The organism is Lentzea sp. NPDC102401 (assembly GCF_044765805.1).
Lineage (GTDB): Bacteria > Actinomycetota > Actinomycetes > Mycobacteriales > Pseudonocardiaceae > Lentzea > Lentzea sokolovensis.
The window spans coordinates 223,630-280,950 of record NZ_JBIWKS010000013.1 but is presented as its reverse complement, the minus strand read 5'-3'; the positions used below and the strand labels follow the sequence as shown (position 1 = coordinate 280,950).

At 68.8% G+C, this 57,321-nt stretch carries 54 protein-coding genes (1 of these 54 only partly in view); 44 read left to right on the top strand and 10 right to left on the bottom strand.

What is annotated here, in order from left to right; genetic code table 11:
- Positions 1-218: 218 nt before the first annotated feature.
- The 12 genes from secY to truA all read left to right on the top strand — a co-directional run bounded on the left by secY (position 219) and on the right by truA (position 8,543).
- Entirely contained in the window at positions 219-1,529 is a 1,311-nt protein-coding gene (gene secY / locus ACIRG5_RS37360; RefSeq protein ID WP_402913928.1) for a preprotein translocase subunit SecY, read from the top strand.
- Positions 1,530-2,090 carry an adenylate kinase gene (locus ACIRG5_RS37355; protein ID WP_402913925.1) on the top strand — a complete coding sequence of 187 codons (561 nt, stop codon included), beginning with the start codon at positions 1,530-1,532 and terminating at the stop codon, positions 2,088-2,090. It begins immediately after the preceding gene.
- A 50-nt stretch (positions 2,091-2,140) separates the two neighbouring features.
- Positions 2,141-2,923 carry a type I methionyl aminopeptidase gene (map, locus tag ACIRG5_RS37350; RefSeq protein WP_402913922.1) on the top strand — a complete coding sequence of 261 codons (783 nt, stop codon included), beginning with the start codon at positions 2,141-2,143 and terminating at the stop codon, positions 2,921-2,923.
- Between the two features lie 207 nt (positions 2,924-3,130).
- A complete protein-coding gene (locus ACIRG5_RS37345) occupies positions 3,131-3,712 on the top strand; it encodes a hypothetical protein (RefSeq protein ID WP_402913920.1) in 582 nt (193 codons plus the stop codon).
- 122 nt (positions 3,713-3,834) lie between these two features.
- Positions 3,835-4,056 carry a translation initiation factor IF-1 gene (gene infA, locus ACIRG5_RS37340; protein ID WP_005166804.1) on the top strand — a complete coding sequence of 74 codons (222 nt, stop codon included), beginning with the start codon at positions 3,835-3,837 and terminating at the stop codon, positions 4,054-4,056.
- Between the two features lie 25 nt (positions 4,057-4,081).
- The gene (gene rpmJ / locus ACIRG5_RS37335; RefSeq protein WP_010148647.1) at positions 4,082-4,195 is read left to right on the top strand and encodes a 50S ribosomal protein L36; all 114 of its coding nucleotides are present in this window, start codon (positions 4,082-4,084) and stop codon (positions 4,193-4,195) included.
- Between the two features lie 217 nt (positions 4,196-4,412).
- Positions 4,413-4,793 (top strand): 30S ribosomal protein S13, encoded by a 381-nt coding sequence (gene rpsM / locus ACIRG5_RS37330; RefSeq protein ID WP_089915254.1) that lies wholly within the window; start codon positions 4,413-4,415, stop codon positions 4,791-4,793.
- Positions 4,794-4,830: 37 nt separating this feature from the next.
- Entirely contained in the window at positions 4,831-5,238 is a 408-nt protein-coding gene (rpsK, locus tag ACIRG5_RS37325) for a 30S ribosomal protein S11 (RefSeq protein ID WP_030478320.1), read from the top strand.
- Between the two features lie 23 nt (positions 5,239-5,261).
- The gene (gene rpsD, locus ACIRG5_RS37320) at positions 5,262-5,867 is read left to right on the top strand and encodes a 30S ribosomal protein S4 (RefSeq protein ID WP_045309822.1); all 606 of its coding nucleotides are present in this window, start codon (positions 5,262-5,264) and stop codon (positions 5,865-5,867) included.
- Positions 5,868-6,018: 151 nt separating this feature from the next.
- The gene (locus tag ACIRG5_RS37315) at positions 6,019-7,077 is read left to right on the top strand and encodes a DNA-directed RNA polymerase subunit alpha (RefSeq protein ID WP_319976925.1); all 1,059 of its coding nucleotides are present in this window, start codon (positions 6,019-6,021) and stop codon (positions 7,075-7,077) included.
- A 48-nt stretch (positions 7,078-7,125) separates the two neighbouring features.
- Entirely contained in the window at positions 7,126-7,689 is a 564-nt protein-coding gene (gene rplQ, locus ACIRG5_RS37310) for a 50S ribosomal protein L17 (protein WP_402913915.1), read from the top strand.
- 59 nt (positions 7,690-7,748) lie between these two features.
- Positions 7,749-8,543 (top strand): tRNA pseudouridine(38-40) synthase TruA, encoded by a 795-nt coding sequence (gene truA, locus ACIRG5_RS37305; protein WP_402913913.1) that lies wholly within the window; start codon positions 7,749-7,751, stop codon positions 8,541-8,543.
- A 330-nt stretch (positions 8,544-8,873) separates the two neighbouring features.
- Here truA and ACIRG5_RS37300 read toward each other — a convergent pair whose 3' ends face one another.
- The 3 genes from ACIRG5_RS37300 to eccE all read right to left on the bottom strand — a co-directional run bounded on the left by ACIRG5_RS37300 (position 8,874) and on the right by eccE (position 12,702).
- Entirely contained in the window at positions 8,874-10,436 is a 1,563-nt protein-coding gene (locus tag ACIRG5_RS37300) for a S8 family peptidase (protein ID WP_402913910.1), read from the bottom strand.
- Between the two features lie 221 nt (positions 10,437-10,657).
- The gene (locus ACIRG5_RS37295) at positions 10,658-11,386 is read right to left on the bottom strand and encodes a hypothetical protein (protein ID WP_402913908.1); all 729 of its coding nucleotides are present in this window, start codon (positions 11,384-11,386) and stop codon (positions 10,658-10,660) included.
- Positions 11,383-12,702 (bottom strand): type VII secretion protein EccE, encoded by a 1,320-nt coding sequence (eccE, locus tag ACIRG5_RS37290; RefSeq protein ID WP_402913906.1) that lies wholly within the window; start codon positions 12,700-12,702, stop codon positions 11,383-11,385. The genes ACIRG5_RS37295 and eccE overlap by 4 nt, the downstream gene beginning before the upstream one ends.
- A gap of 159 nt (positions 12,703-12,861) precedes the next feature.
- Here eccE and eccB point away from each other — a divergent pair, with 159 nt between their 5' ends.
- From eccB to ACIRG5_RS37275, 3 genes are all read left to right on the top strand, one after another.
- Complete coding sequence (gene eccB / locus ACIRG5_RS37285; RefSeq protein ID WP_402913903.1) at positions 12,862-14,478, top strand: type VII secretion protein EccB; 1,617 nt, start codon at positions 12,862-12,864, stop codon at positions 14,476-14,478.
- A gap of 71 nt (positions 14,479-14,549) precedes the next feature.
- Positions 14,550-14,867 carry a hypothetical protein gene (locus tag ACIRG5_RS37280; RefSeq protein WP_402913902.1) on the top strand — a complete coding sequence of 106 codons (318 nt, stop codon included), beginning with the start codon at positions 14,550-14,552 and terminating at the stop codon, positions 14,865-14,867.
- Between the two features lie 8 nt (positions 14,868-14,875).
- Positions 14,876-15,955: a WXG100 family type VII secretion target gene (locus tag ACIRG5_RS37275; protein ID WP_402913900.1), complete on the top strand. Its 1,080-nt coding sequence runs from the start codon at positions 14,876-14,878 to the stop codon at positions 15,953-15,955.
- Between the two features lie 72 nt (positions 15,956-16,027).
- On the opposite strand, the gene mycP is transcribed toward ACIRG5_RS37275, so the two are convergent.
- A complete protein-coding gene (mycP, locus tag ACIRG5_RS37270; protein WP_402913897.1) occupies positions 16,028-17,440 on the bottom strand; it encodes a type VII secretion-associated serine protease mycosin in 1,413 nt (470 codons plus the stop codon).
- A complete protein-coding gene (gene eccD, locus ACIRG5_RS37265) occupies positions 17,437-18,840 on the bottom strand; it encodes a type VII secretion integral membrane protein EccD (protein ID WP_402913894.1) in 1,404 nt (467 codons plus the stop codon). The genes mycP and eccD overlap by 4 nt, the downstream gene beginning before the upstream one ends.
- Before the next feature lie 229 nt (positions 18,841-19,069).
- Between eccD and eccCa the strand changes: the two genes are divergently transcribed.
- The 13 genes from eccCa (at position 19,070) to ACIRG5_RS37200 (ending at position 36,358) form a co-directional block, all read left to right on the top strand.
- A complete protein-coding gene (gene eccCa, locus ACIRG5_RS37260; RefSeq protein WP_402913891.1) occupies positions 19,070-23,098 on the top strand; it encodes a type VII secretion protein EccCa in 4,029 nt (1,342 codons plus the stop codon).
- A 637-nt stretch (positions 23,099-23,735) separates the two neighbouring features.
- Positions 23,736-26,393: a BTAD domain-containing putative transcriptional regulator gene (locus ACIRG5_RS37255; RefSeq protein ID WP_402913888.1), complete on the top strand. Its 2,658-nt coding sequence runs from the start codon at positions 23,736-23,738 to the stop codon at positions 26,391-26,393.
- Positions 26,394-26,554: 161 nt separating this feature from the next.
- Complete coding sequence (locus ACIRG5_RS37250; RefSeq protein ID WP_402913885.1) at positions 26,555-28,357, top strand: type VII secretion-associated protein; 1,803 nt, start codon at positions 26,555-26,557, stop codon at positions 28,355-28,357.
- 25 nt (positions 28,358-28,382) lie between these two features.
- Positions 28,383-28,769, top strand: coding sequence for a hypothetical protein (locus tag ACIRG5_RS37245; protein ID WP_402913882.1), 387 nt, complete (start codon positions 28,383-28,385; stop codon positions 28,767-28,769).
- A gap of 147 nt (positions 28,770-28,916) precedes the next feature.
- Positions 28,917-29,222: a WXG100 family type VII secretion target gene (locus ACIRG5_RS37240; protein ID WP_402913879.1), complete on the top strand. Its 306-nt coding sequence runs from the start codon at positions 28,917-28,919 to the stop codon at positions 29,220-29,222.
- 67 nt (positions 29,223-29,289) lie between these two features.
- Positions 29,290-29,577 (top strand): WXG100 family type VII secretion target, encoded by a 288-nt coding sequence (locus ACIRG5_RS37235; RefSeq protein ID WP_402913877.1) that lies wholly within the window; start codon positions 29,290-29,292, stop codon positions 29,575-29,577.
- Positions 29,578-29,834: 257 nt separating this feature from the next.
- Positions 29,835-30,278: a 50S ribosomal protein L13 gene (gene rplM / locus ACIRG5_RS37230; RefSeq protein ID WP_030478339.1), complete on the top strand. Its 444-nt coding sequence runs from the start codon at positions 29,835-29,837 to the stop codon at positions 30,276-30,278.
- A 26-nt stretch (positions 30,279-30,304) separates the two neighbouring features.
- Entirely contained in the window at positions 30,305-30,892 is a 588-nt protein-coding gene (gene rpsI / locus ACIRG5_RS37225; RefSeq protein ID WP_319974939.1) for a 30S ribosomal protein S9, read from the top strand.
- A 210-nt stretch (positions 30,893-31,102) separates the two neighbouring features.
- The gene (gene glmM / locus ACIRG5_RS37220; RefSeq protein ID WP_319974940.1) at positions 31,103-32,437 is read left to right on the top strand and encodes a phosphoglucosamine mutase; all 1,335 of its coding nucleotides are present in this window, start codon (positions 31,103-31,105) and stop codon (positions 32,435-32,437) included.
- Positions 32,438-32,463: 26 nt separating this feature from the next.
- Positions 32,464-32,739: a hypothetical protein gene (locus ACIRG5_RS37215; protein ID WP_402913872.1), complete on the top strand. Its 276-nt coding sequence runs from the start codon at positions 32,464-32,466 to the stop codon at positions 32,737-32,739.
- 170 nt (positions 32,740-32,909) lie between these two features.
- On the top strand, positions 32,910-33,203 hold the full coding sequence (locus ACIRG5_RS37210) for a hypothetical protein (RefSeq protein ID WP_093591261.1): 294 nt from the start codon (positions 32,910-32,912) through the stop codon (positions 33,201-33,203).
- Between the two features lie 6 nt (positions 33,204-33,209).
- A complete protein-coding gene (locus ACIRG5_RS37205) occupies positions 33,210-35,927 on the top strand; it encodes a hypothetical protein (protein WP_402913869.1) in 2,718 nt (905 codons plus the stop codon).
- Positions 35,918-36,358, top strand: coding sequence for a hypothetical protein (locus ACIRG5_RS37200; RefSeq protein WP_402913866.1), 441 nt, complete (start codon positions 35,918-35,920; stop codon positions 36,356-36,358). The genes ACIRG5_RS37205 and ACIRG5_RS37200 overlap by 10 nt, the downstream gene beginning before the upstream one ends.
- A gap of 39 nt (positions 36,359-36,397) precedes the next feature.
- Here the strand turns inward: ACIRG5_RS37200 and ACIRG5_RS37195 are convergent, their stop codons facing one another.
- Complete coding sequence (locus ACIRG5_RS37195; RefSeq protein ID WP_402913864.1) at positions 36,398-37,225, bottom strand: dienelactone hydrolase family protein; 828 nt, start codon at positions 37,223-37,225, stop codon at positions 36,398-36,400.
- 134 nt (positions 37,226-37,359) lie between these two features.
- Here ACIRG5_RS37195 and glmS point away from each other — a divergent pair, with 134 nt between their 5' ends.
- The 6 genes from glmS (at position 37,360) to ACIRG5_RS37165 (ending at position 43,720) form a co-directional block, all read left to right on the top strand.
- Positions 37,360-39,219 carry a glutamine--fructose-6-phosphate transaminase (isomerizing) gene (glmS, locus tag ACIRG5_RS37190; protein WP_402913862.1) on the top strand — a complete coding sequence of 620 codons (1,860 nt, stop codon included), beginning with the start codon at positions 37,360-37,362 and terminating at the stop codon, positions 39,217-39,219.
- Between the two features lie 26 nt (positions 39,220-39,245).
- Positions 39,246-40,628 (top strand): NAD(P)H-hydrate dehydratase, encoded by a 1,383-nt coding sequence (locus tag ACIRG5_RS37185; protein ID WP_402913860.1) that lies wholly within the window; start codon positions 39,246-39,248, stop codon positions 40,626-40,628.
- Positions 40,629-40,678: 50 nt separating this feature from the next.
- Positions 40,679-41,764, top strand: coding sequence for an alanine racemase (gene alr / locus ACIRG5_RS37180; protein WP_402913858.1), 1,086 nt, complete (start codon positions 40,679-40,681; stop codon positions 41,762-41,764).
- Positions 41,761-42,858, top strand: coding sequence for an alpha/beta fold hydrolase (locus ACIRG5_RS37175; RefSeq protein ID WP_402913855.1), 1,098 nt, complete (start codon positions 41,761-41,763; stop codon positions 42,856-42,858). The genes alr and ACIRG5_RS37175 overlap by 4 nt, the downstream gene beginning before the upstream one ends.
- Positions 42,855-43,316: a tRNA (adenosine(37)-N6)-threonylcarbamoyltransferase complex ATPase subunit type 1 TsaE gene (gene tsaE / locus ACIRG5_RS37170; RefSeq protein ID WP_319974949.1), complete on the top strand. Its 462-nt coding sequence runs from the start codon at positions 42,855-42,857 to the stop codon at positions 43,314-43,316. The genes ACIRG5_RS37175 and tsaE overlap by 4 nt, the downstream gene beginning before the upstream one ends.
- Positions 43,317-43,378: 62 nt before the next feature.
- Positions 43,379-43,720 (top strand): hypothetical protein, encoded by a 342-nt coding sequence (locus tag ACIRG5_RS37165; RefSeq protein WP_319974950.1) that lies wholly within the window; start codon positions 43,379-43,381, stop codon positions 43,718-43,720.
- Positions 43,721-43,783: 63 nt separating this feature from the next.
- Here the strand turns inward: ACIRG5_RS37165 and ACIRG5_RS37160 are convergent, their stop codons facing one another.
- Positions 43,784-45,133, bottom strand: a complete 1,350-nt coding sequence (locus tag ACIRG5_RS37160) for an acyl-CoA synthetase (RefSeq protein WP_402913850.1) — start codon at positions 45,131-45,133, stop codon at positions 43,784-43,786.
- Positions 45,134-45,207: 74 nt separating this feature from the next.
- Between ACIRG5_RS37160 and tsaB the strand changes: the two genes are divergently transcribed.
- Genes tsaB through tsaD form a run of 3 tightly spaced genes read left to right on the top strand, consistent with a single transcriptional unit; the run spans position 45,208 to position 47,391 of the window.
- Complete coding sequence (gene tsaB, locus ACIRG5_RS37155; protein WP_360048298.1) at positions 45,208-45,888, top strand: tRNA (adenosine(37)-N6)-threonylcarbamoyltransferase complex dimerization subunit type 1 TsaB; 681 nt, start codon at positions 45,208-45,210, stop codon at positions 45,886-45,888.
- On the top strand, positions 45,885-46,343 hold the full coding sequence (gene rimI / locus ACIRG5_RS37150; protein WP_319974953.1) for a ribosomal protein S18-alanine N-acetyltransferase: 459 nt from the start codon (positions 45,885-45,887) through the stop codon (positions 46,341-46,343). The genes tsaB and rimI overlap by 4 nt, the downstream gene beginning before the upstream one ends.
- The gene (tsaD, locus tag ACIRG5_RS37145; protein ID WP_319974954.1) at positions 46,336-47,391 is read left to right on the top strand and encodes a tRNA (adenosine(37)-N6)-threonylcarbamoyltransferase complex transferase subunit TsaD; all 1,056 of its coding nucleotides are present in this window, start codon (positions 46,336-46,338) and stop codon (positions 47,389-47,391) included. The genes rimI and tsaD overlap by 8 nt, the downstream gene beginning before the upstream one ends.
- On the opposite strand, the gene ACIRG5_RS37140 is transcribed toward tsaD, so the two are convergent.
- Positions 47,388-48,911, bottom strand: a complete 1,524-nt coding sequence (locus ACIRG5_RS37140) for an alkaline phosphatase D family protein (protein ID WP_402913846.1) — start codon at positions 48,909-48,911, stop codon at positions 47,388-47,390. The genes tsaD and ACIRG5_RS37140 overlap by 4 nt on opposite strands.
- 137 nt (positions 48,912-49,048) lie before the next feature.
- A complete protein-coding gene (locus tag ACIRG5_RS37135; RefSeq protein ID WP_402913843.1) occupies positions 49,049-50,554 on the bottom strand; it encodes an alkaline phosphatase D family protein in 1,506 nt (501 codons plus the stop codon).
- Positions 50,555-50,729: 175 nt separating this feature from the next.
- On the opposite strand from ACIRG5_RS37135, the gene groES reads away from it, so the two are divergent.
- Entirely contained in the window at positions 50,730-51,023 is a 294-nt protein-coding gene (groES, locus tag ACIRG5_RS37130) for a co-chaperone GroES (protein ID WP_030478362.1), read from the top strand.
- Positions 51,024-51,105: 82 nt separating this feature from the next.
- Entirely contained in the window at positions 51,106-52,734 is a 1,629-nt protein-coding gene (gene groL / locus ACIRG5_RS37125; RefSeq protein WP_402913840.1) for a chaperonin GroEL, read from the top strand.
- Positions 52,735-52,808: 74 nt separating this feature from the next.
- Here the strand turns inward: groL and ACIRG5_RS37120 are convergent, their stop codons facing one another.
- Positions 52,809-53,105 carry a WhiB family transcriptional regulator gene (locus ACIRG5_RS37120; protein ID WP_086663892.1) on the bottom strand — a complete coding sequence of 99 codons (297 nt, stop codon included), beginning with the start codon at positions 53,103-53,105 and terminating at the stop codon, positions 52,809-52,811.
- A 180-nt stretch (positions 53,106-53,285) separates the two neighbouring features.
- Here ACIRG5_RS37120 and ACIRG5_RS37115 point away from each other — a divergent pair, with 180 nt between their 5' ends.
- From ACIRG5_RS37115 to ACIRG5_RS37095, 5 genes are all read left to right on the top strand, one after another.
- Positions 53,286-54,224, top strand: a complete 939-nt coding sequence (locus tag ACIRG5_RS37115) for a MerR family transcriptional regulator (protein ID WP_402913989.1) — start codon at positions 53,286-53,288, stop codon at positions 54,222-54,224.
- 47 nt (positions 54,225-54,271) lie between these two features.
- Positions 54,272-55,165, top strand: coding sequence for a hypothetical protein (locus tag ACIRG5_RS37110; RefSeq protein WP_402913987.1), 894 nt, complete (start codon positions 54,272-54,274; stop codon positions 55,163-55,165).
- Between the two features lie 81 nt (positions 55,166-55,246).
- Positions 55,247-55,843 carry a response regulator transcription factor gene (locus ACIRG5_RS37105; RefSeq protein WP_030471988.1) on the top strand — a complete coding sequence of 199 codons (597 nt, stop codon included), beginning with the start codon at positions 55,247-55,249 and terminating at the stop codon, positions 55,841-55,843.
- 308 nt (positions 55,844-56,151) lie between these two features.
- Positions 56,152-56,724 (top strand): sigma-70 family RNA polymerase sigma factor, encoded by a 573-nt coding sequence (locus ACIRG5_RS37100; RefSeq protein WP_030471987.1) that lies wholly within the window; start codon positions 56,152-56,154, stop codon positions 56,722-56,724.
- A protein-coding gene (locus tag ACIRG5_RS37095) for an anti-sigma-D factor RsdA (protein ID WP_402913837.1) crosses the window boundary here: on the top strand, positions 56,725-57,321 show its 5' portion. 285 nt of this gene lie beyond the right edge of the window; 597 of the gene's 882 nt are visible here — the first part of the coding sequence; the start codon lies at positions 56,725-56,727; its stop codon lies off the right edge, out of view. It begins immediately after the preceding gene.

The following is a 57,321-nucleotide window of genomic DNA, read 5'->3' as shown; positions in this document are numbered from 1 at the left end:
GCGGGGCCTGCTACCCCGGATGGGCTAGCGGTGTGGTCAGAGATCAACGAGTTGGAACCTGTGATTGGCCACTGGGTACGGCCTGGTCCTGGAGGGCTGTTAGAGTCGCGGGCTGAACCCGGATGTCCTCCGGGTTGCTTGGTCGTGGCTACCTGACTCGGCCTGCCAACTACCGCATGTGCCGGTCCCTGGGGGTCGGCAACGCTCAGGAGGTTCGCGTGCTCGGCGCATTCCGCTCGGCTCTCGCGACGCCGGATCTACGCAAAAAGATCCTGTTCACTCTCGGGATCATCATTGTGTACCGGCTTGGTGCGACCATGCCCGCGCCGGGCGTGTCCTTCAAGAACGTACGCGCGTGTGCTGAACAGCTTGAAGGCCAGAACATCTACTCGCTGATCAACCTGTTCAGCGGTGGGGCCTTGCTCAACCTGTCCGTGTTCGCGCTCGGCATCATGCCGTACATCACCGCGAGCATCATCATCCAGCTGCTCACCGTGGTCATCCCGCGGTTCGAGCAGTTGAAGAAGGAAGGACAGGCTGGTCAGGGCAAGCTGACCCAGTACACGCGGTACCTGACGATCGGGCTGGCGATCCTGCAGTCGACCGGTCTCGTGGCGCTGGCGGTGCGCGGGCAGCTGTTCGGTGAGTGCGACCAGGACGTCATTCCCAACAAGGACAGCATCTTCACCCTCATCGTGCTGGTCGTCACCATGACCGCCGGTACCTCGGTCATCATGTGGCTGGGTGAGCTGATCACCGAGAAGGGCATCGGCAACGGCATGTCGTTGCTGATCTTCACCGGTATCGCCGCCCGCATCCCCGCCGAGGGCAAGAACATCCTCGACAAGAGCGGCATCACGTTCGTCCTCGTGATCGTGGCCGCTCTCGTCATCATCGCGAGCGTCATCTACGTCGAGCAGGCCCAGCGTCGCATCCCGGTGCAGTACGCCAAGCGCATGATCGGTCGCCGCATGTACGGCGGCACGTCGACGTACCTTCCCCTCAAGGTGAACCAGGCCGGCGTCATCCCGGTCATCTTCGCCTCGTCGCTGCTCTACCTGCCGGACCTGGTCGTGCGCCTCACGCAGGGCTCGTCGACCGAGACGAACTGGTTCTCCACCTTCGTCCAGACGTACCTGGTCAAGCAGTCGAGCTGGGTGCACATCGCCGCGTACTTCCTGCTGATCGTCTTCTTCACGTACTTCTACGTCGGCATCACGTTCAACCCGGACGAGCGCGCTGACGAGATGAAGAAGTTCGGTGGCTTCATCCCCGGCATCCGTCCTGGACGTCCGACCGCCGAGTACCTCAAGTTCGTGCTGGGCCGCATCACGCTTCCCGGTTCGCTCTACCTCGGCATCGTGGCGATCCTGCCGAACCTGTTCCTGGACCTGACCGGCGACGGCCAGAACCAGAACTTCCCGTTCGGCGGCACCGCGGTTCTGATCATGGTCGGTGTCGGTCTCGACACCGTGAAGCAGATCGAGAGCCAGCTCATGCAGCGCAATTACGAAGGGTTCCTCCGCTAGATGCGACTCGTTCTCGTTGGCCCGCCCGGTGCGGGCAAGGGCACCCAGGCCGAAGTTCTGAGCCGCAAGCTCGGCGTGCCGCACATCTCGACGGGCGACCTCTTCCGGTCACACATCAGCAACCAGACCGAGCTCGGGCTGGAGGTGCAGAGCATCCTCGACGAGGGCGCTCTCGTGCCGGACTCCATCACGAACGAGATGGTGCGCAAGCGCTTGGCCGAGTCCGACGCCGCGGACGGGTTCCTGCTCGACGGGTTCCCCCGCAACGTCGCCCAGGCCGACACGCTGGGCGAGTTCCTCGCTGTCGACGACCACTCGCTCGACGCGGTGCTGGAGTTCCGGGTCGACGAGGACGTCGTGGTGGAGCGGTTGCTCGCACGCGGGCGCACGGACGACAAGGAAGAAGTCATCCGGCACCGCCAGCAGGTGTACCGCAACGAGACCGCGCCGCTGCTGAACTACTACGCGGACAAGGTCATCTCCATCGACGCGGTCGGCGAGATCGACGAGATCAGCGAGCGGGCGCTCGCCGCGCTCGGCTCGTTGCGCGACGAGAAGTGACAGGTGGACTGCTTGACCGGCTCCGCTCCGTCATCTCAGGTAGTGAAGGCATGAGCAAGATCGAGATCAAGACCCCCGGCCAGCTGGAGGCCATGCGCGCCTCCGGCCTGGTCGTGGCGCGGGCGTTGCGCAACGTCGTCGACGCGGTGAAGCCCGGGGTCTCCACGTGGGAGCTCGACGAGATCGCCGAGCAGACCATTCGCGACGCCGGCGCCATCCCGTCGTTCAAGGGCTACCACGGCTTCCCGGCGAGCATCTGCGCGTCGGTGAACGAGCAGATCGTCCACGGGATTCCGAGCAGGACGCAGGTGCTGGCCGAAGGGGATCTGATCTCCATCGACTGCGGTGCGATCCTCGACGACTGGCACGGCGACTCGGCCGTGACGGTCGGCGTCGGCACGTTGTCTCCCGCGGACCACAAGCTGTCCGAGGCGACCAGGCTGTCGATGCTCGCGGGCATCGAGGCCGCGGTGCCGGGCGGCAGGCTCACCGACATCTCGTTCGCCATCGAGTCCTCGGCCATCGAGTCGGGGGAGCGTGACGGCATCGAGTACGGCGTCGTGGCGGACTACGGCGGCCACGGCATCGGCTCCAAAATGCACATGGAGCCGTTCCTGCCGAACTTCGGCAAGCCGGGCAAGGGCCCGCGGCTCAAGGTCGGCATGGCCATCGCGATCGAGCCGATGCTGACGCTCGGCACCGACGACTCCCAGGAGCTGGAGGACGGCTGGACCGTCATCACGCTCGACGGCACCCGTGCCGCGCACTGGGAGCACAGCGTCGCGATCACCGAGGACGGGCCCTGGGTGCTCACCGCGCCCGAGGACGACTAGGCGCGCCAACGGTTTTGGACGTAACCCCGCTCACCCGCCCGGTGAGCGGGGTTATTTCGTTTGTCAGCCTCGATACGGTCGTGGTGACGAGCGAGTCCAATGCTTGGGGGCATTGTGGGGGTAACCCGATTCGTCCTGTCCGCCCTTCTGATTCCACTCGCAGGCTGTGCTGCCACGAAGCCGGCCACCGATTTCACCTACCAGGACGTGCCGGCGGAGCGGATCGCCGATCGGATCTTCCTGGCCGACGCCATCGCGGCGGCCGAGGGCTGCTCGCCGCCGTTCTCCGACGTCGTCGTGCGGCGTCCGAACTTCGTCAGTTCGCCGCCTCCGGTCGACGGCGGGTGCGGGGGCAGTGTCCGGGCCGCCGCGCCGGGGGAGTACGTCAACGCCGTGAGTCGCATCACTGTCCTGCACGACGCCGTGGTGCAGGAGTGGGACGCCCTGCTCCAGTCAGGTCCGGAGGCCGCGGAGGCGCGGGCGACCGGGGCGACCTTGCTGCACTGCCTCGACCGGGCCGGCTTCATCCAGCGAGAACCCGGCGAGCCGAGCCAGGTCGGGTACGGCATCGGATCCGGCGACGCCGCGCTCAACAACGCAGCTCAGAGGTGTTCCGACGACACCGGCTACGGGTCGGGGACCGCGGCTCAACGGCTGCGGACGTTGCGCTCCGTGCTCGGCAGGCACGAGTCCGAGATCAACGACATCGCGCGGCTGCGGCCCGTGCTCCAGCGGGGTGCGCGCCCCGGCAGTGGCCCTGAACGGACCCGATTTGGGTTGCCGCTGTGAACTGCGTACACTGGTCAGGTGGCGCACCAGTCGCGCCGGTTCAGTCATGCCCTTGCAGGTGAGATCGAACCGGGCTGACGCGCGTCCAAAGGTTATTACAACTGTCACGAAACGCGGAGGACATGGGCAAGAAGGACGGGGCCATTGAGGTCGAGGGCCGCGTAGTCGAGCCGCTCCCCAACGCGATGTTCAGGGTCGAGTTGGAGAACGGTCACAAGGTACTCGCGCACATCAGCGGCAAGATGCGACAGCACTACATCCGCATCCTCCCTGAGGACCGGGTTGTCGTGGAGCTCTCGCCCTACGACCTGTCCCGCGGGCGCATCGTCTACCGCTACAAGTGACCTCCAGTAGCAGGAGATCTCAGGCGTGAAGGTCCAGCCGAGCGTCAAGAAGATCTGCGACAAGTGCAAGGTGATCCGCCGTCACGGGCGGGTCATGGTGATCTGCGAAAACCTGCGCCACAAGCAGCGCCAGGGCTGAGCAGCTCCACCGCGCGCTCGTCGAGATCCTCGATGACGCAGTAACGAGAATCTCCTCGCACCTACCGCACGCAGGGCTTCAAGCGTGCGGACACCCCCGGATTCCAGGCCGGGGCCGGGACACCGGCTGTGAGAGCAGCCGGAACGACATAGCGAGTCAGTCACCGGAATTGGGCGAGGAGCAGACCTGGAAGTAATCGACAGGAGTTAATCGCCACATGGCACGACTCGCTGGCGTCGACCTCCCCCGCGAAAAGCGGATGGAGATCGCGCTCACCTACATCTTCGGCATCGGTCGTACGCGCTCCAAGGAGCTGCTCGCCGCCACGGAGATCTCCCCGGACCTCCGGGTGAAGGATCTGACGGACGACGACCTCGCCAAGCTGCGGGACCACATCGAGACGAACTACAAGGTCGAGGGTGACCTTCGCCGTGAGGTTCAGGCCGACATCCGTCGCAAGATGGAGATCGGCTGCTACGAGGGTCTTCGGCACCGTCGCGGCCTGCCCGTTCGCGGTCAGCGCACCAAGACGAACGCCCGTACCCGCAAGGGTCCGAAGAAGACCGTCGCCGGCAAGAAGAAGGCCGGCAAGAAGTAAGACCTCGCGTCTACTGCCCTCAACTTAGGAGCTCGTTTTGCCACCGAAGTCCCGCACGGGCGCCGGGGTCAAGAAGATCCGGCGCAAGGAAAAGAAGAACGTCTCGCACGGCCAGGCGCACATCAAGAGCACGTTCAACAACACCATCGTGTCCATCACGGACCCGCTGGGCAACGTGATCAGCTGGGCGTCCGCCGGCCACGTGGGCTTCAAGGGCTCGCGCAAGTCCACGCCGTTCGCGGCGCAGATGGCTGCCGAGAACGCCGCCCGCAAGGCCGCCGAGCACGGCATGCGCAAGGTGGACGTGTTCGTGAAGGGTCCCGGCTCCGGCCGCGAGACCGCGATCCGTTCGCTGCAGGCCGCCGGTCTCGAGGTCGGCACCATTCAGGACGTGACCCCGCAGCCCCACAACGGCTGCCGCCCGCCCAAGCGGCGCCGGGTCTGAGGCACGGGGAGGAGTAAGAACTAATGGCTCGTTACACGGGACCTGCGACGCGTATCTCGCGTCGCCTCAAGGTTGACCTCGTTGGTGGGGACCAGGCGTTCGAGCGCCGTCCGTACCCGCCCGGCCAGCACGGCCGCGGTCGGGTCAAGGAGTCCGAGTACCTGCTGCAGCTCCAGGAGAAGCAGAAGGCTCGTTACACCTACGGCGTCCTTGAGAAGCAGTTCGTCCGCTACTACAAGGAAGCGGTTCGTCGCCCCGGCAAGACCGGCGAGAACCTGCTCCAGATCCTCGAGGCTCGCCTCGACAACGTGGTGTACCGCGCGGGCCTCGCCCGCACGCGTCGCCAGGCTCGCCAGCTGGTCAGCCACGGGCACTTTCTGGTCAACGGCCACAAGGTGAACATCCCGAGCTACCAGGTGTCGAAGTTCGACATCATCGACGTGAAGCCGAAGTCCATGCCGACGCTGCCCTTCGAGGCTGCTCGCGCGTCCTTCGGTGACCGCCCGATTCCCGCTTGGCTGCAGGTCGTCGCCTCGAACCTGCGCATCCTCGTGCACCAGCTGCCCGAGCGCGCGCAGATCGACACGCCTGTCACCGAGCAGCTCATCGTCGAGCTCTACTCGAAGTGATCCTCTCCGAGCCACCGTCTGATCTGGACGGTGGCTCGGGTCGGGTCCCGCATCGGCGCGAAGGGTGTGCCGAGTGCGTTTGCCGGTCCTCGTGGCTGGCTGTTGTTGACGGCGTCAAATAGCGGGCGTCGTTGTAGAGAGGTTGAACCCAGTGCTGATTTCCCAGCGCCCCTCGCTCGCCGAGGAAGCGGTCTCCGAGACCCGTTCCCGGTTCGTCATCGAACCGCTGGAGCCGGGCTTCGGTTACACGCTCGGCAACTCGATCCGCCGCACGCTGCTCTCGTCGATTCCCGGTGCTGCTGTCACGAGCATCCGCATCGACGGCGTGCTGCACGAGTTCACCACGGTTCCCGGGGTGAAGGAGGACGTCACCGACGTCATCCTGAACCTCAAGGAGCTCGTCGTCTCGTCCGAGGAGGACGAGCCGGTGACCATGTACCTGCGCAAGCAGGGCCCCGGTGTGGTGACCGCGGGCGACATCGTGCCTCCGGCCGGTGTCACCGTGCACAACCCCGACCTGCACATCGCGACCCTGAACGGCAAGGGGAAGCTGGAGATCGAGCTCGTCGTCGAGCGCGGTCGCGGCTACGTCCCGGCTGTCCAGAACAAGCAGGCGGGTGCCGAGATCGGCCGCATCCCCGTCGACTCGATCTACTCGCCGGTTCTCAAGGTGACGTACAAGGTCGAGGCCACGCGTGTCGAGCAGCGGACGGACTTCGACAAGCTGATTCTCGACGTGGAGAGCAAGCCCTCGATCACTCCGAGGGACGCAGTTGCCTCCGCGGGTAAGACCCTGGTCGAGCTGTTCGGTCTCGCTCGCGAGCTGAACATCGACGCCGAGGGCATCGAGATCGGCCCGTCGCCGGCCGAGGCTGACACCATCGCCGCGTTCGCGATGCCTATTGAGGATCTGGACCTCACGGTCCGTTCCTACAACTGCTTGAAGCGGGAAGGCATCCACACCGTCGGCGAGCTGGTGTCGCGCAGCGAGGCGGACCTGCTGGACATCCGCAACTTCGGTGCGAAGTCGATCGACGAGGTCAAGATGAAGCTCGTCGGCCTCGGCCTCGCCCTGAAGGACTCGCCTCCTGGGTTCGACCCGTCCGCGGCTGCTGCCGACTACCACGCCGGTGACACCGGCTGGGGCGCCGGTGCCGGCCTGGACACCCACGACGACGGCCAGGACTACGCGGAGACCGAGCAGCTCTGACGCTCTGATTCAGAGCTAGAGGATCTCTTTCAGTTACAGGAGTAAGCGATGCCCACCCCTACCAAGGGCCCACGGCTCGGTGGGTCTCCGGCACACGAGCGGCTGCTGCTCGCCAACCTGGCGACGGCGTTGTTCGAGCACGGCCGGATCAAGACCACTGAGGCCAAGGCGAAGCGGCTGCGTCCGTACGCCGAGAAGATCATCTCGAAGGCCAAGGCCGGCGACCTGCACAACCGTCGCGAGATCATGAAGGTGATCCGCAACAAGGACGTCGTGCACAAGCTGATCGCCGAGATCGGTCCGTTCTTCAGCGACCGTTCCGGTGGCTACACCCGCATCACCAAGACGCTGGCGCGCAAGGGCGACAACGCCCCCATGGCCATCATCGAGCTGGTGCAGCAGAAGCTCGTCTCCACCGAGGCCGAGGCTGCGCGCAAGACCAAGTTCGCCAAGGACGAGAAGCCGGCCGAGGCCGCTGTCGTCGAGGCTGACGCCGACGAGACCAAGGCAGACGACGCCGTCGAGGTTGACGGCGAGCCGACCGCTGAGGCCGTTGAGGCTGAAGAGGCGAAGGACGACGAGGCCAAGGACGAGTCGAAGGACAAGTCCTGACCGGTTCGACCGCTGACGAGCCCGCCGCTCCCCTTGCTGGGGGCGGCGGGCTCGTTCGTGTGCGGTTCGACCTGGGGTACGACGGCACCGAGTTCTCCGGCTGGGCTCGGCAGCCTTCGCGGCGGACCGTTTGCGGCGTTCTCGAGGACACGCTGTCGATGGTGTTGCGGGAGGACGTGTCGCTGACCGTGGCCGGGCGCACCGATGCCGGGGTGCATGCGTCTGGGCAGGTTGCTCACGCCGATCTGCCTGCTGGTGTTGATGTTGCCGGGCTGCCCAAGAGGTTGGCTCGCGCGTTGCCCTCCGACGTTCGGGTGTTTGCCGCTCGGGTGGTGCCTGCGGCGTTTGACGCTCGGTTCTCCGCGTTGCGGCGGCACTACGAGTACCGGGTTTCGGATGCCGACTTCGGCGCGCATCCGTTGCGGCGGTTGGACACTTTGGCCTGGCCTCGTCCGCTGGACGTTTCCGCGATGAACGAGGCTGCGCGGCTTTTGCTGGGGGAGCACGACTTTTGCGCGTTTTGCAAGCGGCGTGAAGGGGCTACGACCATCCGGGAACTGCAGCGGCTTGAGCTGGTGCGATCCGAGGCTGATGGAGTGGTCACGGCGTTTGTGTCTGCTGATGCGTTCTGCCACTCGATGGTTCGGTCGCTCATTGGGGCGTTGCTGGCTGTTGGGGAGGGGCGGAAGGCTGTTGAGTGGCCTTCTTCGTTGTTGTCCCTCAGCGGGCGGGCCAGTGGGGTGACTGTGGCTCCTGCGCATGGGTTGTCGTTGGTTCGGGTGGATTTTCCTGGGGATTCGGAGTTGGCGGCTCGGGCTGAGGCGACTCGGCGGGTTCGCACTTTGGAGCGTTGAGCCGGGTGGTGTTGCGCGCCGGCTTCGCGGGCGATCAGGTGCTTGCCGCGATCGTGCGCCCAGACAACTCGCCTCCGGCTTCGCGGGCAGTCAGGTGCTTGCCGTGACGCACGCGCTATACCTGCTCGCCTTTGGCTTCGCGTGACTGTCAGACCTCGTCGCTAAGTTGGGTCGCGGGGGACTCCAAATCCAAGGGGACCCCTGCGCGAGCCTGCCGTCTGAACCCGAAGGGCCCCGCGCGAGCCTGCCCGTGTGCGGCTGGCCCCTCCTCCGGTAAGGGAGGAGCCCCCGGCGGGGGGACCGGGGGCTCCGAGGGTGGTGCGGCTGGCTTTAGATGTCGAGCGTCCACGAGTCGATGTAGCCCGTGTCCTGGCGATAGAGGTCGCGGACTCGGAGTTGCCAGGTGCCGTTGGCGTCCTCGGCCGCCACGTTCACGCTGTAGGTGGCGTTGAGGTCGTCAGCGCTGTCGGAGCCGTTGGGGACCTTCAGGACCTTCACGGTGCCTGAGGGGGCGATGAGGGACAGTTCCAGGTCGCCTCGGTAGGTGTGCTTGATGGCCACCTTCACGGAGCCGGTGGTGCTGGCCTTGCCGTTGCAGTCGGCGATGGTGATCGGCGACTTGACTTCGCTGGCGTCCGGGATGGCGGTGTCGGTGTCGTTGGTGATTGCGGGGCACTGGCCGGGCGGGTTGCCGGGGGCCGTGCCGGTGATGTGGAGGAGCTTGTTCGGGGAGCCGGTGCCGGGGGTGGTGACGACGTCGGAGGTGGCGTTGTCAACGAGGGCGTCCCGGACCTGCTGCGGGGTTGCGGTGGGGGCCGAGCCCAGGTAGACGGCCGCCGCGCCGACTACGTGAGGAGTGGCCATCGAGGTGCCGCTGATGGTGTTGGTGGCCTCGTCGTTCGTGAGCCAGGCGCTGGTGATGTCGCGGCCAGGGGCGAAGATGTCGAGGCAGGTGCCGAGGTTCGAGAACGAGCTGCGGGCGTCGGTGCGGTCGGTGGAGCCGACGGTGATGGCTTCCGGGGTGCGGGCGGGAGACGTGTTGCAGGCGTTGCCGCCGCTGTCGTTGCCGGCTGCCAGGCCGTATGTGACGCCTGCGGCGATGGAGCGGGCCACGGCGTCGTCGACGGTCTGGTTGGCGCCGCCGCCGAGGGACATGTTGGCCACCGCGGGCTTGCGGGCCGGGTTGGCCTGGACGTCCGCGGTGACCCAGTCGATGCCCGCGATGACGCCCGCGAAGGTGCCGGAGCCCGAGCAGTTCAGGACTCGGACGGCTACCAGCTTCACGTCCTTCGCGACGCCGAACTTCGTGCCGCCGACGGTGCCCGCGACGTGGGTTCCGTGGCCGTTGCAGTCGGTGGCGTCGGCATCGTTGTCAACGGTGTCCGTACCGGACACCGCGCGGCCGCCGAAGTCCGAGTGGGTGAGGCGGATGCCGGTGTCGATGATGTACGCGGTGACGCCCGCGCCGCGGTTCGGGTAGGTGTAGCTGTTGTCCAGCGGGAGCGCGCGCTGGTCGATGCGGTCGAGGCCCCAGGACGGCGTCGGGGTCTGCGTGTCCGAGACGCGGACCTCGCCGTCCTGCTCGACGTAGGCGACGGCCGGGTCTGCCGCGAGGCGCTTGGCCTGGGTCTCGGACATCTGCGCCGAGAAACCGCGCAAAGCGGACTTGTAAGAGTGCTTCACCTTCGCGCCGTACTTAGCGCTGAGGTTCTCCACGCTTGACGTGCTGATGTCCTTCAGCACGACGATGTAGTTGTCCTTCACCGCGTTGGACGCACCGAGGTTGCGAATCTCCCCCTCGGGCGCAGCGGTGGCGGAGACGGACGACAGGACGAGCGCAGTGCCCGCCACCAGTCCGATTCCGGCCGCTCGTCTGGCCCACGATTCTCCCATAGCAGCAAGCTCCCTCGTCGCAGGGTCGTGCAGGTGAGAGTTTTCTTAGTGGCGCGGGCGGATTTCACACAAGACGGTCCACGAAATTGCCTTCTAATGGCGAATCAACAGATTTGCTCGGTGATGTGAATTAGTTGGTGCAGCTGATCTATTTACAAAACAATTGCGCCCCGAACGGTTGTCCGTTCGGGGCGCAAGTTTCGCCTATATTGCCGAGCGTCTCAATCACCCCGGCGGACGGCTCCGAGGATCTGCTGTTCGGCCGGGGTCGTGTAGAGGCGCAGGTGCGCCCACATGTCCTGGCCCATCGCGATGACCTGGTCGTCCTTGAGCTGGGTCAGCTGCTGGAACATCTGCGGGCGCAGGCGCCACATCTGGCCGGCGAGCTGGGCCTGGCCCATCGGGAGGCGCTGCAGCAGCACGAGGTCCGCGTTGTTCGCCGTGGACGACGCCTGCGGGTGCAGGTACGGCAGCACGTACATCGTGGTCTGCCACCCCGCGCGCGGCGGGAACAGCTCCTGCGGGACGTGGCCGCCGTCGTGGATCACGAGCAGCGGCATGTCCTCGGTCGGGCGCGGGAGGTCCGCCGGGGACAGCCGGCGCAGCTGCACCAACTGAGACGGACGGCCGTCCGGGCCCTGGCCCGCGGCGCGCACCACCGGCTGCCACGCCTGCGGGCGGCCCGTCGCGATGATGATCCACGCTCCGGTCGCCATGGCGCGCAACGCGATCTGCCGGGCCAGGTACAGGCCGCCGACGACCACCATGCGGGTCGGCGTCGGGCGCAGGACGGACACGGCGAGCGGTTCGCCCTTCACGCCCTGGCCGAGCATCATGCCGCCGCGGTCACCGCTGGGGCTGACCAGGTCGAGCATGTTCGGCGACACCAGGAACTCCGGCGCCACCGCGCCTCGGCCGCGCGTGTCGAGCAGACGGGACGACGAGCTCATGCCACACCTCCCAGCGGCAGCGTCGCGGCGAGACCCGCGAGCTGCATGCCCCGCAACGGGGTCAGCGTGATGTCGAGCTTGTCACCCAGCTTCGAGAGCTGGTCCTCGGCCCGGTCCAGCTCGCTCGGCGTGCGGGCGGACACCCGCACCAGGCCGCGCAGCGAGACCTGACCGTCCTCTCGGGACGGTGAGATGGACATCGCGAGCGTCGACGAGAGAGCGCGCACACCGGTCAGGGAGTTCAGGTTGCCCTTGAGGCCCTTCGACGGCCAGCCGGTGATCGCGTAGCTCGCGTGACCGACGCCACCAGCGGTGACGCCCTTCCACTTCTCCCGCAACGACACGGGGTTCGCGTTGCCGACGGCCGCGGTCAGCTCTGCCGACGAGATCGCCGCACGCAGCAGCTCGTCCGAGTCGAGCGGGCGGATCGTCACACCGGCGGACTCCAGGGCGTTGCGGACGCGGGACAACGCGCCGATCAACGCGCGGTGCGCGCCGACGACGCCGCCGCCGCGCTCCCGGATCGCCTCGCCACAACGGCGCGGGTCCAGCCGGACCGTGATCCACGTGGTGCGCCGGGCCGCCGCGGGCAGCGGGCCGAGCACCTCCATGTACGAGCTGATGGCCGGCGAGTTCGGCGGAAGTGCCGCACTGCCGGGGTAGCAGTGCCAGATCACGGTGATCGCGTCGAGCACGACGCCGCGGTCCTCCAGGCACGGTGTGAGCGCTCCCAGCGGCAGTGACGGCGCCGAGCCGACCGCGGAGATCAGCGGCGGCGTCGGGTCGACCAGCAGCACCGCGGTCCACACGCCGTCGTGCCACGACAGTGCGAGCGGACGGCGTTCGTGGTCGACGCCCTTGGCGATCACCAGATCGGGGATCGCGAGGCGCAGCAACGCGACGCGCGGGTCCTCCGGGCCGAGCACCTGCAGTTCGTCGTCACCGGGCTTGGACTCCGTCTGCTCTTGACGCTTCGCGGTGCGGCTGTGCGACCGGAAGTTGTAGCGCAGACGGACACCGATCCACTGGGTGAGCCAGCGGCCACGCGATCGGGTGAAGGCCAGGATCAGTGCGATGAAGAGCACACCGCCGGCGATCGAGACGGAGACGACGTTCAGCGCGCCGTTGTCGCCCTTGACGCCCATGATCGCGAGCACGAGGAGGGCGATGGCGAGACCGACCTCGATCGTGACTACGTTCGAGACGGGCAACGAGCCGAGGCTCACGCCGGCGGCTCTGCGACGGACACGCCCGACCGGACGCGGAGGCGCTGGTGCCTGCTGGCCAGGACCTGCGGGTCCCTGCGGCCGTGCCATCCCTGGGTTGGGCCGGGGCGGATGTGGAGTGGTCACGGACATCCGTTGTGGTCTCTTTCCCCTCGATGGTCGGTGGGCTTGGCGAACCGGCCCACGGAGCAACCTGCGTCCGGCTATCCTGCCGAACCGTACCGCGACTGGGAGAGCAGCGAGCCGAGAATGGCATCAACACCCACGACCAAGTCACAGGTCCAGGCCTACCAATTCGTCCTGCGGCGGATGCAGTCAGCGCTTGTCCGCAGAGACGCAGTGATGCTGCACGACCCCATGCGCAACCACTCGCGCGCGACAGCGGTGGGTGTGGTGCTGGGCGTAGTCGGTCTGATCGGCTTCCTCGTGGTCGGTCTTTTCAGCCCGGCCCCGCGGCTGGACGACCAGACCCAGATCGCCATCAGCAAGGAGACCGGCCAGGTCTACGTCGTCGACAGCGCGCCGCGGCGGCTGGTCCCGATGACGAACCTGGCGTCGGCCCGGCTGCTCTGGTACTCGCGCAACAACCCGGACGCGCAGCAGGGTCAGGGCGGCGGCGACGCACCGGCCGGCACCGCGGGCGCTCCGCAGGAGGCGGCCGGCGGCACGCCGAAGCTCGTGAGCGAGTCGGCGCTGGCGAACCTCCCGCGCGGCAGGCTCACCGGTCTGCCGGACGCGCCGGACGTGCTGCCGAAGCAGAACCTGCGGATCGACGCGCAGTGGTCCGTCTGCGACACCCTGAACCTGGACGAGTTCCGCGAGAACCAGGCGGCGGAGAACCAGATCAAGACCTCCGTGATCGCCGGCGTCAGCGGTGGCAACGCCGACCTCGGTGACGAGGCGGTGCTGGTCCAGCAGCGCACGGGCGCGAAGAAGGCGTATCTGATCTACAAGAAGCCCACCCCGCTGCGCGACATCTCGTCGTCGACGGTCCGCGCCGAGGTGGATCTCAAGAACGACAAGGTGATGAACGCCCTGCGGCTCAAGGGCAAGTTCCCGCGGGCGATCAGCACGGCGATGCTGAACGCGATCCCCGAGGTCGCGCCGCTGATCGCGCCGGTCATCGCCGACCAGGGCAAGCAGGCGACCTACGTCACCGAGACGAAGGTGAACATCGGCGAGGTCGTCGAGGTGAACCTGACCGGGACCGCCACGTACATGGTGGCGCTCAAGGACGGGTTCCAGGACGTCCAGCAGACCGTCGGCGACCTGCTGCGCTACGCGTACTCGAACAACCAGAAGGCGATCCCGCTCTCGCCGAACGCGATCGCGGACCACAAGAACCCCGCCAACCCGCTCGACCTCAACTCGTACCCGGAGCGGATCCCCACCACGCTCGAGGCGAACGCCAACAACACCGTGGTGTGCCTGGGCTGGAAGGCCGACAACTACACCGAGCAGAACAAGGCCGAGCACACCTCGGTCACGATCGGCTCGAAGCTGCCCGGCCCCAAGGACATGGCACCGGTCGAGCTCAACGCCGCGGGTGCGGCGGGCGAGATCATCGACCAGTTCCTGATGCTGCCGGGCAAGGCCGCGGTCGTGCGGGCGAGCCAGGGCAAGGGCGACTTCGGCACCGGACCGGTGCAGGTCGTCACGGGTCGCGGCGTGCGCTACGGCGTTCCGGACGGCGGCACCGCGGCGGCGCTGGGTCTCGACGGGACGTTCCCCCCGGCGCCGAACCAGATCCTGAGCCTCCTGCCGATGGGACCGCAGCTCAACAAGAACGAGGCCAACCGCAGCTACGACTCGATCCCGGCGCCCAAGGGCACCATCAAGGATCCGCAGGCGGCCGTTCAGAAGTAGCGGAACCGCTCCGGGTGCATCACCGTCGAATGCGACGAATGCACCCGGAGTTTTCGTAGGGGGACAGAGTCGTGGCCGGTCGTATCAGCGTCGATGCCGAGTGGTTGGAGAAGTACGCCGACCGCATCGACGGGACGACGGACGATCTGAGGCGGGTGCGGGACGCCATGAAGGTGTCCCCGTTGCGCCCGCAGTCGTTCGGCGAGATCGGCAGAACCGTCGGTACCGCCCAGGGGTACGCGCGTGCCGCCGAACTGCTCAACTCGCAGCTCGGCCGCGCCTGTGAGGCGCTCGACGCGGCCTCCAAGGGCCTGCACGCCGTCGCCGAGCAACACGGGCAAGGCGACGAGGAAAGTCTGCGGGCCATCAAGAAGGCCGACCGGCGGTAGGGGGAGCTGTGACCAAGGACGGCAGGCAGATCGCGGCCGAGGTCGGTCCCGAGCTCGACTACCTCTCACGGGTGAGCCGCAAGCTCGGTGTCGTGGACCTCGTGCACGACTTCTTCGACCCGCTGGTGGGCGACTGGAACGACCTGCGCGAGGAAGCCGAACGCTGGCGCAAGGCCGCGAAGGTGACCGAGGCGGTCAACAAGCACGTCTCCGAGCCGCTGGGCGGGGTCGACGCTCGGTGGGAGGGCAAGGACGCCGACGCGTTCCTCGACCACATGCGCAAGGTGGGCCTCGCGGGCGGCGACCTGTCCGACGCGATGAACGCGATGGCGGACGCTCTGGAGGAGACCGCGGACGGCGTGCGCGTCATCGTGCAGGACATGGCGCACGTGCTCGCCGACGCCGCTGACTCGGTGTCCGGCACGGCGTCGTTGCCGATGGAGGGCGACCAGCGCGCGATCAGGCACATCGAGGAGCTCAAGCACCCGGTCCGCGAGCTCCACGAGTCCGCGCGGCAGGTGCTGGAGGCGTTTCTCAAGCTGTGCGACGGGGTGTCCGGTGAGGCCGGCGGCTTCGAGGCCGTGCGGATGGAGCACAGGTACCCCGAGCAGAACTGGACTTACACCGCACCGGCCAAGCCCGAGACCAGGATGCCCGAGCCGGCGAAGGCCTCGGCCACGGCGGCCGCGGGCAGCGCCGCGTCGGGCGGAGCCGCGTCCGGTGGCGTCCCGGTCGGTGGCGGTGGCGGCGGTGTGGGTGCCGGCGGAGTCGGCTCGGTCGGCGCGCCTGCCGCCGCGGCCCAGCAGCCGATGCAGTTCGGAGGCGCCACCGGCGTCGCTGAGCAGGTTCCGCTGGCGGACAAGGGTGCTGGGACCGGACAGGCCGCCGCGGCCGCTGGTGGCCGTCCTGGGGCCGCTTCCGGCGGCATGATGGGCGGTGGCATGGCGCCGATGATGGGTGGCATGGGCGGCGGGCAGCAGGGCGGCGACAAGGAGCACAAGCCGAAGCAGCGGCTCAGCGGCTCGATCGACGATCTGCTCGGCAAACCCAAGAAGGCCGCGCCGAAGACCATCGGTGACGACGACTGACGCTCTTCCCCGACGACGAGAAGGGCCCCGCCGGTGAGTTCCGGCGGGGCCCTTCTCGTCGCGTGTCGAACGTTACGCGGTGCTTCTGCGCTTGCGGTTGAGCGAGTTGCGGACGAACAACGTCAGCGCCAGCAGGATGCCGCCGGCGCCGATGCCGCCCAGCGCCACGATGATCGGCGGCCAGTCGAGTCCCGGCGGCGGAGTGACGCTGGTGGTCAGCTCCTTCGGTTGCGGCGCCTTGAAACCGGCGGCCTCGGCGGGCAGCACCGCGGTCAGCGCGGCGACCGGGTTGACCATGCCGAAGCCGGCCTTGTTGTCCTTGCCGGTCAGGCCGCCGGGGTGCAGGGCCGTGGCCTTGAGGCGCTCCATCACCTGGCGCGCCTTGAGGTTCGGGAACCGCTCGCGCACCAGTGCCGTGATGCCCGCGACGTACGGGGACGCGAAACTCGTGCCCTTGATGTCCTGCACGCCCTGCGCGGTGACGTTCGCGTTCGTCAGGCCGGTGCCCTTGGGGTCGACGGAGATGATCTCCTCGCCCGGCGCCGCGATGCTGACCCACGGGCCCCAGACGCTGAACGACGAGACGTCGCCGGAGCGCGCGATCGAGCCCACCGACAGGACGTCGTTGGCGAACCACGCCGGGGACGACACCGAGTTGACGTTGTTCGGGTCCAGGTTGTTGTTCTGGGCGCTGCACCCGACACCCTGGTCGCTGAGGTTGCCGGCGGCGGTGACGATCACCACGTCCTTGACGTCCACGGCGTACCGGATCGCGGCCTGCAGCTTCCGGTCGTCCGCGCTGAAGCCCTTGGGAGAGCTGCAGTTCGTCAGCGAGATGTTGATGACCTTGGCGTCCTGGTTCGCCGCGCGCACGATGGCCATCGCCAGCGTGCCGACCTTGCCGGCCGACGCCCGCTTCTCGTTGTTCGCGTCGCCCTTGAACTCGAACCGGTCGCTGGTCTGGCGGATCGCCAGGATCGTCGCTTCCGGTGCGGCGCCGACGAAGTCGCCCTCGGTCTTGGCCGCGGCGGCGACGCCCGCGACCTCGGTGCCGTGGCCGTCGCAGTCGTCGGTGCCGTTCGCGTTGCCGTTGACGTACTCACCGCCGCCCTGGACCCTGCCACCGAAGCGGGGGTTGCGGGGGTCGACACCGGTGTCGATGACCGCGATCTTGACGCCCTTGCCCTTGGCGAACCGGTGCGCCTGCTCCAGGTTCAGGTAGACCTGGCCCCAGGGCTTGTACTCGATCAGTTCGCTCTTGGTGTCGGACTCCACGCACCCCTTCGAGGTGCGCTCGTACTTGACGTCCGGTGCGCCCGTGTCGGCCGGCGGCGGGGTGTCGGCCGGCAGGTCCGGCGGCACCGAGTTCGGCCGCGCGGCGGAGGGTGTCGAGGACGGCTGAGCGGAGGCCTGCGGCAGCGCCCCCGTCAGCAGAAGCAGTCCGGCGGTCGCTGCCGCCGTGGTGCGCCTGATGCCCGCCCTCATAGCGTGATCAGGCCTCGGAACACCTGGTACATGTCCATGACGGCCAGCGCCAGCGGCAGCACGGAGGCGATCAGGATCGCCTCGACGATGTCGACGGTGCGGCGCAGCGGCGGCGAGAACTTCTGGCCGGGGAAGATCACGCCGAGCACCAGCGCGAGCGCGCCCAGCACCAGCAGCGCGCCGAAGACGAACGCGAGGCGGTCGAACGACGTCGACGCGATCAGCCAGCCGATCAGGATGCCCGCGCTGGCGAACATGCCGGTCGACAGCAGTGCGACGGCCTGCGCGCCGTTCGCGTACGCCCGGCCGCGCATCATCAGCACGATCGCGACGACCACGCCGTAGATCGGGCCCCAGACCGTGTCGGCGGACGCGGCGACGATGGCGGCGAGTGCCGCGACCACGCCGGTGCCGATGATCATGCCCGTCAGGTACTCGTGCGCGACGGCCGTGCGACGCTCGATGACCGCGTACTCCGGGAAGCCGCTGTCCTCCTTGAGGTCCTCGGCGTTCGTCGGCACGACGGGCGGCGGGATCTTGGCCAGCCGCAGCGTGAGACCCGGCAGCAGCGACAGCGCGGCGAGCGCCACGGCGCCGGTCGCGGCGGCCACACCGGACAGCGGGTGCTCGACGAACGTCGAGACGAGGAACGCCAGCGCCACGAGCGTGCCGCCGGTCGCCGCGGCGATGAACACCGTGATGCCCTGCCCGATCAGCAGGATCCCGCCCCACGCGAAGATCATCATCAGCGCGGAGGCGAGCAGCATCTTCGGGCTGAAGCCCACACCGGGCACGGCGTGGAAGCCCGCGACGAACGCCAGCGGCAGCGAACCGCACGCGGCGATCAGCACACCGGTCGACGCCGAGCTGTAGGCCCGCGAGATGGTCGCGCCCGCCGCCAGCATGGCGATCGCGCCGACACCGCCGGCGATGGCGGCCGCGAGACCGCTGCCGGTGTCGCCCTGCGAGATCGGGCCGGACAGGAACAACGCCACCGCGGACGCGATCAGCGCGAGCGCGCCGGCCAGGTGACCGAACCGCTGCGCGGTCTCCTTGGTCCAGGGCCGGAACGAGTCCGGATCGGACTCCGCGATCGCGTCGACGACGTCGTCGTACAACGGCGGCGGCGGATTCTCGTTGCGGCGCCGCAACTGCAGCAGCTCACCGTCGACGACGCCGAGCGACGCGAGCGTGCGCGCCGGGTCGAGCGGGTTGTCGCCGAGCTTGGCGAGGCACCAGCCACCGTGCCGGACGCCACCGTCCGGAGTGGCCTCTCTCGCCATGTCCAGCAGCATCGGCAGGAGATCGGCCACCGCCACGTCGGCAGGCAGCGCGACGTCGATACGCGTCCGAGGTGCCACCACCGTGACACGGCTGAACACCGTCGTACCGGTCGCCACCAGGGCCCCCTAAGTCAGATCAGCCTTGCAAACAATGTGCCCGACCTTATTGGTCCACTCGGACGGTTGCCGGGCGGCCCTAGTATGGCCGCACCGACGTCTCTTGCACGTGTCGTTTGCAGAACACGTTCGACTGGGTTTTTTTCCGACCCACCTTCGTGACGCGCGCGGATGCGCAATAGTGTCGGTTGCTACTGGTGGCGTAACGAGTCGAAGAGGTGCCTGTCAGTTGAGCACGCTGCAGTTCAAGCGAACGGCACGCCTTGCTGCTCCCCGGCCTCCTGGCGGTGAGGTACACCTCGAACCGCCACCCGAGGTCCCCCGGATCATCCCCGGCAACATCATGATGAAGGCGATGCCCGTCGTCATGATCGTCGCGTCCATGGGCATGATGGGCATGATGCTCGTGTTCATGCCGCGGCAGCCCGCGGCGATGATCATGCCCGGCATGATGATGATCTCGACCATCGGCATGATGGCGAGCGGCATGGGCTCGGGCAAGGGCCAGAAGAAAGCCGAGATGAACGAGGACCGCAAGGACTACCTGCGGTACCTCGGCCAGATGCGCGACCGCGCCCGCGAGGCCGCCGACGAGCAGCGCGCCGAACGCGAGTGGGTGCACCCGGACCCGCAGATGCTGTGGTCGCTCGCCACCACCCGCCGCATGTGGGAACGCCGCCAGAACGACCCCGACTTCTGCCACCTGCGCGCGGGACGGGGCTCGCAGCGCCTCGCCACCCGCCTGGTGCCGCCGCAGACCGGTCCCGTCGAGGAGCTCGAACCGATCGCGACGCTGGCGCTGCGCCGTTTCGTGCGCGCCCACTCGCTCGTGCCCGACCTCCCGATCTCCATCGCGCTGCGCGGGTTCGCCGCGGTCGGCCTGCTCGGCGAGATCGAGGACCGCCGCGACCTCGCGCGGGCCCTGCTCGCCCAGCTCGTCACCTTCCACGCCCCCGACGACCTGTTGATCGCGGTCGTCAGCGCGGGCCGCACCAAGCAGCTGTGGGAGTGGGTGAAGTGGCTGCCGCACGCGCAGCACCCCACCGACATCGACGGCATCGGCCAGCGCCGCATGATGGCGAACTCGCTCGCCGAGATCGAGGCGATGCTGGACGAGAACCTGCGCGACCGCCAGCGGTTCACCCGCAACGCCCCGCCGCCGCCGGACCAGCCGCACATCGTGATCGTCATCGACGACGGCGACATCAGCCGCGAAGAGATGATCATCCTCGAAGAGGGCCTGGTCGGCGTCACGCTGCTGGACCTCAACGAGTGCCTGGGCAACCTGACGGCACGCCGCGGTCTGCGCCTGGTCGTCGAGAACAACCAGCTCGGTGCCCGTTCCGCGAGCGGTGTCGAGTGGTTCGGCGCCCCGGACCGGCTGTCCGTCGTCGAGGCGGAGGCACTGGCCCGCAGGCTCTCGCCGTACCGCATGGGCGCCGCCGGTGAGGCCGGTGGCGACTCGGGCGAGGACCCGTTGGCGATGACCAACAACCCGCCGCTGCTCGAGTTCATGGGCATCCCCGGCGACCCGATCACGTTCGACGTGCAGCAGGCGTGGCGGCCGCGGCCCAAGCGCGACCGCTACCGCATCCCGTTCGGCATCGGCGAGCACGGCCAGGCGGTCGAGCTCGACATCAAGGAAGCGGCCGAGGACGGCATGGGCCCGCACGGCCTGTGCATCGGCGCGACCGGTTCCGGCAAGTCGGAGTTCCTCCGCACCCTGGTGCTCGGCCTGCTGGCCTCGCACTCCTCGACGGCGCTCAACATGATCCTCGTCGACTTCAAGGGTGGTGCGACGTTCCTCGGTCTGGACAAGGCGCCGCACGTCGCCGCGACGATCACCAACCTCGCCGGCGACCTCAGCCTGGTCGACCGCATGAAGGACGCCATCGAGGGCGAGGTGTCGCGTCGTCAGGAGGTCCTGGCGAAGGGCAACTACAAGAACGTCTGGGACTACGAGAAGGCCCGTGAGAACGGCGCCCAGCTCGACCCGTTGCCCGCGCTGTTCATCTGCATCGACGAGTTCTCCGAGATGCTGACGGCGAAGCCGGACTTCATCGACATCTTCCTGCAGATCGGTCGTGTCGGCCGGTCGCTGCAGATGCACATGCTCCTCGCGTCGCAGCGACTCGAGGAAGGCAAGCTGCGCGGTCTGGACACGTTCCTCTCGTACCGGATCGGTCTGAAGACGTTCAACGCGGCGGAGTCCCGCGCGGCGATCGGTGTGCCGGACGCCTACGAGCTCCCGCCGATCCCGGGCTCGGGCTACCTGAGCGTGCAGGGCATGCCGCTGACCAGGTTCAAGGCGCTCTACGTCTCGGGCACCTACCGTCCCGCCGGCATGCAGTCCGCCGGTGAGTCGGTGGCCGTGCGCAGCGACAAGCGGCCGCGGTTCTTCGTGCCGGACTTCATCGAGATCCCGAAGGAGCCCGAGCGCCCGATCGAGCCGGTCAAGGTCGAGGTCGCGCCCGTCAAGGAGGACGCGAACGAGCCGACCCAGCTCGAGCTCATCGTCGACCGCCTCGTCGGCCAGGGCCCGCCCGCGCACGAGGTGTGGCTGCCGCCGCTCAACGAGCCGCCGACGATGGACACGATGCTGCCGCCGCTCGACGTGACGCCGGACCGCGGTCTGACGTCGCCGGGCTACCCGGCCAACAGCACGCTGCAGGTTCCGCTGGGCGTGGTCGACAAGCCGTTCGAGCAGCGTCGCGACCTGCTGTGGGCCGACTTCTCCGGTGCGGCCGGTCACGGCGCGGTCGTCGGTGGCCCGCAATCCGGCAAGTCGATGATGCTCAGGACGCTCGTCGCGTCGATGGCGCTCACGCACACGCCGGAGGAGGTGCAGTTCTACCTCATCGACCTCGGTGGTGGTTCGCTCGCCGCGATGGAGGACCTGCCCCACGTCGGTGGCTTCGCCGGTCGTCTTGACGTCGACAAGGTCCGCCGCATGGTGGCCGAGCTGCAGAGCCTGATCGCGGAACGCGAGCTCCGCTGGCGCGATCAGCGCATCGAGCTGGGCGAGTTCCGCAACCGCAAGCGTCGCGGTGAGATCAAGGACGACTCCTTCGGTGACGCGTTCCTGATCGTCGACGGCTGGATGAACTTCCGCCAGGAGTTCGAGATGGTCGAGCCGCAGATCCAGGCGCTCGCCGCGCAGGGTCTGTCCTACGGCGTGCACGTGATCGTCGGCGCGAGCCGGTGGGCGGAGATCCGGCCGGCCATGAAGGACCTCCTCGGTACGCGCTTCGAGCTGCGGCTCGGTGACCCGAGCGAGTCCGAGGTCGACCGCAAGGTGGCGGTCAACGTGCCTCCTGGCCGGCCCGGCCGCGGCATCACCGTCGACGGTGCCACGGGACGCAAGCTGCACTACCTCGTCGGCCTGCCCCGCATCGACACCTCGCAGGACGCGAGCACGGTGGTCTCCGGAGTCCAGGACCTCAGCCACAAGCTGAACCAGGCCTGGCAGGGCCCGCGCGCCCCGCAGGTCCGGATGCTGCCCGACCTGCTCGACCACGGGCAGCTCATGGCGCACGTCCAGCAGATCCTCCCCAACCGCGGCCACCTGGTCCCGGTCGGTGTCAACGAGGACGAGCTCGCGCCGGTCTACCTGGACTTCGACGCGGACCCGCACTTCCTCGCGCTGGCCGACGGCGAGTCCGGCAAGACCAACATCCTGCGCACGATCGTCCGCGGCATCATGCAGAGCTACACCTCGTCCGAGGCGTTGATCCTGCTCGCGGACTACCGCCGCACGATGCTCGGTTTCATCGACACCGACCACCTGCTCAGCTACGCGGTGTCGGGCGCGCAGTTCACGCAGAACGTCCAGGAGGTCCGCGGCTCGCTCGCGAACCGCATGCCCGGCCCGGACGTGACGCAGGAACAGCTCAAGAACCGCTCCTGGTGGAAGGGCCCCGAGGTCTTCGTCATCGTCGACGACTACGACCTGGTCGCTCCGCAGGGAGCCGCGAACCCGATGCAGCCGCTGGCCGAGTTCATCCCGCAGGCGAAGGACGTCGGTCTGCACGTCGTCGTCGTCCGCCGCATGGGTGGAGCGTCCCGCGCGATGTACGACCCGATCATCGGCAAGCTGAAGGAGATCTCGGCGCCGATCTTCGTCGGTTCCGGTTCGAAGGAGGAGGGCAACATCATCGGCAACCTGAAGCCGTCGCCGCAGCCTCCCGGCCGGGGCACGATGGTGACCCGCAAGCACGGTCAGCAGCGCATCCAGTTCGCCTGGATCCCGTCGGACTAGAAGCAGTGCATGGACAAGGGCCCGCGGCTGATGCCGCGGGCCCTTGTCCGTGCGCGGGATCGGCACCCCGGCGCGGCCAAGAGGGAGGCGGCCGCACCGGGGCACTGGATCCGGTTCGGAAGAGTCACCCCCAGGTCTGACTCTTCCGAACCGGCTGACGAGGACTCTGCCGGACGCCGCTCACGCGCCGCTCACGCCTCGATGACACCGGTTTCCCGGCACAAGTAAAAAGGCCCGCAGCCGAAGCCGCGGGCCTTCACCGAACAGCAGGGGACTGTCCGGTTCCCCCCATGACCGGATTCCTCCCGGACCGCACCACTGGGGAGGGGCGGCCCGGAGGGAGCGCGGCGATCGTGACAACCCCCCAGGACTTCGCTGTCACTCTCGTCGCTCCGGCTGATGACCACTTTGCCCGGCCGCGCTCACACTTCGGTCACACCGTCCAACTGGCCGTGGAACTCGGGGGACCGTTGCGAGCCGAGTTCGCCGCACTCCCCGGAAACTGATGAGCGGTGCTGGTGGCCCCCCAGGAACTTCGCCACCAGCACCGCTGAGGAGAACTCTGCCCGAGGCCGCTCACACTTTGCTCACACAGCGATCACGGCGCCTACACTGCCGGTGATCTGGAGGGATGTGCGTGCGAGCCGAGTACCGCGTGCTGGGTCCGCTGGAGGTGCTGCTCGATGGTGAACCGGTAGCAGTCCCCTCCGGACGGTGTCACCTGTTGCTGGCCGTGTTGTTGTTGCGTCCCAACCGGTTGATGCTGGTGGATGAGCTGGTCGACCGGCTGTGGGACGGTGCCCCGCCGAACGCCGGCCGCGCGCACAAGACGCTGCACATGGTCGTGCGGCGATTGCGGGTCGCGCTGGGTGAGGCCGACTGCGTGCAGACCCGGACCGGTGGTTACGTCGCCGTGGTCGAACCGGACCAGCTGGACCTGCTGCGGTTCCGCGCCTTCGCGGGTTCGGGCGACTTCGGTGCGGCCGCGGCGTTGTGGCGCGGGGCGGTGCTCGGCAACGTCGCGTCGGACGTCCTGCACCGCGAGGACGTGCCGCGGCTGGTCGACGAGCGGCTCACGGTGCTGGAGCGGCGCATCGACGCTGATCTGGACAGCGGGCTCTCCGGCGAGCTGGTGGCGGAACTGAGGTCGCTGGTCGCCGATCATCCGTTGCGGGAGCCGTTCTGGTCGCACCTGATGCTCGCGCTGTACCGGTCGGGCAACCAGGCCGAGGCGTTGAACGCGTACCAGGACCTGCGGACCAGGCTCGCCGAGGAACTGGGCGTCGATCCGTGTCCCGCGCTGCGGGAGCTGCACCAGCAGATCCTGCGAGCCGAGGTGGCACCCGGCAGGCGTGCGCAGGTGCCACGCCAGCTCCCGCACGGTGTGCGGAACTTCGTGGGCCGCGAGGACGAACTCGGGGAACTCGGCACGGCGACAGGCGTCACCGTCGTGCATGGCGTCGGTGGCGTCGGCAAGACCGCGCTGGCGCTGCACTGGGCTCGCGATGTTCGTGAGGACTACCCGGACGGCGATCTCTACGTGAACCTGCGCGGGTTCGATCCCGAGGTGCAGCCGGTCGATCCCTCCGCCGTGGCGGAGACGTTGCTGGCCGGGCTCGGTGTGGACGAGGTCCCGGCCGGCGCGGACGCCCGGTTCGCGTTGCTGCGCACCACCTTGGTGGACCGGAGGTTGCTGCTCCTGCTCGACAACGCCGCGTCGGCGCGCCAGGTCCTTCCCCTCCTGCCCGCCGCGGCCGGGGTGCGGGTGCTGATCACCAGCCGCAACCAGCTCCGTGCGCTCGTCTCACAGCACGACGCGACCACGATCGGCCTGCGGGAGCTGGAGTTCGACGCGGCGCGGTCGCTGCTCGCGGTCGTGCTCGGTGAACGGCGGCTCGATGCCGAACCGGAGGCCGCGCGCGAGATCGTCGAACGCTGTGCCGGACTGCCGTTGGCGCTGCGCGTGTTCGCCGAACGGGTGGCGCGCTTCCCGGACGTGCCGCTGCGGGAGTTCGTGGCCGAGCTGCGCAACGAGCGGCTCGACGCGTTCAGCGACTTCTACGACGTGGACGTTCGTGCGGTGTTCTCGTGGTCGTATCGGGCGTTGGACGACGAGTCGGCACGGATGTTCCGGCTGTTGTCGGTGCACCCCGGTCAGGACTTCGACGTGAGCGCTGCCGCCGCGCTGGCCGGGGTGTCGGTGGCGCAGGCCAGGCGGCTGCTGGAGCGGCTGGTCGCCGACGCCCTCGTGCAGACACGTTCACCTGGGCGTTACAGCCTGCACGACCTGCTGCGCGCCTATGCGGCCGAGCTGTGCGGTGACGACGAAGCAGCCGCACTGAGGATCACCGAGTGGTACGTCCACACCCTCGAGAACGCCGCTCTGGTGGAGAATCCGATCGCGCTGGTGCAGGCCGGTGAGGTCACGTCGGACGTGGTGCCGCGGGAGTTCGCCTCGCGGTTCGACGCGCTGGCGTGGGTGCGGGAGAACTGGGACAACCTCCGTGCGGTCCTGTACGTGGCCGTGGCACGCGGGTGGAGACGGCTCGCGCTGCTGATCCCGACGCACTTGGAGAGGTTTCTGCCTTACAACCGGCCGCGCTGGTCGGAAGCGGTCGAGATGTTCGAGGCGATCCAGACCTTCGGGACTGCCCGCGAGCAAGGGTTCCTGCTGCTCAAGCTGGCCCGTCTCTACTCTGACCTCGGACGCCTGGACGACTCGCTGGCCTGCTTCGAGGAGGCACTGCGGTTCGTCCGCGAGTCAGGGGAACGGACCGCGGAGGCGGCTGGTCTGATCAACCTGACCGCGCTCCTGCACCAGCTCGGTCAGGTTGAGAAGGCCCTTGACACCTCACACCTGGCAGCCGAGATCGGTGTCGAGCTCGCGAACAGGTACATGGAGAGCGCTGCGCGTTCCAACATCGGCTTCATGCTGAACGTGCTCGGCCGCCACGAGGAGGCTCTAGTCGCGACCGAGCGCGCCATCGATGTCGTGACCGAGTTGGACGACGAGTACATGCTCGCGCGGATGCACGCGGTGCGGGGCGGGGCACTTGTCCGACTCGGACGGCATGCCGAAGCCGTGGCTGTGCTCGGACCCGCTGCCGAGGCCTTCGCGACGTTCGCCGACTCCGACGCCGAATCTGTGGCTCTGCAGGACCTGGGTAGCGCCCTGATCGAGCTCGACCAACGTGCGGAAGCCGCCGTGGCGTGGCGACGTGCAGTGGATCTTTGGCGTGATCTGGACGAGGACCGGGCTGAGGCACTCGCGGCCAGGCTGGCCGAGTTGGAGTAGCAGAACGCCGTCGAAGTGGCAGAGGAGTGCGGACCGCGACCCGCTCCCTGGCGAGGTCCGGCCCGACGAACTCGAGCTGGTCCTGAATGACCGACTTCGCCATCCGTGTCGTCCGAGGCAGTCGCATCGGGTAAGCATGTGCCCGGAAGAGGGGAAGGTGCATGAGCCTGCACGTCGCGGTCGACTTCGGCACGTCGAGCACCTGCGTCGCGATCTCAGCGCACGGCCGGGAGCCGCAGGTCGTCGTGTTCGACGGCCAGCCGCTGGTGCCGTCCGCCGTGTTCGCCGCCGCCGACGGGACGTTGTTCGTCGGTCAGGAGGCCGAGCGCCAGGCCGCGGTCGACCCCGCCCGCTACGAGCCGCACCCGAAGCGCCGCGTCGACGAGGGGGAGTTGCTGCTCGGCAGCACCGTGCTGCCCGTTGTGGACGTTGTGCGCGCGGTGCTGTCCCGAGCCGTAGGGGAAGCACGGCGCGTTGGTGGCGGAGCGCCTGTCGACCTTCTCGTCCTCACCCACCCCGCGGACTGGGGCACGGTCCGCACCCGCGTCCTGCTGCAGGCGGCGCGCGGACTCGGTCGCGAACTCGTACTGGTGCCCGAACCGGTCGCCGCCGCCGTCTTCCACTCCGCGAGCCACTCCATTCCGGACGGTGCCGCCCTCGCCGTGCTCGACCTCGGCGGCGGCACGGTCGACGCCAGCGTGGTGGCACGTGCGGGCAAGAGCTTCCGGGTGCTGTCCGCCAAGGGCGACCCGAGCTTCGGTGGCGCCGACATCGACCAGGCGTTGCTCGAACACGTCGGCGGGCTGGTCGCCGCCAAGGACCCCGAGGCGTGGCGGCAGCTCGTCGAGGGCCGCGAGATGGCCGACCGGCGCAAGCGGCGGGTGCTGCGCCAGGACGTGCGGGGTGCCAAGGAGACGCTGTCCCGGCACGCTTACACCGACGTGCCGATGCCGCAGCCGTTCCCCGACGCGCACGTGACGCGGTCGGACCTGGAGCAGCTGATCACCGCGCCGCTGAGCCGGGCGGCCGCGCTGGCCGCCGCCACCGTCCGCGACGCCGGTCTGCGGCCACAGCAGCTCGCCGGGGTCTTCCTGGTCGGCGGGTCGAGCCGGATCCCTCTCGTCGCGCGCCTGGTGCACGACCAGATCCGCGTGGTGCCGACGAGCATCGACCAGCCGGAGACGGTGGTGGCCCGCGGCGCGCTGCGGGCGGTCAGCCTCGATCCGGAACGGACCGGCGGTGTCGCCCAGCAACCGAAGGGCCCGTCGGGTGAGGTGACTCACAACCTGCGGGTCGGCGACGACACCACCCGCAAGATCACTCGCCGGATCACGCCCCCGCCTCCAGGACAGTTCCCCGTGTCGTTCGCCACGGCCTCGCCGTCGCCGCCGCGGAAGAAGAGCAGAGCGCCGCTGTTCATCACGATCGGTGTCGTGATAGTCCTCGCGGCGGCCGGTGCCGGTGGCTACCTCTGGCTGAACCGCAAGCCGCCGCAGCAGCCGACTCCGCCTGGCGATCAGATCGCCGTCTACGACTACAGCTTCACCCGGCCGGACGGGTGGGAGCAGACCGGCGGCGCGGCCGGTGATCGGCAGGTGCTTTTGCAACCGATTGAGCGCAAGAATTCCGATAGCAAACAACCGGAAGCTCGAATTGCTGTGCAGGAGCAAACTCTCACCTACAACAGCGACCAGGACCGAGTTCGCGCGTTGAGTGAGTTGAAGGGCCTGTATCAGCAACGCAAGGAGAATGGAGACGAGGTCGCCGACTTCGTCGACAACACGACATTCGCGGGCAAGTCTGTTGTTCACTATCGCGAAGTGGTCGAAGCGACCGGGGTCGAGTGGTACATCCAGTTCGCCGGCGACGTCCAGGTGAGCGTGGGCTGCCAGGCGACGGAGGCCACCAGGGCCCAGGTCCGCACCGCCTGCGAGCGGATCGTCAGCACGCTCGTCATCAAGTGACAGTCGCAACTTCAGGGAGTCGCCGATGTCCGCCACCGAGGTCCTCGCCCGGTTCCGCGCCGAGGTAGGAGCCGCGGTCACCCGTGCCCGGCGCGCGTCGGGTGAGGTCGGTGAACGCAATGCCAAGCTGCGGGAACGCACGCGTGACCTCGCCGCGCGGGCGCGTGAGCGCAAGGTCGAGCCCGGCGCTCAGGCCACCTCCGCCGAGGTCCGGGAGAGCGCCGCGGGCTTCCGCGCGGATCGGGGTCTGGCCGTCGAGCAGGTTCCGGACGCCGCCGAACTCGCCGCGCCCGCTCCAGTTGAGACGGAACCCGTGACTCTCGGTTCTGCCGCCGTCGCCGGTCCGAGTGGCCAGCTTCCCCGTGTGAGTGACGATGACGAGGACTTTTCGCAGTCGCGAATCCTCTACTGACGCCTGGTTTCACCCGGAGCCGTTTACTAGCGCAACTACTTCGAAAGAAATCGCGACAGGGCGGAACCGACGTGGCAGGGTCCTCGTCGGAAGAGGCGTACGAACCAAGAAGTACGACTTGAAGTTCTCTGAAGGGGGCATCTCCCAATGGCATTGACCGTTACTTCTGAAGAGCTCGACGCCCTGGCGAAGCACATCGCCGACGTCAACGACCAGACGCAGGGCACGCTCCGTCAGGTGAGCAGCACCGTCGACACGCTGGCCGGCAGCTGGAAGGGCAACGCGGCCACCGCGTTCAACAACCTGATGGCGCGCTTCCACGACGACGCGTCGAAGGTGCAGGAGGCGCTGATGGCCATCGCCGAGCAGATCTCCAGCTCCGCGGACGTCTACGCCCGCAACGAGGAAGAGCAGCAGTCGAGCATGACCAGCATCACCAACCGGCTCAGCTGATCTCGCTTTCGTTCGTCAGTCGCTTCTCGCGTTTCCAGACTTCTAAGACATCCCAGGGGAGATAGCAATGAGCGGTCAGATTCAGGTTACGTTCGCCGAGGTGGCGAACGCCGCTTCGCAGATCAGCAGCTCCGCCAAGAGCGTCGACCAGCAGCTGGACGACCTGCGCTCGAAGGTGTCGAGCACGCTCGCCGGCTACGAGGGTGACGCCGCCGCGCAGTACCAGGCAGCGCAGGACAAGTGGGACAAGGCCGCCGCGGACCTGCAGGCCGTGCTCGCCGCCATCGGTACCGCCGTGCAGCAGGCCGGCGAGGCCTACGAGACGTCCGAGCGCCAGAACGCCGCGCGCTGGTAAATCGCCGCGGTCTGCAAGAAACTCTCGCGAGCCCCGGAACCACGTGGTCCGGGGCTCGCGTATGTCCATGGTGAGGTGGCTTCGGAGGGGCCGTTTTGGTCCCCGAGCCACCCATCCGGTATCTTCTGACGTTGTTGTGCGGTAGCTGGCACCCCTATGTGTCGCGCCTGTCTCGGAACCACCGCTTGGTTCGTCCAAGATCGGTCTGGGGCAACCGCCGCAGTGACCCCAGACGCAAGTGACGACGAGGTAGATCCGTGCGCACGTACAGCCCGAAGCCCGGTGAGGTGACCCGCACCTGGCATGTGATCGACGCCCAGGACGTGGTGCTCGGCCGGCTCGCCACCCAGGCCGCGACGCTGCTGCGCGGCAAGCACAAGCCGACTTACGCACCCCACGTTGACACCGGTGACTTCGTTGTCATCATCAACGCTGACAAGGTCGCTCTGACCGGTGCGAAGCGCGACCAGGCGTTCCAGTACCGCCACTCCGGCTTCCCCGGTGGTCTGCGCAAGCAGTCCTTCGGCGAGGTCCTGGACACGCGTCCGGACCGCCTGGTGGAGAAGGCGATCAAGGGCATGCTGCCCAAGAACCGCCTTGGCCGTCAGATCGCGAACAAGCTCAAGGTCTACGCAGGCGCGAGCCACCCGCACGAGGCGCAGCAGCCGCAGGCCTTCGAGATCAAGAAGATCGCCCAGTGAGCGACGAGTACACCGAGGAAGTTCCTGTGACCACCCCTGAGAACGAGACCCCTGAGGTCGAGACCCCCGAGGTCGAGGCCGAGGTTGTCGAGGCCGAGGTCGTCGACGCTCCTGAGGCCGAAGAGGCTCCCGAGGCCGTTGAGGCCGAGGCCGTCGAGGCTGACGCCGACGACGCAGAGGTCGAGGAGACCTCCGCGCCGGTGGTCGCGCCCTCGCTGAACGGCGCCGCGCACCTCGCGCAGACCGTCGGCCGCCGCAAGGAGGCCGTCGTCCGCGTCCGCCTCGTGCCCGGCACCGGCAAGTTCACGCTGAACGGCAAGACCCTCGAGGCCTACTTCCCGAACAAGGTGCACCAGCAGCTCATCAGGGAGCCGCTCGTCACCACGGAGAAGCCCGAGACCTTCGACGTGATCGGCAACCTGCACGGCGGCGGCATCACCGGCCAGGCCGGTGCGCTGCGTCTCGCCATCGCGCGTGCGCTGATCGCCATCGACGCCGAGGACCGCCCGGTCCTGAAGAAGGCCGGCTTCCTCACCCGTGACCCGCGGGTCAAGGAGCGCAAGAAGTACGGTCTGAAGAAGGCCCGCAAGGCGCCTCAGTACTCCAAGCGCTGACGGGTCAGTCGCTGGGCGAGTTGTGTCTGCTTCGTCAGACCACTGCTCGAACCCGGTGACTGCGGGGACACCCCGCACCCCGAGTGCGTCACAGCTGTACCTGCGGGAGCAGCAGTTCACTACGAACTGCTGCTCCCGCAGTGTTTTCAAGGGTTTCCGGGTTTTCCGGGTCAGTCCCCGCCGCCCCGCAGTGTCCAATTCGGAGGATTCATGGCCCGCCTGTTCGGCACCGACGGTGTACGCGGTCTCGCCAACGCCGATCTCACCCCTGAACTCGCGATGTCCGTCGCTTCCGCGGCGGCGCGGGTGCTCGCCGAGCACGATCGCACCCACCGCCCCATCGCCGTCGTCGGCCGCGACCCCAGGGCGAGCAGCGAGATGCTCGACGCCGCCGTCACCGCGGGCCTCACCTCGGCCGGCGCGGACGTGCTGCGCGTCGGCGCCCTGCCCACGCCCGCAGTCGCGTACCTGGTCGCAGCCCTCGGCGCCGACATCGGCGTGATGATCTCCGCGTCGCACAACGCGATGCCGGACAACGGGATCAAGCTCTTCGCCGCCGGTGGTCACAAGCTGCCCGACTCGGTCGAGGACGAGATCGAGCAGCACATGGGCGCCGGTTTCGACCGGCCGACCGGTGCCGCCATCGGCCGGGTGCGTGATGTTCCCGACGCCGAGACCCAGTACGTCGAGCACCTGCTCAAGGTCACACCGCACCGCCTGGACGGCCTCAAGGTCGTGGTGGACTGCGCGAACGGTGCCGCGTCGGTGGCCGCACCGGACGCCTACCGCCGCGCGGGGGCCGAGGTGATCGCGATCAACGCGAACCCGGACGGCCTCAACATCAACGCCGGCTGTGGTTCCACCCACATCGACGTCGTGGCCGCCGCGGTCCGCGAGCACGGTGCCGACCTCGGCATCGCGCACGACGGTGACGCCGACCGCTGCCTCGCCGTGGACGCACAGGGCGAGCCGATCGACGGCGACCAGATCCTCGCGGTCCTCGCGCTCGCCATGCGCGACGCGGGTGAGCTGTTCGAGGACACGCTCGTCGCCACCGTGATGAGCAATCTCGGCCTGCACATCGCCATGCGCGAGTCCAAGATCCGGCTGCGCACCACCGCCGTCGGCGACCGCTACGTGCTGCAGGACCTCAAGGCCGGCGGCTTCTCGCTCGGTGGCGAGCAGTCGGGCCACGTCGTGCTGCCCGCGCACGCCACCACCGGCGACGGCCTGCTCACCGCACTGCGCCTGATGGCCCGCATGGCCGAGACCGGCAAGTCGCTCGCCGACCTCGCCTCGGTGATGCGCCGCCTGCCGCAGGTCCTGATCAACGTGAAGGTCACCGACAAGGCGGCCGTCGCCAAGGCGTCCACGGTCAGCGAGGCCGTCGCCGCCGTCGAGGCAGAGCTCGGCGACACCGGCCGCGTGCTGCTGCGCCCGTCCGGCACCGAGCAGCTCGTGCGGGTGATGGTCGAGGCCACGAGCCACGAACAGGCCGAGTCGGCCGCGCAGCGCCTCGCGGGTGTGGTTTCCTCGGTGCACTGAGGACAGATGGGGGCTGGGGAATGACCATGTTGATGTTGCTCGTACTCCTGGTGTTCCTGGGAGGTGTGACAGCGGTCATCATCGCCGTCGTCACGACGTCGAAGCGCAAATCCGTCGCCCAGCCCCCGTTCCCGCCCGGTCATGGTCATCCGCAGCAGCCGTACGGGCAGCAGTACCCGCAGGGATTTCCGCAGCAGGCCCCTCCCCGGCAAGGATTCCCCCAGCAGCAGCCGTACCCGTCCCACGGGTACCCGCAGCAGCCCCCGCCCGGCACGCAGCCGCCCGCGCCCGGCGGCTGGTGACCAGGCGCCACCCGTTCAGTGGTGATCATCGGCGTCTTGCGCCGAATGGCTGTTTACTAAGGCAACCGACATCCTGGAGCTCCGGTCACCGCGTGATCCGAGCTGGCACTGTATGGCGGAACCCGATGAGGCCGAATTGCGTCAGATCGGGGACTAGGGGAGGCGAGCAGATGTCCGGGTTCGGCGTTCAGTCCGGCGATTTGACCAAGGCTGCGGGGACGTACGAGGCAGAGGGATCAGCCCTGATCCAGATGAAGGCCGCGGCCGTGCCGGGTGTGGGAGCCGGGCAGGTCGGCCGCAAGTTCCAGGGCGTCGCCGCCGAGTACAAGGCCTGCTTCGACCTCTTCGGCCAGGACTTGGAGAAGTTCGGCAAGGAGGCGACCGGCATCGCCACTCGCCTGAAGGACGTCGCCAAGACGTACGAGTCGAACGAGGCGCAGACCTCGAGCCAGTTCAAGGGGTAACGAGTCGTGGCGGATCAGACCGAGATCAAGAAGCTCCTCGACGACCCGAACGTCACGCCGGAGACCAAGAAGCAACTCGTACCCGCGCTCGCCGGTGCCGGCGCCTCGGACGAGGACGTCGAGCGGTATGCGAAGGCCAACGGTGTCGATGTTCCGAGCGATCCCGGCGTCGGCAGCTACCTGCTCGGCGCGGCGTTGGCCGTTCCCACCGCCGGCCTGAGCATGGGGGTGGTCGCCGGCAAGGAGGTCGACCGCGCCCAGTGGGAGAAGAAGGGCGGCGACGCCGACAAGCTCGTCGACCAGGCCAAGGTGGAGCGCGAGCTCGGCTCCACCCAGAAGGTCCTGAACGAGCAGGGTGACGTTCCGAACAGCAACACGCTGCTCGACGCCGGCGCCCCCGGTCTCAGGTTCTTCGAGAAGTTCATCCCGATCTACCCGAAGGCCGCGCAGGCGTGCGGTCACGGTGGTGCCGCGCCGAACCTGCAGAACGACATCTACCGGCAGTACGACGAGGTTCGCGACATCGACTTCGCGAAGTTCCGCGAAGACGCCCACAAGCTCACCGAGAACGTGAAGAAGGCGGAGGCGCACGACAACGCGCTGGGCTCCGCCTGGAACGGGCTCGGTTCCTGGGAGGGCTCCGCCGCGAAGGCCGCGGGCGAGTACCGGACCAAGTTCGCCGGCGCCTCGAAGACGTTCGTGCAGCAGGCGGGCACGGCTCCCGGCGCGATCACCGCCGGCGTGACGAACATTCAGAAGCACGTCAAGGACTTCGCGCAGCAGATCCACGACCAGTACTCGGAGAAGTGCGGCGGTCTGACGGTCGAGGAGGCCGAGACCGCGATCCGTCAGGCGAACGGCGACATCTTCGAGAACGACGCGGGCATCCTCGACGGACTCTCCGGCCTGCCCGGTTGGGTCGTCGGCGGTGTCGTGGGCGCTCTCACCGGCGGCATCCTGTCGGGCGTTCTCGCGGGCCTCGGCTGGGATTCCTGGGTCAAGGGCCGGCGGGAATCCATCATCAACGAGGCCAAGCAGAAGCTGAAGGCGCTCTGCGACGAGTTCGACGGCAAGAAGAAGGCGTTCGACGGCTACTGCCAGGCCGTGCAGGCCGGTGTCGACGCCGACTACAAGGCCATGTTCACGGGCTTGAAGAACGCGTTCAAGGACACGTTCGGCCCGATCGGCGACCCCCCGGCGTTCTCCGATCAGGGCGGCGGCCGCAAGAACGTCGACAACGGCGGCGGTGGCGGCGGCAGCCCGAACGGTGGCGGCGGTGGCGGCAGCCCGAGCGGCGGTGGCGGCGGCGCTCCGGAGATGCCGAAGCCGGAGAACCCACTCGACAAGGACGGCGACGGCAAGCCCGACGTCCCCGGCGACACCGACGGCGACGGCAAGCCCGACGACCTCGACGGCGACGGCAAGCCGGATCAGCCCAAGCCGGAGGAAGAGCTCGAGACCGTCACGGTCACGGCGGGCGACAACACGATCAAGGTCACGGAGCCCGACTCGAACGGGCACGTGAAGATGACGATCGACACGCCCAAGGGCGAGCCGAAGACCTACGACCTGGACTTCAGCAAGAACCCCGAGGCAGCCAAGGCCCTGATGGGGCAGAACGGCACGCAGGCCATCACCAACATGGCCAACCAACTCACCGCCTCGAACCAGACCGCGGGTGCCCAGACGCCAGGCGCGCAGACGCCTGCCGCGGGTGGCACGCCGGCGCCTGGTGGCGGCGCTGCCCCGACCACGGGCCCGCTGGGTTCGGAGTCGAACCCGATCCCGGTCGAGGTCGGCGCGGACGGCAAGATCCACATCGAGCAGGACGGCGTCAACTTCACCGCCGAGGTCGACACCAAGACGGGCGAGATCAACCTGACCGCGGACAACGGCGACGGCACGCCCGACAAGATCGGTGTGGGCTTCGGCGAGGACGAGAACCCGGCCGCGCAGACGCCGGGCTCCGAGTCCGGTCCCGGCGGGGGCGGCTCCGACGGCGGCAGGCTCGAGGACGGCCTGCGCACGCCGGAGTCCGACTTCCCGCAGCCCGTCGAGGACGTGGTCAGGACGCTGCCCGCCGAGGCGGACTTCCAGACGATGCCCGCCGAGTCCGGCTTCCAGACGATGCCCGCACCCGCGGGCGACCAGGTCTGGAGCCCGCCGGGGGAGACCGCGCCGAACGTGGCGGAGCGCTTCCAGGAGTCGATGGGCCGCAGCTACATCGAGGACAACGGCATCATGCCGAACGTCGGCGAGCCCAGGATCTCCGCGGAGAGCGCCCCGCAGTTCGCCCAGGCCTCCGACAGCACGTCGACGTCCGGTGTCTCGTTCACCGGCGGCGCGGGCAGCGGCGAGTCCGTGCTCGGCGGCTCGAACGCCGACAGCGCGTGGAGCAGCCCGAACTCGAGCGACAGCAGCGGCGGCTCGTTCAACACGAACCCCTCCGAGGCGGGCCAGGCGGGTTCCGCGAACCTGCCGTCCCTGCAGGACGCCCAGGGCCAGGCGCCGAGCGGTGCTGCCTCCGGCGGCATGATGGGTGGCGGCGGCATGATGGGCGGCGGTGCCGGAGCCGGTGGTCAGCAGGGCGGCGACACCGAGCGCGGAGCCAGCCAGTGGCGCACCACGGGCACGTTGTTCGACGACGACAACAGCAACCCGTTGAGCGCCATGCAGACCACGCTGGGTGAAGACCGAGGAGAGGCCGCCAACCCATGGCGATGATCGGAGAAGTGGACCCGCGCGTTCAGGCGTTGTTCGACGAGAACATCGCCAAGACCCGCCGTGCCACGGCGGAGGTCTCGGCGGAGCTCAAGGCGAGCCAGGACAAGGTGGCCGCCGACATCGCGGCTCGCGAGGAAAAGCACAAGCAGGACGTCGCGGCCGCTCAGCAGAGCGCCGAGAACATCGTCAAGCAGGGCGAGAAGCAGCAACCGCGCAAGCCGCAGTGGGAGCGTCCCGAGCGCGGCGCGGGTGAGCTGGCGTTCGGGCCGGAGGACGACGACGGCGGCTACACCCCGCAGGGGTTCACTCCGCCGCCCGTGCCCCAGCCCGTCGCTCCGCCTCCGGTCGCGCCGCCTCCTCCCGCCCGCCCGCGCCGCCCGGCGCCGGTGGACGACGATGACGACCTGAGCGGCCAGACCTGGCTCAGCTGACCGGACTTCCCCCCGCGTGCGGAAAACAGGGCGATGTCGTCAGCGGCGGAGCAGGGCTTCCCGCTGGAAGACGAGGTTCGCGGACTTCAGGTCGGTGTCGAGCAGGTCGTCGTACGTCCGGTCGCCGGTCAGCACGCGCAGCAGGAACGCCGTCACGAACGCGCGCCCGAGCTTCTGCGCTCCCCGCTCGCCGCTGCCGTCGAGCATGAGCTCGCTCCAGTGCCTGCCCTCGGTGAACCCGAGGTGCGAGGCCTTGGGCAGCAGCCGCAGTTGCACGGGACCGCCCCAGGCCTGGGCGATCGCCTCGGCGTGGCCGACGGGCGGTGCGATGCGGTCCTCACCAGCCGCGAGGTGCAGTCCGGGCGCGCGCACCTCCCGTGCCGCGTCCAGAGCGGAGGGCCGCGTCTCCGTTGCGGCCAAAGTCACAACGGCCCTGATGCGGTCTGACCCCGACGCCGCCAGCACCGCCGCGCCGCCGCCCATCGAGTGCCCGGCGATGGCCAGCCGCGACGGGTCGACGCTGATCTCCCCGGTGCCGAGCCGCACGCCGGTGCAGATGTCCAAAGTGGTCAGCAGGTTCGCCGCCAGCACCCGCGACGACAGCAGCGGGCCGCGCTCCACGGCCGGTGCCGCGGCGACCACGCCCCACGACGCCAAGTGCCGCAAAAGGCCGTGGTAGCGGCGTACGGGCTGCATCCAGCCGTGTCCGAACGCGAGGGCGGGCAGACCGAGGCCGGACTGGGGCGTGAAGATCACGCCAGGGAGGCCGACGAGCGCGAGGTCGCCGCGCAGCACGGGGTGCGGGCCAGGCCTGCTGAGCTGCTCAAGGGCCTGTTTCGCGGTCAGCGTGATCACGCGGCGAGCCATGCCGTGAACCGTAGTCGATCCTGTCGCGCGCACCACACCTGAGATTGGTCTACACCATATGGGCTTGTGACCTGCGCAAACAGAGCCCCCTCACTCATTAGGGTTAGCGGCGTGGTCTAGCTAGTCTGTTTTCCGTGTGCGGAATCGTGGGATACGTGGGTCACCAGTCGGCTCTCGACGTCGTGCTGGACGGGCTGAGGCGCCTCGAGTACCGGGGTTACGACTCGGCGGGCGTCGCGGTCGTGACAGGCGACGACCTCGCCGTCGAACGCAAGGCCGGACGGCTGCAGAACCTGGAGACGAGGCTCGACGAGGTGGGCCGCGACAACTTCGTGGGCACCGTCGGCATGGGCCACACCCGGTGGGCGACGCACGGCGCGCCGATCGACAAGAACTCGCACCCGCACCGCGACGCCACCGGCCGCGTCGCCGTGGTGCACAACGGCATCATCGAGAACTTCCTCGCGCTGCGCGCCGAGATCGAAGGTCTCGGCGTCGAGATGGCGTCCGACACCGACAGCGAGACGGTCGCGCACCTCGTGGCGTTCGCCTACGCCGAGGGCGACACGAAGGGTGACCTGCCTGCCAGCGTGCGCAAGATCGCGCGCCGGCTCGAGGGCGCGTTCACGCTCGTGATCACGCACGCCGACGAGCCCGACCAGGTCGTCGCCGCGCGCCGCAACTCGCCGCTGGTCGTGGGCGTCGGCGACAACGAGTACTTCGTCGCCAGCGACGTCGCCGCGTTCATCGCGCACACCAAGGAAGCCGTCGAGCTGGGCCAGGACCAGATGGTCGTGCTGACCCGCTCCGGCTACGAGGTCACCGATTTCGACGGCGAGGTCGCGCAGGCCAAGCCGTTCACGGTCAACTGGGACCTCAGCGCCGCCGAGAAGGGCGGCCACGAGTACTTCATGCTCAAGGAGATCGAGGAGCAGCCGGAGGCGCTGGCGAACACGCTGCGCGGCCACTTCGCGAACGGCCGGATCGTCCTCGACGAGCAGCGCCTCTCCGACCAGGACCTGCGCGACGTCGACAAGGTCTTCGTCATCGCGTGTGGTTCGGCCTACCACTCGGGTCTCGTCGCGAAGTACGCGATCGAGCACTGGACCCGCCTGCCCGTCGAGGTCGAGCTGGCCTCCGAGTTCCGCTACCGCGACCCGGTGCTCGACCGCGACACGCTCGTCGTCGCCGTGTCGCAGTCCGGCGAGACCGCGGACACGCTCGAGGCCGTGCGCCACGCCCGTGAGCAGAAGGCTCGTGTTCTGGCCGTTTGCAACACCAACGGCGCGCAGATCCCGCGTGAGTCCGACGCCGTCCTCTACACGCACGCCGGTCCGGAGATCGGTGTCGCGTCGACGAAGGCGTTCCTCGCCCAGATCGCCGCGAACTACCTGGTGGGCCTGGCCCTGGCGCAGGCCCGCGGCACCAAGTACCCGGACGAGGTCGCCCGCGAGTTCCACGAGCTGGAGGCCATGCCCGAGGCCGTGCGGCGCGTCCTCGCGACGGCCGACCAGGTCCGTGCCCTGGGCCGGGATCTCGCCGACTCGAAGGCGGTGCTGTTCCTCGGCCGCCACGTCGGCTACCCGGTGGCCCTGGAAGGCGCGCTCAAGCTCAAGGAGCTCGCCTACATGCACGCCGAGGGCTTCGCGGCGGGCGAGCTCAAGCACGGCCCGATCGCGTTGATCGAGGAGGGTCTCCCGGTCGTCGTGGTCATGCCGTCGCCGAAGGGCCGTGCCGTCCTGCACTCGAAGCTGGTGTCGAACATCAGCGAGATCCAGGCCCGTGGCGCCCGCACGATCGTGATCGCGGAGGAGGGCGACGAGACCGTGCGCCCGTTCGCCGACCACCTGATCGAGATCCCGGCCGTGCCGACGCTGCTGCAGCCGCTCATCTCGACGGTGCCGCTGCAGATCCTCGCGGCTGAGATCGCGTCCGCCCGCGGCTACGACGTGGACAAGCCTCGCAACCTGGCGAAGTCCGTTACCGTCGAGTGAGTTGACCCCGGAGGGCAAGGGGAGAGATGCGGAGCGTCTGGCACACCGAACGCGTCAAGTCCGCTGAAGAGGAGCTCATGGCGGTGGTCCCGCCGGGCTCGTTGATGCGCAAGGCCGCGTTCGGTGTGGCCACCCACGCCCTCAGGCTGCTTTCCGGACGTCGCCGCGTCACGTTGCTCGTGGGTGCGGGCAACAACGGCGGCGACGCCCTGTGGGCCGGTTACTTCCTGCGCCGCAGGGGAGTCGCGGTGTCGGCGGTGTTGCTCGACCCGGCCAAAGCTCATGCCGAGGGTCTTCGGGCCTTCCGTCGGGCAGGCGGCCGGATCGTCGACGAGGTCGGCACTCCGGACCTGGTCGTCGACGGCATCGTCGGCCTCTCCGCGCGTGGTTCGCTGCGCCCTCGGGCAGCAGTGCTCGTCGACGCGGTCACGGCGCCGATCCTGGCCGTGGACCTGCCGTCCGGCATCGACCCGGACACCGGCGAGATCTCCGGACCGCACGTCCAAGCGCACACCACCGTCACGTTCGGCTGCCTGAAGCCGGTGCACGCGCTGGCCGACTGCGGTGAGGTGCACCTGGTCGACATCGGACTGCGGCCGGTGGATCCCGACTTCGTGCTGCTGGACCGCGAGGACATCGCCTGGCCGGTGCCGGGCCCGTCCGACGACAAGTACACCCAGGGCGTCACGGGAGTGGCGGCCGGCAGTGCCACTTATCCAGGCGCCGCAGTGCTTTCCACCGGCGCGGCCGTGCTCGCGACGTCCGGCATGGTCCGCTACGCCGGTCCGGCCGCCGACGCCATCCGCGCCCGCTGGCCGGAGACGATCTGCACCGGCTCGACCACCGACGCCGGCCGCGTCCAGGCCTGGGTCGTCGGCCCCGGCATGGGCACCGGCAGTTCGTCCGCCGAGGTCGTGAGGTTCGTGCTGGACGCCGGGGTGCCGGTGATCGCCGACGCGGACGCCATCACGCTGCTCGCCTCGACCCCGTCGCTCTGGGACGCCCGCGATCCCGACGCCGCTCTCGTGCTCACCCCGCACGACCGCGAGTTCGAACGCCTGGCCGGTCCGGTCGGCCCGGATCGCGTCGCGGCGGCCCGCAAGGCCGCTCAGCGGTTCAACGCCGTGGTGCTGCTGAAAGGACACCGGACCGTTGTGGCGGCGCCGGACGGACGGGCGCTGGTCAACTCGGCGACGTCGTCCTGGCCCGCGACGGCCGGATCGGGCGACGTCCTGTCGGGCATCATCGGCGCGCTGCTGGCGAGTGGCCTGGATCCGTTCCTGGCCGCGGGCTACGGGGCCCACCTGCACGTCCTGGCCGCCGAACTGGGCGCGGACGGGGCGCCGGTGCCCGCGTCGGGCCTCATGTCGGCCATTCCCGACGCCATCAGGGCACTTCGCCGGTCCTGAGCGCTCGCTCACACTTGTGGCCTGCGAAGTCATGGCACGATGAACAGGTTATGGCCCGTTCAGAAGTGGTAGTCGACCTCGGTGCGCTGCGGCACAACGTCGCGTTGCTCGCCGGCCTCGCTCCCGGTGCGGAGACGATGGCCGTCGTCAAGGCGGACGGCTACGGCCACGGCGCGGTGGAGGTCGCCCGCACGGCACTGGAAGCCGGCGCGACCTGGCTCGGTTCCTGTTCGACGCAGGAAGCCCTCGCCCTGCGCACAGCGGGCATCCGGGCCCCGATCCTGGCCTGGCTCGACGCACCGGACGAGGACCTCGCCGCCGGTCTCGCGGCCGACGTCGACATGTCCGTGGCGTCGATCTCGGACCTGCGCCGGGTCGAGGCCGCCGCCGAGGAGGCCGATGCCCGGCCGCGGATCCACCTCAAGATCGACACCGGTCTGAGCCGCAACGGCTGCCAGCCGCGCGACTGGCCCGAGCTGGTCGAGGCCGCGCGCAGGCATCAGGTGGTGGCCGTCTGGTCGCACCTCGCGTCCGCGGACGTGATCGGCGACCCGTCCATCGACCTGCAGGCCAAGAGGTTCGACGACGCCTACGAGGTGGCGAAGAGCTTCGGCCTGACCCCGAAGCGGCACATCGCGAACTCCGCGGCCTTGCTGACCAGGCCCGATCTGCACTTCGACATCGTCAGGCCCGGCATCGCCATGTACGGGCTCAACCCGGTGCCGACCGAGCACGACCTCAGGCCGGTCATGAGCTACCGGTCGCACGTGGCTCTCACGAAACGTATCCCCGCAGGTGAGTCGGTCTCCTACGGGATGACATGGACAGCGCGGACGGACACGACGCTGGCACTGGTGCCGGCGGGGTATGCGGACGGTGTCCCGAGGGCGCTCTCCGGCCGGATGGAGGTGCTCCTGGACGGGAGACGCCGCCCGGTGGTCGGCCGTGTCTGCATGGACCAGATCGTCGTGGACTGCGGGGACGACGAGATCGCGGAGGGTGCCGAGGTCGTCCTGTTCGGCGACGGGAGCCGGGGGGAGCCGACGGCGACGGAGTGGGCGGAGCTGACCGGGACGATCGACTACGAGATCGTCTGCGGGATGTACCGGCCCAGGGTGCGGAGGATCTACACGTGAAGCCGGTGTGGAAGGTCGTCGGATGGGTCGGTGGCGCGGTCGGCGCCGTCGTCGCCGGTGCGGCCGTGGCACAGACCGCGAAGGTCTCGCACGAGCGCAAGACCGCGTCCGACAGCCTCGCTGACGAACCGCTGGGGCAACTGAGGCCCGATCGCGAGTCGACGGTCGCCGCCGAGGACGGCGTGCCGATCTCCGTCGAGGAGGTCGACCCGGCGGACGGCGGCGAGCCGGACATCACCGTCGTGCTGGTGCACGGGTTCGCGCTGGACCGCCGCTGCTTCCACTTCCAGCGCCGCGATCTGGCCGAACTGCTCGACCCGCGCGTCCACCAGGTGCTCTACGACCAGCGCAGCCACGGCCGTTCCGGGAAGTCCTCCGTCGAGAACAGCACGATCGACCAGCTCGCGCTCGACCTCGACTCGGTGATCCGCGCGGTCGTGCCCGAAGGTCCGCTGGTTCTCGTCGGCCACTCCATGGGCGGCATGACGATCATGGCGCTGGCCGAGAAGCAGCCGGAGCTCTTCGAGGAACGGGTGCGCGGCGTCGCGTTGATCGGCACGGCCGCCGGAGCCGTGGGCGGTGCGGGGCTGCCGAAGTCCGTGCTGTCGCGGTACAACCCGGTGACGATGGGCGTCGGCCGGCTCGCGGGCATGCAGCCCGGACTCGTCGAGTGGGTCCGCAAGGGCACGAAAACCCTGACGTGGAGCGGAATCCGCGCGCTGGCGTTCGGTGACCGCAAGGTCGCGCCGTCCCTGGTGGACCTGATGGAGAAGATGATCAACGGGACCACGGTGAAGGTGCTCACCGACTTCCTGGAGACCCTCGGCACGCACGACCGCTACAAGGCCCTCGCCGGGTTGCGGCACTGCGAGGTGCTGATCCTGAGCGGTGACGCGGACAAGCTCACACCGTTCTCGCACGCCGAGCGGATGGCGGAGGAGATGCCGCACGCCACTCTCGTGCGGGCCCCCGGTGCCGGGCACATGGTGATGATGGAGCAGGCTGATCTCGTCAACGACCACCTGGTCGCGCTCGTCGAACGCTGCGCGACCGATCGCGGAGAGAGTCGGAAGAAGTGGTGGCGCCGAGCGTGAAGACCGTCGAACTGCCCCTGGTGGAGGACACCGAGGAGTTCGGCCGCAAGCTGGGTGAAGTGGTGCGGGCGGGCGACCTGCTGCTGCTCGCCGGGCCGTTGGGAGCGGGGAAGACGGCGCTGGTGCGCGGCCTCGCACGTGGCCTCGGCGTGCAGGGCCGGGTGTCCTCGCCGACGTTCGTCGTCGCCCGCGTGCACGAGCCTGCCGAGGACGGGCGTGGCGTGCGACTGGTGCACGTCGACGCGTACCGGCTCGGGGGTCACCTGGACGAGCTGGACGATCTCGACCTGGACACGGACCTGGTCGACGCCGTGGTCGCCGTCGAGTGGGGCGAGGGTGTCGCGGAACGCCTGAACGAAGATCATCTGCTGATCCGGCTCGAACGCGGAACCGACGACGTTCGCACAGCTCAGCTGATCCCGCACGGCGAGTGGAGCTCACGTCCCCTGCCCGTGTGACGTTTTCTGACGCATGGGGTGATGTCCATTAAGGACAGAGCGGGACGGGTCGATGAGATCGCATGATCAAGAAGACGCTCTTCGCAACCGCAGTCATCGGTGGCGCGCTGCTCGCGGCCGCTGCTCCCGCCTCCGCCGGTGAGCACGACCGCCACGGTGGCATCAGCGTTGCCGACAACCTCTGTGCCGCGCCGTGGCAGTGGAACGGCCCGATCTCGCTGCTGCACGAGGGCCACGCCCCGGGTTACGCCGCGTGCAACGACAACCACGCCGCCGGTGGCTCCGACATCAGCGTGCTGAACAACGCGTGTGTCGCGCCGTGGCAGTGGAACGGCCCGCTCGAGGTCTTCACGGTCGACCACTCGCCGTCCTACGTCGCCTGCAACGGCAACTCGGCTGGCTGACAGCCCCCGGAACGTCGTGGGGATGGCCGGACGAGCCCGTCGGCCATCCCCACGACAGTCCTTTCAGGACAACTCTCGTTTGAGGACCTTGCCCATCTCGTTGCGCGGCAGGGCCTGCAGATAGCGCACCACTCGCGGCCTCTTGTGCGGCGACAACAACTTCGCGACGTGATCGCTGAGGGCTGATGGTTCCGGCGCTTCGCCCGCTGGAACCACCCACGCCACGATCCGCTCGCCCAGGTCGTCGTCCGGCTCGCCCGTCACCGCCACCTCGGCCACCGACGGATGCTCCAGCAGGACGTTCTCGATCTCGCCCGCGCCGATCTTGTAGCCGCCACTCTTGATCAGGTCGGTGGCCCGCCGCCCGACGATGCGGATGTAGCCGTCGGGATCGCGCACCGCCATGTCGCCGGTCCTGAACCATCCGTCCCGGAACGCCTTTTCGGTCGCGTCCGGACGGTTGAGGTACTCCAGGAACAGGTTCGGCCCGCGCACCTCGATCTCGCCGATCGCGCCGTCGTCCACGCCGTCGCCCTGCTCGTCCACCACCTGGACGTCGACGCCGTCCACCGGCAGCCCGACCGCGCCAGGCCGGCGATCACCGTCGAACCGCACGCTGACGTTCATCAGCGTCTCGCTCATCCCGTACCGCTCGACGATCCCCTGCCCGGTGGCCTTCGCGATCCGCTCGTGGTCGCTCGCCGGAAGCGCGGCACTTCCGGAGACCAGCAGCCGAGCCGTGCGGAACTGATCGGCCAAGGTGGTGTCGTTCTCCGCGGCCTCCGCGATCCGGTGGTACATCGTCGGGACACCGAACATCATCGTGGCGCCGGTCGCGAACTCGTGGCCGATGGCCTCCGGCGAGAACTTCACGTGCCGCACCGCACCGCCGAGCCGCAGCGGGCCGAGGATGCCGATGCCCAGGCCGTGCACGTGGAACAACGGCAGTCCGTGCACCAGCACGTCGTCGCTCGTCCACTGCCAGGCCTTGGCCAGCGCGTCGATGTTCGAGGTCAGCGACCGGCGGGGCAGCACGACGCCCTTGGGCGGCCCGGTCGTGCCCGAGGTGTAGATGACCAGCGCGGGAGTCTCCGGACCCGGCTCGTCGAACGTGCCTGGTGTGCCGAACACGATCGGTTCGTCGCGCAGCACCAGGTCGGGCGAGCTGTCGCCGAGGATGTGCTCCAGCTCGCGTTCGCCGAGCTTGGGGTTGAGCGGCACGATCGCCACGCCCGCTTGGAGTCCGGCGACCACGGACACGCAGGTTTCGAGAGTGGACGTCGCCCAGACGGCTACGCGTGTGTGGCCTTTCAACCGTTCCGCCAGAGCGCCCGCGGCCTGATGCAGCTCGGCGTAGGTCAGGGCCTTCTCACCGAAGCGCAGGGCCTCGCGGTCACTCGGTTCAGCGAACATGGATCCAGGGTCGTACCCATCCCTTGAGGACGCATCGGAAGTGTGGTCTGCCACACGTACTACTCTGGACAATCGTGCTAGTGCTCGCCGTCGACACGGCCACCCCCGCAGTCACCGCCGGTGTGGTCGAACTCGCGCCAGACTCCCCGCCGCGCCTGCTCGCGAAGCGGGTGACGCTCAACGCCAAGGCGCACGGCGAGCTGCTCACCCCGCACATCAGCGCCGCGCTCGCGGAGGCGGGGAAGACGTTCGCCGATCTCGACGCCATCGTCGTGGGCGCGGGTCCCGGACCCTTCACCGGCCTGCGGGTCGGTCTCGCCACCGCCGCCGCGCTCGGCCAGGCGCTCAACCGCCCGGTCTACCCGGTCGCCACCCCGGACGCCATCGCCAAGGACGCCGCCAGCGGCCACCCGCTGCTCGTCGCGACGGACGCGCGGCGCAAGGAGGTCTACTGGGCCGCCTACGACGCCGCCGGTCGCCGCACGGACGGCCCGCACGTCGAGCGCCCGCAGGACCTCGCCGAGAAGCTGCCCGCCCTGGGCGTGCGCCAGGCGACCGGTGAGGGCGCCGAGATCTACGCCGAGATCCTCGGCTTGGAGCTGCTCCAAGCCAAGCACCCGAGTCCGGAGGGTCTGGTCGCCGCCGCGGCCGCCGAGGTGCTCGCCAAGGCCCGCCCTGCCGCGCTCACCCCGCTCTACCTGCGCCGTCCCGACGCCGTCGAGCCCACCGGGCGCAAGCGGGTGACCAGGGCATGACCACCGGCACCGTCACGCTCGCGCCTCTGCGGCACGCCGACGTGCCCAGGTGCCACGAGATCGAGCTGGCGTTGTTCCCCGGCGACGACCCGTGGAGCGAGAACGCGTTCCACAGCGAGCTCGACAACGGCAACTACTACATCGGCGCGTACGCCGACGCCGAGTTGATCGGGTACGCCGGGCTCGCCGTCAGCCAGTACGAGGCCAGCGTGCACACGATCGCCGTCATCGGGCACTGGCAGGGCAGGGGCGTCGGCAAGACGCTGCTGAAGGACCTGCTGGCCCGTGTCGACGAGATCAACGTGCCGGTCTACCTCGAAGTCCGCACGGACAACGAGCCGGCGATCGCGATGTACAAGGCGCACGGCTTCGACCAACTCGGCCTGCGCCGCCGCTACTACCAGCCGTCGGGTGCCGACGCGTACACGATGGGAAGGCCTGCTCAAAGTGTCTGATCGTTTGATTCTGGGCATCGAGAGCTCGTGCGACGAGACGGGCTTCGGCATCGTCCGCCTCGGTCCGGACGGCTCGCTCGAACTGCTCGCCGACGAGGTCGCCTCCAGCGTCGAGGAGCACGCCCGCTTCGGCGGCGTCGTGCCGGAGGTCGCCTCGCGCGCCCACCTCGAAGCGCTGGTCCCGACCCTGCGCCGGGCACTCGACACCGCGAAGGTCGAGCTCTCCCAGATCCACTCCATCGCCGTCACCGCCGGACCGGGTCTCGCCGGCGCGCTGCTGGTCGGCGTGTCCGCAGCGAAGGCGTACGCGGCCGCGCTCGGCAAGCCGCTCTACGGCGTGAACCACCTCGCGGGCCACGTCGCCGCGGACACGTTGCAGCACGGCCCGTTGCCGCAGCGCTGCCTCGCGCTGCTGGTCTCCGGCGGCCACTCGCAGCTGCTGCTGATCGAGGGCGGCCTGGCGAACTCGATCACCGAGATCGGGTCCACCGTGGACGACGCGGCGGGTGAGGCGTACGACAAGGTCGCGCGGCTGCTCGACCTGCCGTACCCCGGCGGCCCGCCCATCGACAAGCTCGCCAAGCAGGGCAACGGATGCGCGATCGCGTTCCCGCGCGGCCTCACCGGCCCGCGCGACGCGAAGTACGACTTCTCGTTCTCCGGCCTGAAGACCTCGGTCGCCCGCTGGGTCGAACGCGCCGAGCGGGCCGGTGAGGAGATCCCGCTGGCCGACGTCGCCGCGTCGTTCCAGGAGGCCGTCGCGGACGTGCTGACCGCCAAGGCGATCCGTGCGGCGAAGGACCTGGACGTCGGCACGCTGGTGATCTCCGGCGGCGTCGCGGCGAACTCGCGCCTGAGCGGGCTCGCCGCCGAACGCTGCGCCGAAGCGGGCATCGAACTGCGCGTGCCGAGGCCACGGCTGTGCACCGACAACGGTGCGATGATCGCGGCGCTCGGCGCCCACCTCGTCGCGGCGGGCGCCAAGCCGTCCCCGATGGACATCTCGACCACACCGGGCCTTCCGGTCAGCACGGTCCAGATCTTCTAGACGTTCTGAAGCCCGGGGTTCCGGTCCTCGATCACGAACGACGCCTTCGTGGTCACCGGAGCTCCGGGCTTCGACACGTAGTCGAGCCCGCGGAAGTCCGCCCGCACCTCACGCGCGGTGATGCGGGTCCGCACGTACCCGCGCCGGTTGTTGAAGTACTTCACGTGGGGGTTCTCGGCCAGCATCGCCGGAGTCTCCGCACGGGTCTCGGAACCGTCACCGCCGGACGTGATCGACGTCGACACCAGCTCCGTCGCGACCGTGCGCGAAGTCGGGTCGTTCCAGCGTTCCTTGACCTCGGCCGCCCACGCCGCGTGCACGTCACCGGTGAGTACGACGGTGTTGCGTGTGTGGGAGAACCCGGCGGCCACACGGTCGCGGTTCGCGGCGTAGCCGTCCCACGCGTCCATGTTGTTGGTCTCGCCGGCACCGGGCGTGAAGTCGAGTTGCGAGAAGAACACCTGCTGCCCCAACACGTCCCAACGCGCGTGCGAGCGCCTCAGTCCGTCCAGCAGCCACTTCTCTTGCGCGGCACCAGTAATCGTGCGCGTCGGCTCCAACCGCTCCGCACATGCCTTCACTCCGTCACCGCACGCCTGGTCGTCGCGGTACTGCCGGGTGTCGAGCAGGTGGAAGTTCGCGAGCCCACCCCACTGAAGGCGCCGGTAGAGCTGCAGGTCGATCCCGGAAGGCTTGGACCTGATCGGCATGTTCTCGTAGTAGGCCTGGAACGCCGCCGCCCGCCGCGCCAGGAAGTTCGGTTGCGGGATCTGGGGCTTCTCGTAGACCTCGTCCGCCCAGTTGTTGTCGACCTCGTGGTCGTCCCACACGACCGCCCACGGCGCCACGGCGTGCGCTTCCTGCAGGTCGAGGTCGGTCTTGTACTGCGCGTGCCGCTGCCGGTAGTTGGCCAGCGTCTCCGTCTCCGGTCCCTCGTGGTCGCGCGGGTTGCCGCCCGGCGCCACGTACGCGCCCTTCGTGTACTCGTACTGGTAGTCGCCGAGGTGCAGCACCAGGTCGGGCTGGTCCTCGGCCAGGCGCCGGTAGGCGGTGAAGTAGCCGTGCTCGAACTGCGAGCAGGAGGCGAACGCCATCGTGAGCCCGCTGCCCAACGCCCACGGTGCCAACGCCGTGCGAGTACGGCCGGTCCTCGAAATGTGCCCCTCCGCGGAGAAGCGGTAGAAGTACTCGCGGCCAGGCAGAAGCCCACGAACGTCCACGTGCACGCTGTGGCCTTCCTCAGGCCGTGCGTAGGCCTTGCCGCGACGGACGACGAGCCGGAACCGCTCGTCCAGTGCGATCTCCCACTGCACCTCGACGACGCGGGACGGCATGCCGCCCGCTCCGTCCTCCGCGAGAGGGGTGGGTGCCAGGCGGGTCCACAGGACCACGCTGTCGAAGGTCGGGTCGCCGGAAGCGACGCCGAGAGTGAACGGGTCGATGAGCTTTGCCGACCCCGCGCCGACGGTGGTGAGCGCAAGTCCCCCGATGAGGAGTGCGCGTCGCGTCACTCGAGTCATGGTCAGACCTTCACGCACCAGGGTGGATACCAGGTGAACGCTTCCCTTAAAGCTCGTGAAGCCCTGGACTGTGACACTTCCGAGAGGCGGGGAAGCCCTGGACTTCACCAGTCCTGGGCTTCACCAGGTCAGCTGCGCTAGACCTGGTGAAGCCCAGGCCTTCGATCCTCCACCGCGAACGACGCCCTGGTGCGGACAGGCGAGCCAGGCCGCGTCACGTAGTCCAGCCCGCGGAAGTCCGTGCGCAGCTCATCGGGCGTGAACCGCGACAACGTGTACCCGCGCCGGTTGTTGAAGTACTTCACGTGCGGGTTCTCACGCAGCCACAGCGGTGTCTCGGCGTACTCCTCCGACCCGTCGCCACCGGCCGTGATCGACGTGGTCACGAGCTCGGTCGCCAAGGTCTTCGACGACGGGTCGTCCCACCGCTGTTTGACCTCCGCACCCCACGCCGCGTGCACGTCCCCGGTCAGCACGATCGGGTTCCGCACGTCCGCGAGCGCCGCCACGACCCGGTCCCGGTCGGCGACGTAGCCGTCCCACGCGTCGAGCAGGAACTTGTCGACCTCGCCGGGGATGTAGTCGTACTGCGAGAAGAACACCTGCTGACCGAGCACGTCCCAGCGCGCCCGCGAGCCGCGGAAGCCGTCGAACAGCCACTCCTCCTGCGCGGCGCCGAGCATCGTGCGTTCCGGCTCCAGCCGTTCGGGGCAGAGCTGCAGCCCGTCGCCGCAGGCCTGGTCGGTCCGGTACTGGCGGGTGTCGAGCATGTGGAACGTCGCGAGCGAGCCCCAGTCGATCCGCCGGTACAGCCTTGATGACCTGCGCAAAGGCATGTTCTCGTAGTAGGCCTGGATGGCCGCGGCCCGCCGCGCTGGGAAGTCCGGCTGCGGCTTGTCCGGCTGCAGCCCCGCCCAGTTGTTGTCGACCTCGTGGTCGTCCCAGATGACCGCCCACGGCGCCACGGCGTGCGCGGCCTGCAGGTCGGGATCGGTCTTGTACTGCGCCTGCCGCCGCCGGTAGCCGGCGAGGGTCGTCGTGGTCGGGCCCTCGACGTGGCGGACGTTGCCGCTCGGGGCGACGTGGATGCCGCTCTCGTACTCGTAGGTGTAGTCGCCGAGATGCAGCACCAGGTCGGGCTCGTCCTCCGCGAGCCTGCGGTAGGCCGTGAAGTAGCCGTGCTCGTACTGCGCGCACGACGCGAAGGCCATCGTCAGCGGTACTTGCAACGCGCCAGGAGGCGGTGTCGTGCGCGTACGGCCCGTCCGCGAGAGGTGGTTGAGGGCCTTGAAGCGATAGAAGTACTCGCGGCCGGGCTCCAGCCCGGCGAGCTCCACGTGGACGCTGTGCGCCTCCTCGGGTCGAGCCGTGGTGGAGCCGCGCTGAACAATTCGGGTGAATCGTTCGTCGTCGGCGACCTGCCACTGGACCTCGATCGGACGGCCCGGCATGCCTCCCAGGCCGTCCTCCGCGAGGGGGTCGACGGCCAGTCGCGTCCACAGAACCACTCCGTCGGGTGCCGGGTCGCCCGAGGCCACACCGAGTGTGAAAGGGTCGCCCGGCCGAGCCGATGCGGCGACCGAGAACGCTGTGACTCCTGCCACGGCTGCGAGCAGCAGCGTTCGGCGCGTCAACGTGGACATGCCCTGAATACGGTTCCCGGATGGTGATCGGTTCGGGGGTCTCGTTGAAGGCTTGGCACTCTCATGGGTAGAGTGCCAATTGCACGGCACCAGTACCGCCCCGACCCCCGCGACGGCGGGGTGGCAGGAGCCGTTAAACAGACGAACCTGCCAACGACCCGTGGAGGTCATCCCGGTGAGCGTGAACATCAAGCCGCTTGAGGACAAGATCGTTGTCCAGGCCTCCGAGGCCGAGACGACGACCGCCTCCGGCCTCGTGATCCCGGACACCGCGAAGGAGAAGCCCCAGGAGGGCAAGGTCCTCGCGGTGGGCCCCGGCCGCATCGACGACAAGGGCAACCGCGTCCCGCTGGACGTCGCTGTCGGCGACGTCGTCATCTACTCGAAGTACGGCGGCACCGAGGTCAAGTACAACGGCGAGGAGTACTTGATCCTCTCCGCCCGCGACGTGCTGGCCGTCGTCAACTAAGACGCTCGGCTGTCATGCCTGACGCCCCGGCGCCCCATCCGGGGTGTCCGGGGCGTTTCGCTACTCAGAGAGGCTTCAGTCAATGCCCAAGCAGATCAGCTTCGACGAGGACGCTCGTCGGGCGCTTGAGCGCGGCGTCAACAAGCTCGCCGACACGGTCAAGGTCACCCTTGGCCCGCGTGGGCGGCACGTCGTGCTCGACAAGAAGTTCGGTGGCCCGACGGTCACCAACGACGGTGTGACCATCGCTCGCGAGATCGAGCTGGACGACCCGTTCGAGAACCTCGGCGCGCAGCTCGCCAAGTCGGTCGCCACCAAGACCAACGACGTCGCGGGTGACGGCACCACCACCGCCACCGTGCTGGCGCAGGCGCTGGTCAAGGAAGGCCTGCGCAACATCGCCGCGGGTGCGAACCCGACCGCGCTCGGCCGTGGCATCCAGGCCGCCTCCGACGCCGTCGTGGACGCGCTCAAGGCCAAGGCCACCCCGGTCAAGGGCCGCGAGAACATCGCGCAGGTCGGCACCGTCTCCTCGCGTGACGAGTCCATCGGCGCCCTGCTCGGCGAGGCCATCGAGCGCGTCGGCGAGGACGGTGTCATCACCGTCGAGGAGTCGTCCACGCTCGCGACCGAGCTGGTCATCACCGAGGGCGTGCAGTTCGACAAGGGTTACGTGTCGACGCACTTCTCGACCGACCTCGAGGCGCAGGAGGCCGTCTACGAAGACGTCCGCATCCTGCTGCACCGCGAGAAGATCTCGGCGCTGGCCGACGTCCTCCCGATCCTCGAGAAGGTCGCGGAGTCCGGCAAGCCTCTCCTGATCATCGCCGAGGACGTCGAGGGCGAGGCCCTGTCCACGCTGGTGGTCAACGCCGTCCGCAAGACCCTGAAGGTCGTCGCCGTGAAGGCGCCGTTCTTCGGTGACCGTCGCAAGGCGTTCCTGGACGACCTCGCGGTCGTCACCGGCGGCGAGGTGATCTCCTCGGAGATCGGCCTCAAGCTGGCCGAGACCACGCTCGACCAGCTGGGCTCCGCCCGCCGCGTCGTCGTGACCAAGGACGACACCACGATCGTCGACGGCGGCGGCACCAAGGCCGACATCGCCGGCCGCGCGGAGCAGCTGCGCCGTGAGATCGAGAACACGGACTCCGACTGGGACCGCGAGAAGCTCCAGGAGCGCCTCGCGAAGCTCTCCGGCGGCATCGCCGTGATCAAGGTCGGCGCCGCCACCGAGACCGAGCTCAAGGAGCGCAAGCACCGCATCGAGGACGCGGTCGCCGCTACCAAGGCCGCGGTCGAGGAGGGCATCGTCCCCGGCGGTGGCTCCGCTCTCGTGCACGGCGCCAAGGTGCTCGACGGTGGCCTCGGCCTGTCGGGTGACGAGGCCACGGGTGTCGCGCTCGTCGCGAAGGCCCTGTCCGCGCCGCTGTTCTGGATCGCCGCGAACGCCGGCCTCGAAGGCGCCGTCGTGGTGAACAAGGTCCGCGAGGGCGAGTGGGGCTTCGGCATCAACGCCGCCTCGCTGGAGTTCGGTGACCTGCTCGAGCAGGGCATCATCGACCCGGTCAAGGTCACGCGTTCCGCCGTGGCGAACGCCGCCTCCATCGCGCGCATGGTGCTCACGACCGAGAGCGCCATCGTCGAGAAGAAGGCGGACGAGCCCGCTTCCTCCGCGGCCGGACACGGCCACGGACACGGGCACGGCCACTGAGACCTGCCGAGTTCTTCGAACTCAAATAAACCGGGGCGGCACCATTTCGTTTGGTGCCGCCCCGGTTTTATTGTCTAGACGATTGCCAATTGCCGTTTTCGTGCCTTGATGATGTGGTCGCGCTCCGATTCAGAGAGCCCGCCCCAGATTCCGTACGGTTCCTGCACCGCGAGCGCGTGCCTGCGACACATCTCCAACACCGGGCAGGCGAGGCAGACGGCCTTGGCGCGAGCTTCCCGCCGAGATCTCGCCGGGCCCCGTTCGCCGTCGGGGTGGAAGAAGAACGCACTGTCCATGCCCCGGCACGAACCGCGCATCTGCCAGTCCCACAGGTCTGCGTTGGGACCGGGGAGCCTTCGGGTGTCCGCCATCGAGACCGCCTCCGTGACGACTGCTCCATTCGGCTTAATGATGATCCACCGTAGAACCGCTTCAAAACTTGTTCAAGAGGCTGAAGACCCTTATCAACTGATGGGTGACGGCACGCGTGTTCGATCACTCACCGCCCGGAGTTGCCGCCCGGATGAGGTGAACGGAACATGGCTCTCGTGATGACACCGCCGGAGCACACCTCTGCCGGGAGTCACACGAGTGAGCCCCTTCTCTCAGTGGCCGCGGTGGCCAGGCGACTCGGCGTGGCACCCGCCACCCTTCGCACCTGGGACCGCCGCTACGGACTCGGTCCGACCGGCCACACCGTGGGGCGGCACCGGAAATACGGGCCTCCGGACGTGGCCCGGCTCGAATTGATGCAACGCGCTCTTCTTCGTGGCGCGTCGTCCGCCGAAGCCGCCCGTTTCGCGCTCGACTCGAAATCGTCGATGACACACGGAGTGGTTCCCGTCGCACCATCGGGTGGACGTGGACTGAAATTGCCAGGAGCGTCTCGATTGGCGCGCGGACTGGGCCGCGCGGCCGTCGCGATGGACTCCATCGCCGTCCAGGGGATGCTCGCCGACTCGCTGGCGTCCGACGGCGTGATCACCACCTGGAACGAGGTCGTCCGGCCGGTGCTGACGGCCGTCGCCGCGCGGTGGCAGCTCTCCGGGGCCGGCGTCGAGGTCGAGCACCTGTTGAACGAGTGCGTGCTCGCGGCGTTCGTGCGCGCGACACCGCTCGTCACGTCCGGACGCAACCATCGGCCCGTGCTGCTGGCGTGCATGCCGGAGGAGAGGCACAACCTTCCCCTCTACCCGTTGGCCGCGGAACTGGCGCACCGAGGAGTCGTCGTCCGGCAGCTCGGGGCGGCGTTGCCCGTGGACGCGTTGGCCGCCGCCGTACGCCGTACCGCGCCCGCCGCGGTGGTGCTGTGGGCGCAGTTGCCGCGCTACGCCGATCCGGGGGTGATCACCGCTCTGCCGCGCACCCGGCAGCAGGTGAGGTTGTTCGTGGGCGGGCCCGGCTGGAGGCGGGGTGTGGTGACGGGTCCGGCGGAGCGGGTCGAGGACCTCGCCGCCGCGGTGGACGCGGTGGAGTCGGCCGTCACCTGAGGCCTCGCGCCCGCGGTCCCTCAGCTGACGGCAGACTCCTCGCCGTGATGGAAGAGGAGCTGCGCCGAGCCGCCTTCGGTGACTCACCCGATCTCGACGTCTGGGCCGCGACGGCGTCCCCCAGCTCTCGCGCCCGGTGGCTCGCGGCCGTCGTTCTGGGAGGTCAGGGCCACTACGCGGCGGCCGCCACCACATTGGATGCGCTCCGTCACGGCCCCGACCCGGTGATCGCGTCCCTCGCCCTCTCGACTCGCGCGTCGCACCACCGTCAGCTAGGGGCTCATCACCTCGCCCGTCCCCTCGACGGCGCGGCGCTCGCCCGTGTCCAGTCCGCGGACCGCGGCGACCCGGACGGGATCGACGCCGCAGGTGCCCGGACGGACGCCCTGCTCGGTCTCGCGGCCGATTCGCTGGGTGCTCAACGCCTGGGGGAGGCCCGCGGGTTGCTCGCACGAGTTGAGACGCACTCGTGGAGGAGTGAGGTCCGCAAGGGCTGGGTAACCGCGGAGATTGAGCTGGCGTCCGGCCGGGCGCAGGCCGCGGTGGCGCCCGCCGAGGCCGCCCATGCCGTGGCGACGAGCAGAAAGGCGCTCCGGCACGAGCTCAAGTCGGCACTCGTTCTGGGCACCTCGTTGGTCGTGTGGGGGACACCCGACGGCCTGAACCGCGGGGTTGAACTAGTCGAGTGTGAGCTAAATCACAGCGCCGCGAAGGGGCTTCATCCGTTGATCTGGCCGAGCGCTCTCGTCCTGGCGGGTCATGCCCCCACGATGGGCGCAGTCGCCATCGACCGGGCGACGGAGGCTCTGAGCTGCGTGTTACGCAGAGCTGATGCCGTCAGCCGACAGGTCGCCCTTGATTCCCCGTGGGTGCCGACCGGGCTGCTCCGTTCCGGGGAACCCCCGAACGCAGACCCTCAGGCGAACTTCTTGACGGATTAAGCACCGGATCGTGTCAAGGTCGGGCCGTAAGCGTCCGATAGGGGAGATGGAACGTCACTCGGCTGCAGGAAAGGAGTCCCCGTGACCACGGTCCTTATTTGCGACGACCGGCGCAGTGTGCGTGAGGGTCTCACCCGCGTGATGTCGGCTGTCCCAGGGGTCAGCCGCATCGACTGCGTAGCGCACGGTGACGAGTTGTTGGCTCGCTTTTCAAGGCAGCCGGTCGACGTCGTCCTGGTGGGAACCCAGCGCGCCGTCCCGACCGGAGTTGAAGCAACCCGTCGGCTCGTCTCCGCGAACCCCCAGGCAAACGTCATCGTCTTCGGAGCCCCCGACGACGCCGGAAGCATCGCCGCGGCGATCGCCGGCGGTGCGCGTGGCTACCTGAGGTGGGACGCGTCGCGTCCCGAGCTTGTGGCGGCCCTCGCGCACACGCTCGCCAGCACCTCGGTGCCGGCGCCTCGTCAGCCCTCCGACCCTGGCGTGCAGCTCACGGAGCGTGAGCTCCAGGTGCTGCGTGGCATGAGCCAGGGCAAGAGCAACGGCCAGATCGGCCGCGAGCTCTACCTGTCGGAGGACACGGTCAAGACGCACGCCCGTCGTCTCTTCCGCAAGCTCGGTGTTCGTGACCGCGCTCAGGCGGTCGCCCACGGCTTCCGGCGAGGCCTCGTTCAGTAGTCGCTCTCGCCGCACCGGCCCCGCGTCCTCATATGCCGCATGTGGGGAAGCGGGGCCGGTGGCGTGAGAGGGCTCACTCTCGCGGCCGATGGTTCTCCAGGTCGCGCAATTAGCCCAGCCCGGTGACAATGTCGCCGGGCTGTCAGCCGTTCGGGCGTGTCTGCTGTTCACGCGGGGTGTCCATACCCCGCCTATGAACAGAAGGCCTGAAGACCGGTACGGTGAAGGCGCTGCAACGAGTCGCTGTGAGTGACTCGTGCTGTTCTATGTCGGTACGCCAACAAGTAACACCAGGGCTGTTGTCTGCGATGACCAACTTGGGGGACGGACTGGACGCCGAAGTGGGCGCGGCCGTCGACGGCGACCGCCAGGCGATCGAACGCCTGCTGGCCTCCATTCGTCCTCTGGTGGTGCGGTACTGCCGCGCCCGAGTTGGAAGGCAGGAGCGAAGCTTCGCTTCGGCGGACGATGTGGCCCAGGAGGTGTGTCTCGCGGTGCTCACGGCATTGCCCAGCTACCGCGATCAGGGTCGGCCCTTCCTCGCGTTCGTGTACGGGATCGCGGCGCACAAGGTCGCCGATGCACATCGGTCTGCCGCCAGGAACCGCTCCGAGCCCGTTCCCGAAGTTCCCGACGCGCCGGAGACCGAAGCTGGTCCGGAGCAGCGGGCGATGCAGGGCGAACTCTCCGACCGGATGGCTGTCCTACTGCGCGTCCTGCCGGAGAAGCAGCGGGAGATCCTGCTGTTGAGGGTGGTGGTCGGACTGTCCGCCGAGGAAACTGCCGAGGCGGTTGGTTCGACTCCGGGTGCGGTTCGGGTGGCGCAACACCGTGCGCTGGCTCGGCTGCGCAAGTCGCTGGCAGCGGAGGAGGTGGTCTGAGTGGCCGACGAACACGGGAAGGACGACGAGGAAGTGCGCGGACAGGACGATAGAGCCCCGCACGAACCCGTCGCAGATGATCTTTCGGCTGTACAGGCTGATGACAGGCTGCTGGACGCGCTGGGGTCGGCGACACCGGGCGCGGCCGGCAATGTGGCCGACGACGAGCTGAACGCGTTGCTGCTCGCATGGCGCAACGAGGTGGAGACCGAGCCGTTCGGCGAGCTCGTCGACACGGACACGGCGATCGCCACGATCCAGGCTGCGCGCCCGCAGCCGGTGAGCAGGCACCGCTTCCTGATCCCGCTGGCGAGCGCCGCGGCGGTCCTGGCCATCGCCTTCACCGGCGTGAGCCTCGTGGCCCGCGACGCCCAGCCCGGCGACGCGCTCTGGGGTCTCACGCGAGTGCTGTACTCCGAGCACGCGAAGTCGATCGAGGCAGCGGCCATCATCAACACCGACCTCGAGTCGGCCCGCCTCGCCCTGCGCGAGGGCAAGGTCGACGAGGCCCGCGAGAAGCTGAACAAGATCGGCGCCAGCCTCGAGTCGGTGTCCACGGCCGACGGCAAGCAGAAGCTCGAGGAGAAGCACAAGGAG

Bases quoted from the DNA above. Each gene is read 5' to 3' on its own strand.
- ACIRG5_RS37120 (WP_086663892.1), bottom strand. From the start codon at position 53,105: ATGGCGGACACCCGAAGGCTCCCCGGTCCCAACGCAGACCTGTGGGAC.
- ACIRG5_RS37210 (WP_093591261.1), top strand. From the start codon at position 32,910: ATGTCCGGGTTCGGCGTTCAGTCCGGCGATTTGACCAAGGCTGCGGGG.
- ACIRG5_RS37195 (WP_402913864.1), bottom strand. From the start codon at position 37,225: ATGGCTCGCCGCGTGATCACGCTGACCGCGAAACAGGCCCTTGAGCAG.
- ACIRG5_RS37215 (WP_402913872.1), top strand. From the start codon at position 32,464: ATGTTGATGTTGCTCGTACTCCTGGTGTTCCTGGGAGGTGTGACAGCG.
- ACIRG5_RS37200 (WP_402913866.1), top strand. From the start codon at position 35,918: ATGGCGATGATCGGAGAAGTGGACCCGCGCGTTCAGGCGTTGTTCGAC.
- ACIRG5_RS37185 (WP_402913860.1), top strand. From the start codon at position 39,246: ATGCGGAGCGTCTGGCACACCGAACGCGTCAAGTCCGCTGAAGAGGAG.
- ACIRG5_RS37300 (WP_402913910.1), bottom strand. From the start codon at position 10,436: ATGGGAGAATCGTGGGCCAGACGAGCGGCCGGAATCGGACTGGTGGCG.
- ACIRG5_RS37140 (WP_402913846.1), bottom strand. From the start codon at position 48,911: ATGACTCGAGTGACGCGACGCGCACTCCTCATCGGGGGACTTGCGCTC.
- alr (WP_402913858.1), top strand. From the start codon at position 40,679: ATGGCCCGTTCAGAAGTGGTAGTCGACCTCGGTGCGCTGCGGCACAAC.
- ACIRG5_RS37240 (WP_402913879.1), top strand. From the start codon at position 28,917: ATGGCATTGACCGTTACTTCTGAAGAGCTCGACGCCCTGGCGAAGCAC.
- ACIRG5_RS37110 (WP_402913987.1), top strand. From the start codon at position 54,272: ATGGAAGAGGAGCTGCGCCGAGCCGCCTTCGGTGACTCACCCGATCTC.
- ACIRG5_RS37115 (WP_402913989.1), top strand. From the start codon at position 53,286: ATGACACCGCCGGAGCACACCTCTGCCGGGAGTCACACGAGTGAGCCC.
- rimI (WP_319974953.1), top strand. From the start codon at position 45,885: ATGACCACCGGCACCGTCACGCTCGCGCCTCTGCGGCACGCCGACGTG.
- ACIRG5_RS37245 (WP_402913882.1), top strand. From the start codon at position 28,383: ATGTCCGCCACCGAGGTCCTCGCCCGGTTCCGCGCCGAGGTAGGAGCC.
- ACIRG5_RS37100 (WP_030471987.1), top strand. From the start codon at position 56,152: ATGACCAACTTGGGGGACGGACTGGACGCCGAAGTGGGCGCGGCCGTC.
- rplQ (WP_402913915.1), top strand. From the start codon at position 7,126: ATGCCCACCCCTACCAAGGGCCCACGGCTCGGTGGGTCTCCGGCACAC.
- infA (WP_005166804.1), top strand. From the start codon at position 3,835: ATGGGCAAGAAGGACGGGGCCATTGAGGTCGAGGGCCGCGTAGTCGAG.
- ACIRG5_RS37135 (WP_402913843.1), bottom strand. From the start codon at position 50,554: ATGTCCACGTTGACGCGCCGAACGCTGCTGCTCGCAGCCGTGGCAGGA.
- eccE (WP_402913906.1), bottom strand. From the start codon at position 12,702: ATGGCACGGCCGCAGGGACCCGCAGGTCCTGGCCAGCAGGCACCAGCG.
- mycP (WP_402913897.1), bottom strand. From the start codon at position 17,440: ATGAGGGCGGGCATCAGGCGCACCACGGCGGCAGCGACCGCCGGACTG.
- ACIRG5_RS37165 (WP_319974950.1), top strand. From the start codon at position 43,379: ATGATCAAGAAGACGCTCTTCGCAACCGCAGTCATCGGTGGCGCGCTG.
- map (WP_402913922.1), top strand. From the start codon at position 2,141: ATGAGCAAGATCGAGATCAAGACCCCCGGCCAGCTGGAGGCCATGCGC.
- groL (WP_402913840.1), top strand. From the start codon at position 51,106: ATGCCCAAGCAGATCAGCTTCGACGAGGACGCTCGTCGGGCGCTTGAG.
- eccB (WP_402913903.1), top strand. From the start codon at position 12,862: ATGGCATCAACACCCACGACCAAGTCACAGGTCCAGGCCTACCAATTC.
- ACIRG5_RS37295 (WP_402913908.1), bottom strand. From the start codon at position 11,386: ATGAGCTCGTCGTCCCGTCTGCTCGACACGCGCGGCCGAGGCGCGGTG.
- ACIRG5_RS37160 (WP_402913850.1), bottom strand. From the start codon at position 45,133: ATGTTCGCTGAACCGAGTGACCGCGAGGCCCTGCGCTTCGGTGAGAAG.
- glmM (WP_319974940.1), top strand. From the start codon at position 31,103: ATGGCCCGCCTGTTCGGCACCGACGGTGTACGCGGTCTCGCCAACGCC.
- rpsM (WP_089915254.1), top strand. From the start codon at position 4,413: ATGGCACGACTCGCTGGCGTCGACCTCCCCCGCGAAAAGCGGATGGAG.
- rpsD (WP_045309822.1), top strand. From the start codon at position 5,262: ATGGCTCGTTACACGGGACCTGCGACGCGTATCTCGCGTCGCCTCAAG.
- ACIRG5_RS37250 (WP_402913885.1), top strand. From the start codon at position 26,555: ATGAGCCTGCACGTCGCGGTCGACTTCGGCACGTCGAGCACCTGCGTC.
- ACIRG5_RS37355 (WP_402913925.1), top strand. From the start codon at position 1,530: ATGCGACTCGTTCTCGTTGGCCCGCCCGGTGCGGGCAAGGGCACCCAG.
- ACIRG5_RS37235 (WP_402913877.1), top strand. From the start codon at position 29,290: ATGAGCGGTCAGATTCAGGTTACGTTCGCCGAGGTGGCGAACGCCGCT.